The organism is Lysinibacillus sp. PWR01 (assembly GCF_043359455.1).
In the GTDB taxonomy this organism is placed as follows: Bacteria; Bacillota; Bacilli; order Bacillales_A; family Planococcaceae; genus Lysinibacillus; species Lysinibacillus fusiformis_F.
The window spans coordinates 57672-115342 of sequence record NZ_JBHERJ010000047.1 but is presented as its reverse complement, the minus strand read 5'-3'; the positions used below and the strand labels follow the sequence as shown (position 1 = coordinate 115342).

The following is a 57671-nucleotide window of genomic DNA, read 5'->3' as shown; positions in this document are numbered from 1 at the left end:
TGCTTCCACTTCAGCTTCTTTCACAATCTCCATTTCTGGTGAATCCTCACCTTGTTCAGGCACTTTTAGATCCACAGTCTCAATAGCAGCAGGTTCGTTTGATTCCTCTAGCTCTGTTTGATCAGAATCCTGCTCTTTGTCAGCTGCCTCTAGTTTTTCTTCCTCTGCTGGATTACCCATTAATTTATCTTTTAAACGTTTAAAAAAACTCATGCTTGTTCGCTCCTTTGCTCCGCAAGTACGGGTTCATCTTCTAGTTTTACTGATACAAGTTTCGACACACCTGATTCCTGCATTGTTATACCATACAAGACATCGGCTCCCTCCATCGTTCCTTTACGGTGGGTAATAACAATGAATTGTGTGTTGCGACTAAACTTTTTCAAATATTGGCTATAACGCACAACATTCGCCTCATCTAAAGCCGCCTCTACTTCATCAAGAATACAAAATGGTACAGGTCGAATATTTAGAATGGAGAATAATAAAGCAATGGCCGTAAGTGCGCGCTCACCACCAGAAAGTAAACTTAAATTTTGTAATTTTTTTCCTGGAGGCTGTGCCACAATTTCAATACCTGTTTCCAATAAATTTTGCGGGTCAATTAAAACTAAATCAGCTTGCCCCCCGCCAAATAGTTCACGGAAAACACGTTTAAATTGCTCTCTAATAGCATAGAACGTTTCACTAAAGCGCAACGTCATTTCTTCATCCATTTCTTTGATTGCTTCATGCAATGTTTCCTGCGCAGCAAGCAAGTCCTCTCGTTGTTCAGTTAAGAAAGTATGACGTTCTAGCACTCTATCATATTCCTCAATTGCACCTAAATTAACAGGTCCTAGCTCTTCAATGGATCTTTTTAATAATTTTACACGTCTTCGCACAAACTCTTCATCTTCGATGGCTAGAGCTTCTTCCTCGGCCTCTTCGAATGTTAACTGATAATTTTCTTCGAGTTGTTCTATAAAATTATCCATTTCAAATTCTACACGATTTCGTTTTAACTCATTTGCACGTATTGCCTCAAGGTATCCTTTATGAATACGTTGCAGTTCCTTCAGTTGCTCTTCTAATGTAGCTAGTTCTTGTTGCTGACCTATTTTCTGCTCTTTCTTATCAGAAATAGTTTCTTGTAAGGCATCTCTTCTTGCTTTCCATGTAACAACCTGTTCCTCGACCTCTTCATCACTTAAATGATTTGTCGATTCATCAGATTGAAGCCACACTATTTCCTGAGAAATATTTTTTACTTTTTGTTGTGCTTTGTTTAATTGTAGCGCTAGTTCAGCAGTAGTAATTTGAACTTGTGACATTTGTTCCTGCATAACTGCTAGCTGTGAACGTTTTTCGGCAAGTTGTTCTCGTAATACATCTTTCTCTGTCTCACCTTGTAACTTTACCTTACTTAATTGTTCTACAGTTTCATTGATTTCGACAAGCTCTATAGCAAGGGTATTTAATCGCTCCACTGCCACTTGTTTTTGTGTCAACAATGCTTCCTCACGTGTTTTTACATCCTGTGTTTCAGTTGAAGCAAAGGTTACTCTGGCCGATAAGCTTTTTTCTACCATCTCTAGCTCACGAATGCGGCTAGATTGTTGCATTTCATCTTTTCGTAATTGCTCTCCTTCAAGCTTTAGTTGCTCTACTTGATCTCGCAGTATCGCAAGCTTCTCTTTTTCTGCTGCAACAGCCTGTTCGGCACTATAAATGGAAGCCTGTAATGATTCTAGCTTAAGGATTAAATCATCTAACTCGGCCTTTCTTGTGAAGAGTGAGGATTGCTGTTTCAATGCACCACCTGTTAATGAACCACCTGCATTGACAATATCTCCATCAAGTGTGACAACTCGGTATCGGAAACCACATAAACGAGCAATTTGACTTGCACCTTCTAAATTCGCTGCCACGATGACATTTCCTAAAAGGTTTTCAACAATTGTTCGATTATCTTCGTTAAAAGTAACAAGCGCATCTGCCATTTGAATAAAAGCAGGATGCTCAGTTGCTATTTGAATAGTCCCTAGATTAATTTTGCGTGATTTCATGACTGTTTTTGGTAAAAAAGTAGCACGTCCAGCCCGTTTTTGTTTTAACCAATGAATGGCCTGTTGTGCATGACGTTCATTGGTTGTGACAATATGTTGAGAGGCAGCACCTAAAGCTGTTTCGATCGCTTGTGAATACTTTCCTTCAACTTGAATTAACTCAGCTACAGCACCCTCAATACCTTGTAATTCGCCTTTATCACGAGCAAGTAAGACTTCTTTAACACCTTGGAAGAACCCAGAAAAATCAGCTTCGAGCTCAGCTAACGTATCTTTTCTAGCCTTTAGTTGCTGTTGGTGCTGGTAGGCTTTGTACAGCATATCCTGTTTTTCAGCAAAGGATATATTGACATTTTTTAACTGTATTTGTAAGGCTTCATGTTGCTCTAGTTTTTTCTGCAAATCATTGGTTGTTAAGGCATGTTCAGCCACTAACTTTTCCTTTTCAGCAATAATTTGCATAAGCTCCTGTCCAATTTCATCTGTTTGATCGGACATTTTTGCTGCCATTGCCTTTTGTTGAGCTAATTGCTGGTCGATATTTTTCAATTCATTCTTGACTGTTGCTTCTTCATTTAATGAATCAATATATCGATTTTTATGCTCTTCGATTTCTTCCTCGATTTCCGTCACAGAACGATTTAATGATTGTTCTAACTGTTTGATGCTCTGTTTTAACACTGAAACGGCTTGTTGTTTCTCGGAGAACACTTCTTTTTTCTCCTGTTCTTGAACAAGCAGTAATTCTACCTCTGCTTTAGCCTCTTGTAATGTCGTATTCAGCTGCAGAAGTTGATTGGATGCATTTTGGCGTTTTTCAGCCATCAGTGCCTTACGACCATCCCAACGTTCTACCTCCATAGTGGCATTGACAAGTTCAGCTTGCGAAACATCCAAATAATCATCCAGATCTTTTAATAGCTTACGGATATTGGTAGTCTGTTTATCAATCGTTGTAATTTTTTGAGCTTGTTTTAGCTCCGTTGCTGAAAGCTCAGCAAACTCCTCTTTTAGCGCATGCAAAGATTGTGCACAATTTTTAAAATCATGCACAAGAATGGCAATATCAAAATCCTTTAGCTCGGTAGACATTTGTACATAGTCTCTTGCACTAGATGCCTGCATTTCAAGCGGCTCTAATCGGTTGTCTAATTCATGGAGAATGTCTAATACACGATACAAATTTTCATCTGTCTCAACAAGCTTATGCTCTGCTTTTTTCTTTCTTATTTTATACTTTAAAACGCCAGCTGCCTCTTCAAAAATAGAACGACGGTCATCAGGTCGGCTATTTAAAATTTCATCCACACGTCCTTGAGAGATGATTGAAAATGCCTCTTTTCCAAGTCCTGAATCCATAAACAAGTCCGTAATATCCTTCAGGCGACACTGTTGGTTATTTAATAAATATTCACTATCACCTGAACGGTATACGCGTCTTGTTACACTGACTTCTGTATAAGAAAAAGCAAGTTGCTCGTCAGTATTATCTAATATAAGTGTTACCTCTGCAAAGTTGAGTGGCTTACGAGAGTCACTCCCAGCGAAAATAACATCTTCCATCTTTGCTCCACGTAACGACTTTGCCGATTGCTCCCCAAGTACCCAACGAATCGCATCTGTGACATTACTTTTTCCACTGCCATTTGGTCCAACAACGGCTGTAACACCAGGTACAAAATCAATTCCAATGCGTTCCGCAAAAGATTTAAAGCCAATCACTTCTAGTCGTTTTAGGAACATCTATTAAGCCTCCTCTTTTGCAGCTTCTTCACGCATCATTCGCATAGCACATTGTGCAGCTTGCTGCTCGGCTTCTTTTTTTGATTTTCCACGACCAATACCAAGCTCTTGTCCATTTAATAATACGCTTGATACAAAGGTACGATTATGTGCTGGGCCTTTTTCATCGATAATCTCATAATGAAGAAGTCCATTATTGGTTTGCTGTACCATTTCTTGCAATTGACTTTTAAAATCCATCACATGCGAAAAAGCACCGACTTCTACTTTTGGGAACACGATCCGTTCTAAAAAGGACACGACCGTTTGTAAATCTTGATCTAAATAGAGTGCGCCTACAAATGATTCAAATACATCTGCAAGTAGCGCTGGACGTTCCCGACCACCTGTTAATTCCTCACCTTTTCCAAGTAAAACAAAGCGTCCAAAGCCTAGCTCATTAGCAAAAATAACTAGGGATGGCTCACAAACAATGGAAGCTCTTAACTTTGTTAACTCACCCTCGCTCATATTCGGGTATTTCTCAAAAAGATATTTAGAAACAGACAGTTCAAGTACTGCGTCTCCTAAAAATTCAAGACGCTCATTATCCGTAAATAGTTTACGGCGATGCTCATTCACATAAGATGAATGCGTGAATGCTTGATACAATAAATTTTTATTAATAAATGTGATATTTAATTCATGCTGTAACAGCTCAAATTGATTGCGTACTTTTTCAGGAAGTACGCCAGATTTCTGCATAGTTCCTTTTCTTTTCATAGCCATTGAACAAATCTGCCTTCCTAATAGTTTCTACCGTTTTAGTGTACCTTTTTCAAGGCGTTTATGCAAAAGTATTTCGGCTTAAACACAATGTTTTGGAAATTTTTCCGAAAATTTATCTTGATTCAGCATGCATCTCCCTTGAGAGAGAATTTTGAAGCCAAAGCGTAATTAATTTTCAACATGAAAAAAGGGACGTTAATAGATCGAAAACCGATCCATTTCGTCCCCTTTAAATACATCTTCATTCATTGAATCTGCTTCTTCTTTCAAGTAAAAGCAGAAAAAGTAATTTCTACTTTATTCAAGCTACCATAAAAACCATTGTATGATTACGATGACCATTACACCTATAGAGGTGATCTATTTTCACTAAATAAAGTTTTAACGAAATTAGTTTAATTTACTTTCGATGTATGAGATTGCAGTACCTACTGTTGAGATTTTTTCAGCATCTTCATCAGAAATTTCCATATCGAATTCGTCTTCAAGCTCCATTACAAGCTCAACTACGTCTAATGAGTCAGCACCTAAATCATCACGGAAAGAAGCTTCAAGCGTTACTTCGCTTTCTTCCACACCTAAACGGTCCACGATTACTTTTGTTACGCGTTCTAATACTGTAGACAAATGATTCACCTCCCCTCAAATGATTATACAAAAAATCAGCGTATATGCCTAATTGAAATTACATGACCATGCCGCCATCAATATGAAGCGTTTGCCCTGTCATATAATTAGCGTCATCCGATGCAAGGAAAGCTACTGCTTTTGCAATATCCTCTGGCTGACCAAGTTTCGCAAGAGGAATCTGTGTAAGCATACCTTGTTTGATATCCTCTGGCAATTGTTCTGTCATTTCTGTTTCAATAAAACCTGGTGCAATGGCATTGACTAAAATATGACGAGAAGCTAATTCCTTTGCCGTCGTTTTCGTTAGTCCAATAACACCTGCTTTAGCCGCAACATAGTTGGCTTGACCAGCATTCCCCGCTACACCAACGATAGAAGAAATATTAATAATACGACCTGCACGTTGCTTCATCATTTGACGTGTTACCGCTTTAGTACAAAGGAAAACACCTTTAAGGTTCGTGTCTAATACATCGTCCCATTCGTCCTCTTTCATACGCATGATCAAGTTATCTCTTGTAATACCAGCATTATTAACTAAAATATCAAGAGAACCAAATGTTTTCACAGCAGCATCCATTAAAGCTGTAACTTCTTCTGTCTTTGAAACGCTAGCTTGCACAGCAATTGCTTCGCCACCGTTTTCTTGAATCATCGCCACTACTTCTTCCGCTTTTGCCTGTGAGCCACTATAGTTCACAACAACCTTCGCACCTTCATCAGCAAGCTTTAAAGCAATAGCACGTCCAATTCCTCTTGAAGCTCCTGTTACAACAGCTACTTTTCCTTCTAATTTACGCATTGATTGACCACTCCTTCGATGCTTCTAAAACTGCTTCTAATGAAGCTTCATCATAAACACAATAAGCTGCAACAGAGCGATCAATTTTTTTCAAGAGACCGCTTAATACTTTGCTAGGTCCACATTCGATAAAGACATCAACACCCTGCGCAATCATTTCACGCATAGATGCTTCCCATTGCACAGCACTATAGACCTGTTCAACTAGCTCCTGTTGAATCGCAGCTACATCTATTAATTCCTTCGCCATTACATTACCAATCACAGGTATTTCAGGTGCGGATAAAGAAATCTCTGCCAATGCTGCTTGCAGTTTCTCTGAGGATGGTTGCATTAAATCAGAGTGGAAAGGACCACTTACAACTAAAGGGATTGCTCGTTTTGCACCAGCTTCTTTAGCGGCGATACTTGCTTTATCTACTCCTTCTTTAGTGCCTGAAATAACAATTTGTCCTGGACAATTCACATTGGCCACCTGAACAGAGTCGCCTGCAGCTGACACCTGCTTTGTTACCTCGTTCAATGCCTCTAGTTCCATTCCTAGAATTGCCGCCATCGCACCTTGTCCTGCTGGTACAGCTTCATTCATATAAAGACCTCGTTTATGCACGATCGACACGGCATCATCAAATGACATAACGCCTGCTAAAACCAATGCACTATATTCTCCAAGTGAATGACCCGCTGCGTAGTGTGGTTGAATACCTGCTGCGCGCAACTTTTCGGCCACCATTACACCAGTAGTAAGAAGCGCTGGCTGTGCATGATATGTCAATGTTAACTCTTCTGCTGGACCTTCTAACATTAATTTAGATAATTCAAATTGAAGAGCTTGATCTGCACGATCATAAAACGCTTTACTTTCTGCAGCATTTTCAACAAACTCCTGACCCATTCCAACTACTTGCGATCCCTGTCCTGGAAAAATAAATGCTATTTTCGTCATTTGAATAATCCCCTTTGCTTAATCAATTTCTATGTGACGTACTGTCTCAGTAATCGTCGAAATAACGGTATGCTCTACCATCGTATTGGCTTGTCGAATGGCACTGAAAATCGCTTTCGCGTTAGATGATCCATGTGCCTTAATAACAGGTGCTTGTAAGCCAAACAATCCTGCGCCACCATACTCTGTATAGTCCATTTTATTTTTCAAGTCACGTAAATTATTTTTCATGAGTGCTGCCGAAATTTTTGTTTTCGTTGAAGACATAAAGGCCTCTTTCAACATGGAAAATAAAGCACCTGCCGTCCCTTCAATAGACTTCAACACCATATTGCCTGTAAAGCCATCCGTTACAACAACATCAGCTACTCCTTCAAGTAAATCACGCGCTTCAACATTACCAATAAAATTCAAATCCGCTTCCTTCAATAATTCGAAGGCTGCTTTCGTTAGTTCATTTCCTTTTTTATCCTCAGTGCCGATATTTAATAAGCCAATTCTTGGTTTTTGTAATCCTCCAACCTTTTTAGCATAAATATCACCCATAATCGCATATTGCACTAAATGCTCTGGTCGAGCATCTGCGTTTGCTCCTAAATCAAGCATTAAAAAGCCTTTACCATCTAATGTTGGTAGCGTTGTAGCTAATGCTGGTCGAGCTATTCCCTCAATGCGACCTACTTTAAATAAGCCTCCTGCCATAAGGGCACCTGTGTTCCCAGCAGAAAGGCAAGCATCTGCTCTACCTTCTTCTACTGCATCCATCATACGTGCCATTGAAGAATCTTTTTTTCTACGAACAGCGCGGGCAGGATCATCAGTTCCTTCTACTACTTCCTCACAATGTATAACCTTTAATCGATCATGTTGTTTTAAAAATGGTTCCAGCTTATCTTGCTGACCATATAATTGAATTTCTAAGTTTGGGATTTGCTCTAATGCTAAAAGTGCACCTTCAACAACTGATTTTGGTGCATTGTCTCCACCCATTCCATCAAGCGCTAATTTCATTGTTACTCACCTTTACCTTTCGTGCGGTACATATCAAACTCACCAACAAAAACGGTTTCACCATTAACGGTAGATGTTACCTCGACTTTTGTACGATGTTTTTGTTCATCTCGTCCGATAACAATCGCTTTTGTAATAACACGATTTCCAGCTCGTACAGGTTTCACAAACGTTATATTGGAATGTACGGTTAATGCTAGTTCGTCATCAATTACTGCAACCGCTAATGAATTTGCTTGCGCAAACAAATGATGGCCACGTGCAATGCCATTGCGCTGAAAAACATGCTCTTCTTGTACATCAAAAATCGAGAGTGCTCGATGATCTAATTCAATATCTACAATTTCCCCGATGACCTCATCAATCGGTAGAGATTTTACTTCATTTTCATAGTTTTTTGAAGCAACGTCTTTAATTCGCTCTCGTAATTCTGGTATGGATAACTCCATACGGTCTAAACGAATTGTTTGGACACTTACCTGAAACTGTGTTGCTAGCTGTTCATCTGTGACGAATGGATTTTCAGCTATCGTTTCAGATAGTAGTCGCTGTCGCTCTTTTTTCGTTCGTCTCAACTTCATTCGCCACCTTTTGAGTTGTTATTAGCACTTGGTACTAATATCAGTATATAGAGTATAAAAAAAGAATGCAAGACTTGTTTTGAAATCAAGTACTTACATTCTTTCTATGCTAATAAGCTTCCAACACTAATCGAAGCGTTCCCCTTGTAAAACACCAGAATCCTCTAGCATTTTACGCAAGTATTGATAGTCGTCATCCTGCCAAAACGCTTTTGTTTCAAGCATCTCTGTGGCATCTTTTCTAGCGGTCTCCAGTATACGATAATCATGTACTAAATCAGCTACTTTAAAATCAGGTAAACCACTTTGCTTTCTACCAAAAAAGTCCCCTGGTCCCCTTAATTCCAAATCTTTTTCAGCTAAACGGAAACCATCATTCGTTTCCGTCATCGATTGCATACGCTCTTTCCCCTCATCAGACTTAGGATCAGCAAGTAAAATACAGTAGGATTGATGCTCTCCACGCCCAACACGCCCTCGAAGCTGATGCAACTGCGCTAAGCCAAAACGTTCAGCATCATAGACAATCATAAAGGTAGCATTCGGCACATTCACACCTACCTCCACAACGGTTGTAGAAACTAAAACCTGAATGGTTCCTTCACTAAAAGCCCGCATAACAGTATCTTTTTCATCGGCTGATAAACGCCCATGCATTAAACCGACCTGATAACGATCTTTAAAATAAGTCGCTAGCTGCTCATAAATTTCCACTGCATTTTGAACATCAAGCTTATCGGATTCCTCAATAAGCGGGCAAATCGCATAGGCTTGTCTTCCAGCCGCTAACTCTAATTCTAGCTTGGACAAAACAGAGCCGATTTGTTCTTTCTTCATCCAATGCGTTTCAATCTGCTTGCGCCCTGCTGGCATTTCATCAATCATCGATACATCCATTTCCCCAAATGCCGTAATAGCCAGTGTTCTTGGTATCGGGGTAGCTGTCATAAAGAGCACATCTGGATTCTCCCCTTTATCTCGCAAAACACGACGTTGCTCCACACCAAAGCGGTGCTGTTCATCCGTGATGACAAAGCCTAATTTATGAAAAACAACATCTGGCTGGATTAGTGCATGTGTGCCAATGACAATATCAAGATCCCCATTTGCCAAATCAGCTAATATCACACGTCGCTCCTTTGTTTTAGTGGACCCAGATAACAGTGCAACACGAATGCCAAAGGGCTGGAACCATTCTTTCAAGTTCTCCAAGTGCTGTTCTGCTAATATTTCAGTTGGTGCCATTAAGGCTCCTTGAAAACCTGCTGTTACGGCCGCATATAGCCCTATTGCCGCTACGACTGTTTTCCCTGAACCTACATCCCCCTGTAGCAAGCGATTCATCCGATGCGGTTCCTTCAAATCTTTACAAATTTCATTCACCACGCGTTTTTGGGCATTCGTCAATTCATAGGGCAAAGAAGCAATAAAGTCTCGTAACTTATGCACATCAAACTGAATGACTGTACCGTGTTCACTATCCTTCCTTATTTTCCGTAAAGCTTGAATACGCAATTGGAAGTTTAATAGTTCCTCATAGGCAAAGCGTCTTCTTGCCTGTTTAGCATGTCCGGCATCCAGTGGAAAATGAATACCCTCCAAGCCCTCTCTTATTGAAACGAGCTTATACGACTCTTGTAAATAATGTGGAATGGTATCTGGCAACACTGCGCCGCAGTCATCTAACACTTGTCGCATATATTTTCGAAATCTTTTTTGTGGGATCAAACCTTTCAGACTATAGACAGGCTCAAAGTCTACTTGATCCGTTTTAGGACCAAATGTAACAGAAGTGCCGTTGATTACTTGTCTACCACGATCCCATTTTCCAGTCACCGTAATAATGGCTCCAGGTACAAGCTTTTGCTTTAAATAGCCCTGATTAAAAAATACGACTTTCACTAAATGACGTCCTGCTAAAACGGTTACTTGAAGTCTTGATTTATTGCGACCTAAAAACAAAACTGTAGGCTCACGCTCCACCTTACATTCAACCGTCACACGTTCGTTATGTGGTGTTTGCGCTAAATCTTTTAAACGAAAATCTTCATGTCGATGTGGGAACGTCCATAATAAATCAGCTATTGTATTGATTCCTAGTGATTCAAGATGTGCTGCTGTTTCTTTCCCGACGCCTTTTAATTCATTGACGGGTCCATATAATTCAGTCATCTTCTCCCACAACTCCCTTCATTGATTGTTTATGTAGTGTTATACCCTTTCTCTATCTAATGTACCATAAATTATTTCCCTAACCCTACACATAAGCAAAAACCCTACCAATGATTGATAGGGTTAAATTTTTGATTATTTAATTTCACAGGAGAAGCATGTAATTTCTTTCACATATTGCTCATCAACTTCTATTCCTAATCCAGCTTTATGGCTTAACTGTAGGATGTCTTTATAGTATGTAACATTTGCCACATCTTTTACAAACATTAATGGCCCAACCATCTCGTTTGTATGGATAATCGACTTACTAATCGCTAGGTGTGCCCCAGCCATTGTTCCGATTGCTGATTCCACCATAGAGCCTACTTGACAAGGCATCTCTGCAGCCTCTGCCAGACTTGCTAGAGCTAGAGCTGGATAGATTCCACCTGATTTCATTAATTTTATATTTAGCATATCCGCAGCACGCATTTCTATGACATCGACTAAATCATAAATATTATGAACACCCTCATCTACCATAATACTACAAGGAGAAAGGGCTCTGATTTCTTTTAACGCTCTTAAATCATGTGCTTTTACAGGTTGCTCGTACCAGTCTACATGACAAGCTGTAGTTTCTCTTATTACTTTTAATGTCTCCATTCTATTCCAACCTTGATTGGCATCTACCCGCAGTTGCACCTCATCCCCTATTGCTTCTCTTACCGCACGAATACGAGCAATATCTATTTCAGCATTTGTACCAACCTTAATTTTAATATTACGGAAACCCGATTTTACAAATTCACTTGCATCTTTAGCCATTTCTTCCGGACTTTTAATACTAATCACTCTTGGCACCTGTAATTCCTCATGTGCTTTTCCACCAATTAATTGATAAACAGGTTGACCAGTCATTTTCCCCATCAAATCATAGAGTGCAATGTCCAATGCTGCTTTTGCTGAAGGGACTCCATCAATTTTTTCATTAAACTTTTTATGAATACGCTCTACTGCAAATGGATCTTCATTAATCAATAATGGGGCTAATTCATGTTTAATAACGTGATACGTACTCTCCCAAGTTTCACCAGTCACATTTTGATCAGGCACAGCTTCGCCCCAGCCAACTACCCCCTCATCCGTCTCTATTCTGGTAAGAATAGTTGGCATATCATCTAAATGAACATACGAAATAATGAATGGTTCCTTTAATTGTAATCGTGCTGCAAACACTTCAATCTTTTTTATCACGATGTATAGCTCCTTTCCGTATAATTAGTCTGATTATTTATGTTGCAAGATAATGTTTATAAATAGTTGAATAGCGTCAGGGAAAACATCTTCATCTACATCAAATCGTGGATGATGATGTGGATATTGGCTTTTTTTACCACCCATACCTACAAAAACAAATGCTCCAGGCTTATGTTGTAAATAATAAGAAAAATCTTCTCCTCCCATGACTGGTTCAACTACCTTAAATGCAGTATCTCCGAATTGTTCCCGTACAATCGATTCAATAATTCGTGATTGTGTCGGATCATTGATGAGCGGAGGTGTTCCTAAAATAAAATCGATTTTTCCCTCTGCTCCAAATGCTCGACAAATTCCCTCTGTTAAACTTACCATTTTCGTTTTAATGATTTTTACAGTGTTCGGTGTCAACGCTCTGATCGTTCCAATTAATTTTGCCGTATCAGGAATAATATTATAGGTAGTCCCCGCTTGTATATTACCTACTGTAATGACACCGGCATCGATAGGATTGACATTTCTACTTATGATACTTTGAAAAGCTTGCATTAAATGGCTCGCTATATAAATAGGATCAATTGTTTCATGTGGCATCGATCCATGCCCACCATACCCTTGAATTATAATTTCAAAATCATCAATAGAAGCCATCATTGGTCCATGTGTTAAACCAATCTTACCTTTCTCTAAACCTTGCCATAGGTGAATGCCAAAAATAGCATCTACATCTTCCAACACACCTTTTTGAATTAATAAATCAGCTCCACTTGGGGTGATTTCCTCTGCCGATTGAAATATAAGCTTGATATTCGGTTCGATTTTCTCCCTATTTAAGCTTATCCATGTTGCAACTGCTAATAAAATCGCAGTATGACCATCATGGCCACACATATGAGCAATACCTTGCTTGTGAGAAATGTATGGCTTGTCTCCCTCTTCTTCTATAGGTAATGCATCTATATCGGCACGTAATGCAATGGTCTTTGTTCCCTTTGTCCCTTTTATAAATGCCACTACACCTGGAGGTTCGTAATCTAGAATTTCTATATCTAACGCCTCTAGTCTTTGGCGAATAAACTTACTTGTTTCGTATTCTTGACCAGAAAGCTCTGGGTATTGGTGCAGATGACGACGATCCTCTATTGCCTTTTCTGCTAATTTTTTCATATTCATTATTTCCATTGTTAAAACTCCTTTAGAAAGGTCCATATTGTATGATTTGCGCAATAATGAGCGATATTACAGCAACTGTTACTTGAATAAGCATAAACGGAAAAATCCATTTTATCCATTTACCCCAAGGAATACCCGCAATTGATAATCCCGCCATTAAAAAACCTACTGTAGGGAAAATAATATTCGACATACCATCTCCAAATTGATAGGCAAGTACAGCTGTCTGTCTTGTAACGCCAATCATATCTGATAAAGGTGCCATAATCGGCATTGTTAAGGCAGCCTGTCCACTTCCTGATGGTACTAAAAAGTTTAAAAATAACTGGAAGATAAACATCCCTACTGCATTTAGTACAGGTGGAACTGAATCAAGCAATGCAGACGTGTAAAAGAGGATTGTATCAATTAATCCTGAGTTATTGAAAATCACTAAAATAGACTGGGCTAATCCAATGATAAGCGCACCACCAATTAAATCCCCAGCACCCTTCATAAATGAATTAGCAATATGCGAAGGTGATAGTTTGCCAATAAGCCCCATCAAAATACCAAACAATAAAAATAAACCAGCTATTTCAGTAATGTACCAACCTAGTTTTACAACCCCGTACATCAACACGATAAAATTCAATAGAAATGTAGCCATAACAAGCTTATGTCTTATTTCCATTTTCGAATTCCCCTGTACGAAACCACCATCCCCATTGCGGAAATTCCCATAAAACCCTATTTCGGGATTATTCTTCACTTTTCTTGCATAGCGATATACATATATTGTTGCTACTGTGTATAAGACAATAAAAATTACAATTCGAAAAGCAATTCCTGAAAATAATGGCAAGCCCGCAATCTCTTGCGCTATTCCTACTGTAAACGGATTCATAACAGCTGCCGAAAATCCGACAGATGCACCTAGAATAACAATAGCAAAACCCGTAATTGCATCAAAACCTAGGGCAACAGCAAGCGGTGCAAGAATCCCTACATACACAATCGTTTCATCAGACATCCCCATTAATGACCCAGCACAGGCGAAAAACAACATCAATACTGGTATTATTAACATTTCACGTTTAGCCATTTTTACGGATAGCATAGCGATAAAGGATTCCAACGCCCCTGTGGCTGATAGTATCCCAAAGGTACCTCCCACAATCAATACAAAGAAAATAATACTTGCCCCTTGCATCATGCCAGAATGAACACTGCTAAAAATATCTAAAAATCCAATAGGGTTCATTTCTGTAAAACTAAATGTCCCAGGTTGAATCACTTGACGTCCATTAACTTCTTCCCGTTGAAATGAACCAGCTGGAATAAAATACGTTAAAATGGATGATACGACAATAAGGCAAAAGATTAACACATAAACATTAATTCCTTTTTGTTGCTCTATTTCTTTATTAGCTATAAATTTACTCATCCGCCATCCTCCTTAGTTGAATCAGTAATCAAAACAAATTTTTATTAGCACTATCAATGCATATCGTATCTCTCCATCATAAAAAGCCATCCCCTTTTTTTGAAATTTCCGTCTTATTCATTGTAATTGATAAAAAAATAAATAAAAAATTACTATTTCGAATAGTTACTATTGATAAATTTACATATAATTCATCGGAATACATCAAAAAAATTACAAATAAAAAAGAACGTTCATTCCTGCGATTTCACCAAGAAGCAACATTCTTTTCATATACAAACCTTTTAAATTGTTTTCCATGTATCTTTGACTAAATCAATAAAAGTACTTACATTACTAAATGTTTTAGCATTTTGAGGAAAGATTAAATAAGTAGGTAACTTTTTAGGAAATCGGTAAAGAACTTGAAGACTTCCTTTGCTTACCTCTTTTTGAATAATAATATCACTCAGCAAGGCTAGACCTACTTGCTCCATTACCGCTCGTTTAATTGCTTCCTCGCTTCCAAATTCCACTATTGTTTGGGGCTTACACTGAATTTCTTGAAGGCAACTGACAATAGAGTCATCCATACCATAGGTTATAAAGGGATAATGATCGAATATTTCCTGCACAGTACGGTCTTTTACAATAAGCGGATTTCCAACCAACACTAAATCCTCTTCCTCCAATAATATCCCCTCTACACCAGCGTAACTAGGATAGCCAGCTACAAAACCTATATCTGCTTGATTTGAACTCACAAGTTTAGCTGTTTCTTTACTATTGGCACAAAGAAGTTTTAAGTTTACCTGAGGGTACAGTTTTAAATACGAGCCAATAATATGTGATAAATAATAGCCACAATAAAATTCTGGCGCAGCGATTGTCAAATGGCCAAAGGGTTTTTCGAAATTCTTCAAATCCTGTTCCATTTCTTCCATAATCCCAAATAATCGATCTGTATGTTCCTTTACTATTTTTCCTACTTGAGAAAGAAACATTTTTTTGCCCATTCGATTAATTAAGATATGTCCTAACTCTTCCTCTAACGCTTTAATCTGTTGGCTAATTGTAGGCTGGCTATAATTTAAAATTTGAGCCGCTTTTGTAAAGTTGAGGTAAGTTGAAACAACATGAAACGTTTTCAAATTACGCAAATCCATCTCTATTCACGCCCCTGCTATCAATTAAGATTTCACTTATTAAAATTTAATTATACATAAAACGACGATGTACGTTAGAGGGTTTTTCTTTCCATTAAGTTATCAACCAACATAAAAACATGCTACCTATTCAGATAGCATGTTTCTACATTTTTATTGAAGTGCTTTAATGCTTTGTAAGCCACCGTTTTCAAGAATAGCTTTACTGATAGCCTTTCCTGTTGGTGTTGCCGCTAGACCACCTCGTGCGGTCTCTTTAAGATTTGGACTCATAGATTGTCCAATGCGATACATTGCGCCAATTACTTCATCACATGGAATACGACTCGTTACACCTGCAAGCGCCATATCCGCCGCTACAAGGGAGTTAGATGCACCCATGGCATTACGTTTGACACATGGTACTTCAACTAAACCTGCTACTGGGTCACAGACAAGTCCTAGCATATTTTTTAGTGTAATGGCAAACGCTTCTGAACATTGCTGTGGTGTGCCTCCAGCCATCTCAACAATAGCAGCAGCAGCCATACCTGCGGCTGAACCAACCTCTGCCTGACAACCGCCAGCAGCCCCAGAAATGGAAGCATTATTTGCTACCACAAATCCAAATGCTCCTGACGTAAATAAATAACGAATCATTTGCTCACGAGTTGGATTTAGTTTGTTTTTTACAGCAAAAAGCGTTCCTGGTACAACACCTGCCGAACCTGCTGTTGGCGTTGCACATATTGTGCCCATTGCAGCATTTACTTCATTTGTTGCAACCGCTTTACTTACTGCATCTAATAATAAATCACCTGCTAGTGACTTTCCTTGTTTAATATAATTTTGAAGCAATACGGCATCCCCACCAGTTAAACCTGTTACTGATTGCACACCTTGTAATCCGCGTTCAATTGCTTCTTCCATCACTGTTAGATTTCGATCCATTTGCTGGATGATTTCTTCACGAGTTCTGCCAGTTATCAATATTTCCTGTTCGATCATAATTTCTGATATTAATTTTCCTTCTTGCTCTGCTCGTTCAACAAGCTCACGAACATTATGAAATAAAACGTCCATTACGGGACACCCCCTTAGTTATTAATTTTAGAAACCTTTGTAATATGTGGAATTAAGGATATTTGCTGCAGCACCTTATCCTCAATGTTTTGGTCAATTTCAATCACCATTAGAGCAGTTAAACCACGTTCGATACGTGACACCTCCATATGCCCAATGTTGACTTCATGCATCGCTAAGCAATTGGCTACATTGGCAATACAGCCAGCACGATCGTCATGTACAACAAGAATAGCTGGCATGCCACCAGTTAAACGCAACTTAAAGCCATTGACTTCACTGACTTCAATTTTTCCGCCACCAATCGAAATACCGACTACTGACATTTCCCCTTCATCGTCCCCAATGACAAGTCGAGCCGTATTTGGATGCTCCGTATTAGCTGTTTCAGGAATAAATTCATATTCTAATCCTGCTTTTTTAGCATCTTCAAATGCTGTTTTAATACGATCATCAAATGTATCGTAATTTAATAAGCCTCCCACAATCGCAACATCTGTACCATGCCCTCTATACGTTTCTGCAAATGATCCATATAAATGAATTTTTGCCCATTTAGGTTGTCTACCAAATAAATCCCTTGCAACACGCCCGATACGAGCTGCACCTGCCGTATGAGAGGAGGAAGGCCCAATCATGACTGGTCCAATAATATCAAATACTGAAGTAAACTTCATACAAACACCCCTCTATTCTATTCGTATAATAATATTTATTTTTATTTATATCATGCTTGATAGTTACTATAAAAGTAAAGCATTTAATTTATCAACTTTCAGAAAATTACCACTACTATAATTTATAGTAAATATATATGCTTATTTTTTGTCCGCACCATATATACACAACTACTAAAGCGTTGACATTCCAATATTTCCAAATTTTATATCCTGTGGGTACGTACATTGAATTCTTCATATTTAGTACGTTTTTAATAAATTTAACCCATCATTCTCTTTGTAGCATAAACAAAAGCAGTACACGTTTTGTGCACTGCTTTCTTTACGGAATTGCAAAGTAGCATGTAATTATTCTACTGAAATAATATATGGATATAATCCTTGTTTTCCATCAAATAATTCAACTTCTACATCTGGATAGTTCTCTTCAATGAAGGCTACCAACTCTGAAGCAGCTTGTTCAGTTGTATCTTCACCATAGATCACAGTAACAATCTCAGCATCTTCATCGACTAAATCCATAATTACTTTTTCAGCTGCATCCTTTAGTGCTGGTGTAGAAAGAACAATTTTTCCTTCTGCCAATGCCATATAATCATCTTTACGGATTTCAACACCATCAATAGATGTATCACGCACTGCATAGGTAACTTGACCTGTCTTCACGTTCGCGAATGCTTCTGACATGGTCTTTTTATTTGCATCAACAGCCGCCTCTGGATTAAACGCTAAAATTGCTGCCATTCCTTGAGGAATCGTCTTAGTAGGGACAACTGCTGCATCAATTTCTAATAGTTCAACTGCTTGCTCCGCTGCCATTACTATATTTTTATTATTTGGTAAGATTAATACTTTCTCTGCCCCAATTTCTTGTACAGCTTTCACGATATCTTCAGTTGAAGGATTCATTGTTTGCCCGCCTTCAATGACATAGGAAGCACCGATAGAGCGCAATAATTCTGCCACACCCTCACCCATAGCAATCGTGACAATAGCATATGGATGTTTTTCTACTTTTTTGGCAGGCGTTGGCGCTTTATGTTCTTCACCAACGATTGCTGAATGCTGCTCACGCATATTATCCACTTTAATTTTTATAAGACTACCGTATTTTTGTCCAATCGATAGAACAGAACCTGGTTGCTCGGAATGGATATGAACTTTCGCAATTTCCTCATCCGAAATCACAAGTAAAGAATCCCCCAAAGGATTTAATTCATTACGGAATTGTTCCTCATCAAAAGGTTCTTTTCCTTCCTCTAAGCGTACCATTATTTCTGTACAGTAGCCAAATTCAATATCGGCAGTGTTCATGAAATCTTGCGCTCTATGATGTTCTGCATTGATTAAATCATCGAGCGTCGCATCATTTTTCTCAGGGAGAGCCTCACCCTTCAAGGAAGCTAAAAACCCTTCATACACAAATAGTAAGCCCTGACCACCACTATCTACCACACCGACCTCTTTTAAAACAGGCAGTAGGTCAGGTGTGCGATCCAACGATGCCTTTGCCTCTGCTGTAAAAGCTTCCATTATGGCAATGATATCGTTTTCAGTTTCTGCTACTTCTACACCTTTTTTTGCAGCTTCACGTGCCACTGTTAATATCGTTCCTTCTACTGGCTTCATAACAGCTTTATATGCCGTATCAACACCTGCTTGGAAGGCTCCTGCAAAGCCCTTTGCATCAATTGTTGACTCTTTTTCAATAAACTTCCCAAAACCACGGAATAATTGAGATAGAATAACGCCTGAATTCCCACGCGCACCCATTAACAAGCCTTTTGATAATGCCTGTGCTGTTTTACCAATATGCTCTGAAGCAGCATGCTCTGTTTCCTTAGCACCAGATGTCATCGATAAGTTCATATTTGTACCTGTATCACCATCTGGAACGGGGAAAACATTTAATGAATCTACATAATTTGCATTTTGGTAAAGGTGATGCGCACCCATTTGTACCATTTCAGCAAACTTTATACCGTCTAAAGACTGCATTCGATTTAGTTCCTCCTCTTAATTCGCTACACGAACGCCCTGTACAAAGATATTGACAGATTTTACGCTCATACCTAATGTTTTATCTACTGTATATTTCACTTTCGATTGTACTTGATAAGCAACTTCCGAAATTTTTGTCCCGTAACTAACAATAATGTACATATCTATATGTAAATCGTCGTCCTGTTGTCGAATTACAACACCTTTTGCGAAGTTTTCTTTACGTAAAATATCAGTTAGACCATCACGAATTTGATGTTTAGATGCCATGCCAACAATACCGTAGCATTCTACAGCAGCTCCACCAGCAATTTGTGCAAGTACATCTGTTGAAATATCAATTTGGCCGAATTCATTGTTTAATTCAATTGACATAGAAATGCCCCCTTGGCTCTTTTTGACTAAACTATATTGTAACACTTTCGTTATAATTTAAGCAACCTAAGGGGGTATTGAAAGGCTTCGTAGCAACGTTTTCTGACTTCAAATAGACGCATTTGCTTCTTCATCAAAAATTGCCATTTTACGATAATAGTTGTTTCGTCCGTTTTGCTTAGCTAAATACAGCGCTTGGTCAGCTAATTCACAACATGATTGTAATTGCTCATATTTTGTGATTTTAGCATGGCACATTCCAATACTGACCGTAACATGTTGGGCAATAGTAGATTGTATATGCGGAATATTAAGTTCTCGAACTTCTTCTAAAATTTCTTCACAAACAGGTTCAGCAAACTTGTGAGTATGCTGACTTATCATCACAAATTCCTCGCCTCCCCAACGGGCAACGAATGCATTATACTTCCCTGCAATTTCATCCAACAGGGATGCGACTTTGACAATTGCATCATCTCCCTGTAAATGTCCATAATAATCATTAAATTTTTTAAAGCAATCAATATCAATCATTATGACTGTGAAAGATTGCGTTAGATGAAGTTGATGTCCTATTTTATTCAATTTTTGATTAAATGCACGTCGATTAGGTAGATTCGTTAAAGAATCTTTTAATGCTTGCTCTGCTAATTCATTATTTTTAGTAGCCAACAATTCTGATAGTCGTTTCGTTTTGGTCATTTCCTCATTCAATAAAATATGCTGGGTATGGATTTGTTTACGAACCTTATAGGTCTGATATTGAATCATTACACCAATAGGTATTAATAGTGACATCGGTAATATGATTTTTATATTCTCACTCGATATTCCAGCACCCATATATGCACTCGCAATAATCGCTGATGCAGAAAGCAAAATAATCCAGACAATTTTACGTAAAGGTAATGCGAATACTGTACAAATGATGATCAAAATCACCTCATACAATGCTGCATGGCGGAAAAAGTAAACATCCAATACCGATATAGCAGTAATCAATAGCATTATTGTGTAAATATAAACAACAACCAATCGTTCATACTTCTGTATAGTTAAAGGCGTAATATGAATTCTCTTTTCTCGGATAAACAATAATACTGCTACATCTATATAAAACATGGCGATATGAATAGCAATATAGAAGGGGACCATAGCTCTTTCTGCCTTAATAAAGAAAACCTCTCCATAATGAATAATCGAAATAATGACTGATACATACATGAGTGTCCAAGCAACCATTCTCATCCCTTTTAAATTCGACTGAACCATTTCTTCACGAATAGAAAAAGCTATTTTTTCTTGATTTTCCATCATGCTCGCTCCTCATGTCCACTTTCAAATAATTATAATGTCCTATATGTATCGTCATGATAATGAAAAATACAAGTCAATCTAAATTTTTCTGGTAAATAAAAAAGTTGATACCTTTATAGCATCAACTTTTTACATTGTATTCAATTAAATATCAAAAAATTTATCTGGCTAAAATAGACTTTTAATAAGCGTATCAATCATAACAGGCATTTCTTTAAACGCACTATCCACATGCAATCGTTCTGTTTTTTGATGGGCATCCTTACCAAATGGACCGACATTTAATACAGGACTTTGTAATGCCGCCATTTCTTTAAATGGAATATGATACGTGTCGCCCCATACTGGTGTGTTCCGCTCAAATGCTAGCGACTCATTGGATGCATCTGAATAGTTCACATAGCTTAAATCACAAATGCCGTTAAAGTAGTGGATCTGCTCCACCTCAATATCAAATGTTTGAGCTGTTTGCTTCATTAATTCAATCGACTGTTTCACTAATGGGTGATTGGATGAATTAATGGCTGGGTAGTAAGGTGGCGCATATAACAGAACTGTGGCAGGTGCTAATTCCTGACAGCGAATCATGAGCTGATCCACAATGCGAATGGACTTTTCACGATCATCCCATGCACTATGTTGCAGAACCTGCTGCTTAATCGCTTGTACTTCCTCAGCCCCTAATTTATCGATGGCGTGCTCCAATAATGCCTCGTAGCGTAAGACCCTTACTTTGCCCACACCCTGCACATTTTCTCGTGTACAAATGTCCTGATAGTGCGCATTGCAAGCAGCCATAGCCTGTAATGCAACTTCCTCAAAAATAGCCATCACTTCTGCAGCTGTCCGTTTTAACAAGAAGACATTGTAAAGTGCCGCCGCACGATACGGTGTTTGTGTAGAATACTCCATTTTTAAATCTTTTAATTGTAGAGAGACGGGTAGTGGCGTGCTTTCACCTAAATCTGTTTCACGGAAAAGCGGGTTCCACTCCATATGCTGTGTCATATAGGAGGCGATAAAGGTAGCCGTCATCCCTTTTAATGGTTCACCGACATGTGTCTCTTTTCCATAGAACAAGGCAGCAGGCATGATTTTACCAATTGTGCCTGAATAAATATATTCATTCGTATCCGATGGCCCTTGTGAAAAGGAAGGCTCACTATTTAAAAATAATTGATAGGTTAAACCATGCTGTTCCCGCAGTCTCACCAGTTCCACAACAGCCGCTCTCATACCAGCAGAGTTGACTTCCTCATCAGGAACCGTCGTTAAAATCAAATTAATCGGCCATTGCTCAAAGCTTGCCTTTTCAATTAACTGCATGTGTAAGGCAAGACCCATTTTCATATCCATTGTGCCGCGACCAAATAAATAATTCCCTGACTCCAAATCAATGCGAGCTGCCTCTGGTAAGTCTTTTAGGTATTTAGGCTCCAGTAGCTTTTTCGTTAGTTCTTCCGGATAAAAGGCTAACGGCTCTAGTTCGCCATATTCCTCCGTATGCACGGTATCAAAGTGGCTAATTAATACAACCGTTTCCGTTGCCGTTGGATGCTTATAGAAGGCTGTAACCGCGTTTCTGCCAAGTCCTGCATCATGTAATTCAATCAATTCCGGGTGTTTATCAAAATATGGAAGCGTTAACAATTTATCTTTTAAGCGAAAGGCAAATTCATTTTCACCCTTCGTTAATGTTCTGCTTTCCCAGCTCACAAGTTCACATAAGAGGGCACGTAGTTTTTCGGGTGTATCCCACATAAAAGTATTCATAAAAATTCTCCTTTAACTCCCATTCGTTAGAGATTCTATTAACGAACTTCTAGTGTTTCTTCATTTTTGCTATCTGTAGCAGCAGTTGCCACTTTTTTTAATTTCAATTGATAAAAGATCATACAGGCAATAAAGAAGCCAATCCCGTACAGTAAACCAATCCTTTGTGTTGGATCAAACGCTAAAAATGCTAAAATAAATACACAGAAGATTATACAAAATACTGGAATCAGTGGAAATAATGGTGTCTTAAATTTTAGATCAGCCACATTTCCTCCAGACTTGACATAGCGATAGCGGAACATTAATTGAGAAGCACAAATTCCCATCCATGAAATTGTGACAGATATTCCAGCTACCGACATTAGTAATACAAATACAGCATCAGCTTCCATTACACTTGTTAACAATGATAAGAGCGAGAATACCATTGTAAAAATAAGCGCATTTAATGGTACTTTATTTTTCGTTAATCGACCAAATAATTTGGGTGCCATCCCCTCTTGTGACATAGAAAATAATAAACGTGTTGATGCATATAAGCATGAATTACCAACTGATAAAATAGCCGTCAAAATAACAAAGTTCATGATGCCAGCTGCATAAGGCACACCAGCTAAATTCATTAACGTGACAAATGGACTCTCCATAAGACCAAGCTCTGATGCTGGGAATATTGCTGACAATACAATAATGGAAGCAATATAGAAAACGATGATTCTGAAAAGAATTGTACGAATCGCTCTTGGAATATTTTTTTCAGGGTTCTCGGTCTCCCCTGCTGCAATTCCAACCAGCTCTGATCCCTGATAAGAAAAAATAACATTCATCATTGTGACAAAAATAATCGTAATACCTGCCGGGAATAAGCCAGAAGGTGCTAAATTTGTGAGATGTGGAGTTGGACGATCTGCTAATGGAATTAAACCAAAGATTGCCGCACCACCAATAATGATAAATGCAATCACTGCAACAACTTTTATACTAGCAAACCAGAATTCCGCTTCAGCAAAGCCCTTCGTTGTTAAAGCATTTAAGACAAATAAAAGAACCATAAACACAGCACACCATATCCAAATTGGTACACTTGGAAACCAATGCTGCATTAAAATGCCTGCAGCCGTAAATTCAACACCAGCTGTGGCAGCAGAACCGACAAAATACATCCAACCTAATGAAAAACCAGCTGAAGGACTAATGAAACGTGTTGCGTATGTTTGGAAGGAGCCTGTAACAGGCATGTAAACAGCCAATTCTCCAAGACAGTTCATGACCATAAACAAAATTAAGCCACCAAACAAGTAGCCAATAAGCGCGCCTCCTGGGCCTGCCTGATTAATGGTGTAGCCTACATTTAAAAATAACCCTGTTCCAATAACACCTCCAAGTGAAAGCATTAACAAGTGACGGCTTTTCATCGAACGTTTTAATTGATTAGTGTGAAGCTGATCCCCTTTATTCAACATCCATCCCTACTTCCCATATAATGTAAAAATATTAAATTTTCTGATATTTATAGAATGAAAGTACCCAATCAATTTTCTCTTTTAAATTGATTGGGTATTGTTAGAATTACTTAAAAACGTAATGATAAACAGCTTAAACCACCATCATGTTTTCTGAATTCAGACATATCAAGTTCAATTGTTTGATAGCCTAGATCCAGTAGTTTACGATTTGTTTCTGGATAGCCAGCTGGAATAATAATATAATCATTTACTTGAATACAGTTAGCTGAATACTCATCTTCTTTAGGAATTATGATTTTATCGTAAGATTCAAATGCAGGGTGGTCGACAAACTCACCAGCTAGCACCATGCGATTTTCCCCAACATAGGCAATTCCTGTTTTTAAATGGAAGAACTCTTTTAATGGAATAATAGTTGCCTCATAGCCCTCTTGCTCAACAATTTCTTTAAATTGCTGCGCTCCTTCTTCATTTGTGCGATCTGAAATCCCTACGTAAAACTTTTTCTCTGCCTGTAATACATCTCCACCATCAAGTGTTCCAGAACCTTTAATATAGTAAATTTTTTCATAGAATTGCTTTACAGCTGGTTCAATTTCTTCAATTTCACGGTTACGAGCTACTGCTCCAGGATTCGATATAATAGCAAACTCAGGTGTTAATACGGCTGTATCCTCTACAAATGTTGAATCTGGAAATGCTTCATTCGCTGGTAATTGAGTGACCTCAACACCACATTTTTTTAAAGCCTCTACATAGTTTTCGTGCTGTTCAAACAATTTTTCTAAAATGGGCTTCCCTAAATCACTAGTTGTTAAACCGTTTACAAAACTATTTCCTGGATTTTTGACAATTACATTTTTGAACATATTCATCTTCTCCTTTATCCTCTTACTACTGGGCAAGTTAAACATGTTGGCCCACCAGTTCCTTTAACAGTAATTTCATCGCCTTTATATTCATACACAATTGCTCCAGCATCAAGTAGCTGTTGCTTTGTTTCTTTGTTGCCTTGAGGAATCACACATACCCTTGGTGCAAGCGCTAACACATTACAGCCTAGCGCATCATATTCATCCTTTGGGACTTCTACTAGCTGGATGCCACGTTCGATTAGCAGTTGTCTGAAAAATACTGGCATTAAGCGTGAATGCACAACAGCTAAATCTCGGTCTACCATACTTATGAAAGACATTAAATGTAAACACTCAGCTTCACCTAGATCATGTGGTAGCTGTACAACTATAAATTCATCTACCATATCGGCTGTCATTTCCTTTAACTGACGAATGGCTTCATCGTTAGTACGATAACCTCTCCCCACTACGAGCGTTCGATCATCTAGCCAAACAATATCTCCACCGTCTGAAACCGCCTCTCCTGTAAGTTCACCAATGACTGGAATACCTTTTTCCTGTAAAAAGTCCTTGTATACTGCCGCTTCTGGTTGTCTTAATTTTTTGCCAGACTTCAGTATAATGGCACCATTTGGTGTGAATTTAACTGGATCATGTGCGTAGAGCGAATCTAATCCTACTTCATCTGCTATTGGCAAATAATCAATAGTCTCAACATACTTTTCAAGAATCCCAATAAATTCAGCATATTCACTTAGAGCTTCTTCATAATTAGGCTCAGATAAGTAGTTAAATGTTTTCCATTCATCACTAAGATGTTTCTGACTTCGGAAAGCATCTTTTGGATCTTTTACTATAACGTGTTTCAAAGGTGCATACATTGATGAACAATAATGCATTCCTTTCACCTCATTTCCGTTTAGTGGAAAACGTTTCCGTTAAGAGGAAAGTTTATATGAAGAATATATTCGTTTTATGCTATACTGTCAATATATTTAGAAAACTTTTATTTTTCTTTTAATCTATATTGCATTCACTCTCGGAGAAAAAGTTATATTAGTATTTATGCAAATACACTTAAAGAACCCTTTTGTACTTGTCTTAAATAAAAATAAAGCTTTTGTTTAGACTACTAATTCGTTCGAGGATATTGGAACTAGACGTAGATGGAGAATAAAAATAAAATAGGAAGAAGGGAGGTGGGACAAATGCAATTATTAGAACGGGCAATGACGATTGCGAAGGTTTTAGCTGCTGATGCAAACGACAGTAGCTTGTCCATTTCAGAGCTTTCTACTAAATGCGATTTACCGCTAAGTACTTTACATAGAATTTTAAAAGCCATGATTAAACAAGGGATGATTGAGCAAGATGAGCAGACCAAACATTATCGGCTTGGAACCATATGGATGGAGCTTGGCTTACAGGTGTATGATACGATGGATTATATTAGCAAAATCAGACCTGAGTTAGAACGATTAGCTAGAGAGGTTGAAGAAAGCGTCTATTTAAGTAAACCAGCTGGATTAGATACGATTATTATAGAACGGATAGATAGTGCAGCAAATCCGATTCGTATTTATGATCAGTTGGGGATTCGTATACCCATGCATATCGGTGCGGCCAATAAAGCCATACTTGCCTCCATGTCAAAGGCACAATCAAAGGAAATTTTAGAACAACTAGTAGCTAAAGATGAAATGGCCGAATTAGAGGAGCAGCTTCAACAAATTCGACAACAAGGCTATGCAATAAGTCACGGAGAAAGAACTGCAGGTACATCCTCCATTGCTGTCTCTGTTTTAGATGGTTTTGGTGAAGTGATAGGCGCAGTCAGTATTGGTTTTGTGAGCTTTAATGTCTCTCAAGATCATATTAATACATTAATTGAGCGTTTAGTTGATACTGGTAGACGTGTATCGACGAAACTTGGTTATCGAGGAAAAGGATAGTAGAACGGCTACCCTAAAAATTTCCCTACTTTTTCGTCACTGTTTTATGTCTGTAAAGGTTTTTTTCTTGAAAGGTTATGTGAAAACTGTTGCACTGAACGCCATCGTATGTTAAATTATTATGGTATGTGAAATACCGAACTGAAATAATAATCTTTCAGCATCAACAGTAAGGAGGGAATACAACATGCCAAAACAATGTGTAATCACTGGACGTAAAGCTCGTACTGGTAACAACCGTTCCCACGCTATGAACGCTAACAAACGTACTTGGGGTGCTAACCTTCAAAAAGTTCGTATCTTAGTTGACGGTAAACCAAAACGTGTATGGGTTTCTGCTCGTGCATTAAAATCAGGTAAAATCGAGCGCGTTTAATCGCTGCTTCTAAAAAATCGATTTCGCATTGAGCGCAATCGATTTTTTTCTTTGATTAGTATTCTATAAGAAAGTAAAAAAATCCGACTAACATTAGTCGGATTTTTTTACTTTCTTATCTTTTTTAAATAGGTTAATACACGTACGCGTGATACTACTCACGAATTTCGGCAATTGGAACGTATATACTTTCAGGACTCTCTCCCCCTTACGCTAATCTATGCTTCTTATCATTAAACATATGCCTTGCGAGAAAGATATAGACCCTGAAGTTCCTATTATTTCATTACTTGTAAATCGAGATGTTCCTAAGGAAATTTCCTCATTCGTTGTTTCATATTTTACTTGTCGTAATGTTACATCTTGAATAGGCTCCTCGTGAGCGAAAAAAGACAAGTATCGGTATCGATCATCCGCATAAATAGTATGTGTACCTGGTAGTAAAAATTGCAACATATTTGAGTGATTGATAATCTTTAGCTCAATTTGAGGATGCTCCTTTTGTAATCGATAAATGGAACGAACGGCTGCCTCATAATGATCTAAACGCCCACCCGTCACACCTGTCAAAACAATTTCTTGCGGTTCATACGTATAGGCTTTGAGCAAAGCTAAGTCCGTGTCTGTTTCATTTTTCTCTTCTTGAAAACGTTGTTGATCATTGGTTTGTGCCATCACTTGTCGATATTCTTCATCTGTTAAAGAATCAAAATCACCAACAATGGCATGAGGAGTAATTCCCTGCTCAATTAAATATAAAGCGCCACGATCTGCCCCGATAAACACAACATCCTGTTGTTGCTGAAACGACGAAAATGAACAAAGCTCATTTTTTGGACCACCTGCACAAACAACGACTGTCGTCATCCTTTAATCGCTGCCTCGCCAGCCAATAAAATCTCTTGAAGGGCAGCTGTTCGATCCTCTTTACTATAGATGGCTGATCCTGCTACAAAAATAGTCGCTCCAGCCTGTGCACATGGAACAATTGTTTCAGCAGTAATACCACCATCAATTTCAATGGCAATAGCTAAGCCTCTCTCTTTAATAATTGCTGATAATGCTTCTATTTTAGGCACAACAGAATGGATAAACTTTTGTCCACCGAACCCTGGATTTACAGTCATTAATAATACCATATCGATATCTTCTAAAACGTGTTGTATAGACTCTATCGGTGTATGTGGATTTAATACGACACCAGCTTTTACACCATAAGAACGGATTAATTGAATTGTTCGATGTAAATGACGGCATGCTTCTACATGTACTGTAATATAGTCTGCTCCAGCTTTTGCGAACTGTTCAATATATTGATCTGGATTTTCTATCATTAAATGCACATCTAATGGTAATTTTGTTAATGGACGGATAGCATCTAATACGATGGAGCCAAATGAAATATTCGGTACAAAGTGGCCATCCATTACATCAATATGAATAAGTTGTGCACCTGCTTGTTCTACTTCCTTTACTTCTTCACCTAACTTTGCAAAATTCGCTGCTAAAATTGATGGTGCTATTTGTATCATCATTAATACCTCGGCTTTCGATCCATAATTTCTTGCATAAATTGTTCATAATGCTTGTAGCGGTAGTCCCGAATTTCTCCTGATTCTACTGCTGCCTTTACTGCACATTTGGGCTCTTTCAAGTGTAAGCATCCTCTGAATTTACAATTATCCGCTACTCTAGCCATTTCAGGAAAACATACACCTAATTCTTCTTTATCAATTTCGTCAAAATCAAAGGAACTAAATCCAGGCGTATCTGCCAATAAACCATCACAAACCTCTATCAATTCGACATGACGAGTGGTATGTTTTCCTCGTCCTAAGCTTTGAGATATAATATCAGTTTTTAAGTTCAACTCTGGAATGAGTGTATTGAGCAAGGTTGATTTCCCAACACCTGATTGGCCAGCTAAAACAGTGGTTTTTTCCTTTAAAATAGGACGTAATCGTTCAACTAATTCTTCTTCATCTTTATATGTTTGCAAAACTGTATAGCCCATGCTTTCATAATCTGCTATATAATTTTGTAATTCCGCACGTTCGTCATTTTCTAGCAGATCCATTTTTGTTAAACAAATAATAGGATGTACATGGAATGATTCTAACACAACTAAAAAGCGATCCAGTAAAATGGTATTGAAATTGGGCTCTTTTACGGAAAATACCAAAATGCCTTGATCAATATTAGCAATTGGCGGACGCACCAATTCATTTTGACGCTCTAAAATCTTTTGTATAGTCCCATCAGAACCTTCTGTTTCCATTGTATACTCTACAATATCGCCGACAAGTGGCGATTCGCCACGATTACGAAATACCCCACGTCCTCGACATTGAATCAGTTGATGTCCATCAAATACATAATAATAACCGCTTAATGCTTTTCTTATTTGGCCTTGCGCCATCCAATTCCTCCTTAATCAACATCATTATAATTAACTTTGCCTTCTAAAATTATTTCTGAGTCACGGATTATTCTATAACTCGCATCTTTGCCATCTTCAATTGTAAGCTGAATGTTGTATGGCGTATCACCTAAAATTTCAAATACTTCAACAGGTTCAGACAATGTATGATTTTTATCTTGAATTTCAATTCGAATGTTTTGAGCTATTCCCTCTTCTGTAGGTTTATACTCAATTTCTACAGGTATGAGACGTAGTTTATCAGGTTGTTTCGCTGGTCCTTTACTTATTACAACCGATAGCATAGAACCTTCTTCTACCATAGTACCCGCTTTTGTCAATTGCGAAATTACACTGCCAGCTGGGATCGACTCATGATATTCTTCACGAGATATACGCCAATTAAGCCCCACTCTATTCACATAGTCATCCATATCAGCTTTGGTATAATTTACAACGTTTTCAACCCTTACCATCCTAACTCCTTGGCTTACTTTAAACGTGATGGTTTCCTCTTTTGCTACTACTTCTGTATCCGCTGGAATACTTTGCTCAATAATCCTGCCTTCTGGTTCACGAGAAGGAACATCCTCTTTTATTACATCTTTATACTTACCTTTCAATAAAGCTTCCACCTGACTATAATTCTGTCCCACATAATTATCTACAGTCGTCATCTCTACACCTAAACTAACGATTAAGTCTACCTCTGAGCCTTTTTCACGTAATGAATTTTTTGCTGGGTCCGTTTCAATGACCTTTCCCTTTTCAATTTCCTCATGATTTCGCTCCTGATGCTCTTCACCAACAACAAATCCATCTGCTTCTAGTTTTTTTGTCGCTTCCTCTATTGTTAAGTTTACTACATCCGGTATAGCCACTTTTTTCGGGCTAAATAAATCTTTTGCAAATATAAAGAATAAGAAAATGACAATCGCTGCAATAAATAGTCCTGCAACATACTTTGGCCAATTTTTCTTCTTTGCCTTAACGGGAACTGGTTTTTCTACAGGCTTTTTAGGCTGTGGTTGAGATGGAGCTTTAGCTTCCATAATCGGTTCAATCACTCTTGTTTTGGTTAAATCTTCGTCTTTTTTATGCATCTGCTCTTTAATGATGGGAATAGCCTTCGTCACATCATTATCCACAGGTATGACAAATTTGGGATTGTTGATTCTAGATGGTGATAGAACGGTTTCCAAATCTTCATACATTTCTTCCACTGTAGTATAACGATGGGATGCATCTTTGGCAGTAGCCTTTAGTACTACATTTTCCAAGCTTTGAGGAATCGTTGCATCAAAAGCACGGACAGAAGGCGTTTCTGCTTGTAAATGCTTAAGTGCAATTGAAACAGCCGATTCACCAGAAAATGGAAGTTCACCTGTTAATAATTCATACAACACAATACCAAGTGCATAAATATCCGATTTGTTTGTAGCCGTACCACCACGAGCTTGCTCTGGCGATAAATAATGCACCGTACCAAGCACAGAGTTTGTTTGAGTAAACGAAGTAGCACTTAATGTCATGGCAATACCAAAATCCGTAATTTTCACATTGCCTTCTGCATCCATTAAAATATTTTGCGGTTTAATATCACGGTGGATAATATGGTTTTCATGGGCATTGGCAATGGCAGATGTTAATTGCTTCATAATATGCACACTTCTCGCAGGAGAAATCGGTGCAAATTCTTGTATGTACTGCTTTAATGTTTTTCCTTGAACATATTCCATCACAATATAATGTAGATCTCCATCGTCACCTACATCATAAACACTAACAATATTCGGATGTGTAAGACTTGTAGCAGACAGTGCCTCACGTTGAAAACGTCGATGTAATTCATCCTCATTGGAAAAATCATAGCGTAATATTTTAATGGCTACATCACGATTTAAGATCATATCGTGTGCTAAATAAACATTGGACATACCTCCGCCACCAATGAGTTCTATAATTTTATAACGGTCACTAATTCTTTTACCTACAAGCATTCTTACACCTCCTCATCCTTTTTTGTTAGTAGCACGAGGGAGATGTTGTCTTCTCCCCCGCTGGCATTTGCTAATTCTACAAGTTTACGTCCCTTCTCCCCAATGGAATCTGGATACGTAATAATAGATGCCATTTCATAAACAGTTAGTTTATTGCTTAATCCGTCTGAACAAATGAGTAAATACGATTCTGATGCTAAATCTACTTCATAAAAGTCTGGTTCAATTGTTTCCTCTGTTCCAACTGCCTTTAAGATGAAATTTTTCTTTGGATGTGTCAAAGCTTCCTCTTCGCTTATCTCACCATTTTCAACCAAGACGTTCACATATGAATGATCTCTTGTTATTTGTTGTGCACCATCTTCAAAGAAATAATACACACGACTATCTCCAACATGTGCAATGAAGCAATGTTGTTCTTCGATTAACACCGCAATAAACGTCGTGCCCATTCCTTTACAGTCTTCATGTGATAAAGAATAGTCATATATTGTTTTATTCAATTGCTTAACTGTTTGTAATAACCATTCTTTTTTTGATGTTGTGGATACAAAATGATGTGTGTCTGCCTGTAAAAAAAAGGATTCCATCTGTTTGATTGCCATATCACTTGCTACATCACCAGCATTATGACCACCCATGCCGTCTGCTACAAGTGCTAGTGCAAGCCCATCTGGACGTTTAAAGAATGCAGCACGGTCCTCATTAATGGATCGTTTTAAACCAATATCACTTTCGACTGTGTATTCCAATACTGGTCACCTCGTTTCTTCAGATCTCTCTTGTGCACGTAATTGACCACACGCAGCAGCGATATCTGAACCTTGCTCTCGGCGGATCGTTACGTTAATACCATTTTTCTTTAATGTTTTTTCAAAAGCAAAAATTTGACTACGAGACGTACGAACATAATCACGTTCTGGTACATAGTTTACAGGGATTAAGTTGACATGACATTTAATTCCTTTAATTAATGCAGATAGCTCCTCTGCAATTTCTACTGAATCATTTTCGCCAGACATTAATCCATACTCAAAACTCACTCGTCGACCTGTTTTTTTAGTATAGTATCGCACAGCTTCCATTAATTCTTCCAATTTATAAGCACGAGCAATTGGCATGAGCTTTTGACGTGCTTCCTGATTTGGCGCATGCAGCGAAACAGCAAAGTTAATTTGTAATTGTTCATCTGCAAATTGATAAATTTTCGGAACAATACCAGATGTTGATACTGTAATATGACGTGCACCGATATTTAAACCTTTTTCATGGTTGATCACTTTTAAGAAGTTCATCATTGCATCATAATTATCGAAAGGTTCGCCAATACCCATAATGACAATATGTGATACTCGCTCGCCCAATTCATCTAATGTTTGCTGCACTTTGACAACTTGCTCCACGATTTCTCCTGCCAATAAATGTCGCTTCAAACCACCTAAAGTAGAAGCACAAAACGTACAGCCAATTCGACAGCCAACTTGTGTAGTTACACAAACAGAATTTCCATACTCATGGCGCATTAATACAGTTTCTATTGAATAACCATCTTGTAATTGAAATAAAAATTTAATGGTACCATCTTTAGATTCTTGTTTAATAATGGTTGACAGTGTGGATAATGCAAAATTTGCAGTTAGCTTTTCGCGTAATCCCTTAGAAAGGTTTGACATTTCTTCAAATGTCTTTACACGTTTATTATACAACCAGTCAAAAATTTGAGCAGCACGGAAAGGCTTTTCGCCATTTTCCTTTAACCATTCTTCTAATTGATGAGGCTGTAAAGAATAAATGGATTCTTTTAAATTTGGTTTTTCTTTTTTTTCACGTCGAACGGGCTTTTCTTCCGCTTCTTCAACTAAATCGTTAATACGTTCATTAAATTTCTCTTGATCCACCATTAGTTGGATTCTCCTTTTTTACGAAAGGCGGCGACAAAGAAACCGTCACTGCCAAAGTCTTGTGGAAAGACTTGAAGCATGCCATTAGCTTGCTTTTCCGCTAATTTTGTTGGTAAAGATTCTAGTTGTATAGCTTCCATTTCTGGATGTGCTGTTAAAAAGGCTTTCACTGTGCCTTCGTTTTCCTCTATGTCGACTGTACACGTACTATATACAAGCTTACCATCTATTTTCAATACTTTCGTAGCTGCATCGAGTAAAGCTAACTGGATTTTTTGAAGACTTTCTAAATCTTCTTCTCGCTTTGTATATTTAATATCTGGCTTACGTCGCATAACCCCTAATCCACTACACGGTGCATCGACTAAAATAGCATCAAAAGACGCTGCTTGTAAAAATTCCGGTGCTTTCCGTCCATCGATTGGGGCTGTTTCAACAATATCAAGCCCTAGACGCTCTGTATTATGGTCGATTAAATCTAATTTATGTGGATGAAGGTCTGTTGCTAAAATGGAACCTTCATTTTTCATTATTTCGGCTATATGCGTTGTTTTTCCACCAGGTGCCGCGCACATATCCAAGACACGCATACCTGGAGATGGATTTAGCACGTTAGCAGGTATCATTGAACTTTCATCCTGAATAGTAATCATACCTTCTTTGAAGGCTTTTGTACGAGCTGGTTGACCGTTTGTAATGTGTAAGCACTCTGGTATAACATCGCTTTGCTTAGCAGTTAATCCTTCTGCCTCTAACTCGGCAATAGCTTGCTCAACAGTTGCTTTTGTTGTATTAACACGCACTGTCTGCACAGGCGGTCTATTATTTTCATGCAACATTTCAGTCGCTACTTCCAGACCGTAGTTATCAACAAATCGTTGTACTAGCCAAACTGGATGACTTGTTTCAATAGAAAGACGCTCAATTGAATCTGCTATGTCATCTGTTGAAGGGACTCCACTGCGTAACACCGATCTTAATACGCCGTTGACCGTCGAAGCAATCCCACGATGTCCTCGACGCTTGGCAATTTCTACTGCTTCGTTTACTGCAGCGTGTGGAGGGATACGTGTTAAATAATGGATTTGATACAACGATATTCTTAATAACCAGCGCACCCAATGATCGATTGAACCGCGAATAAACGGCTCTAAATAATAATCAAGCGTCATTTTATGCTGTAAAGTACCATACGTTATTTCAGTTAATAAAGCACGATCTTTTGCTTCAATTTTATGTCGTTTAATTGTTTCATTTAGCAGTAAGTTGCTATAGGCCTGATTTTTATCAACTGCTAATAGAATTGATAATGCGGCATCTCGTACATTGCCATCCCAAATCACTACACTTTTTTTACTCATTGAAATTGGTCCCCAATCTGTAATTTAGAACCTGTCCCACGTAAATATTCCTCTGCGGTCATGCGCTTTTTACCAGCTGGTTGCACATCATATAATGCTAAAGTTGTCCCATTGCCAGCTGCTACCACAAAATGATCTTTTTCGATTGCCACCACTGTACCTGGATTAGCCTCATGCTTACTTTTGCCAATAGTTGCCCACCAAATTTTAAAATGACCATCCTCAAAAGTCGTATAAGCAACAGGCCACGGATGAAGACCGCGCACTTGATTGTATAAAGTAGCAGCATCATTTGTCCAATCGATACGTTCCTGCTCCCTCGAAATATTACTTGCAAAGGTAACTTGAGCCTCATCTTGAACTGTACAGTTATTTGTACCATTTATAATAGAAGGAAGTGTTTCCTTAAGTAAGTCACACCCCACTACGCTTAGCTTATCAAAAAGTCCACCAGTATGATCATCTTCCTCAATAGGGATTGCTTTTTGAGAGATAATATCTCCCGCATCAAGCTTTTCTGCCATATACATGATTGTTACCCCGGTTTCTTTTTCACCATCCATGATGGCTTGGTGAATCGGAGCACCTCCACGATATTTTGGTAATAGTGAGGCATGGACATTAATACAGCCAAGAGTTGGTGCATCCAATAGCTCTTTTGGTAGTATTTGTCCAAATGCTGCTGTTATCACTAAATCAGGCTGTAAAGCAAGAATCTGCTGTAACTCCTCAGAGCCACGCAATTTTTCGGGTTGAATAATGGGTAAGCCAAGTTCCAAAGCTGTTGCCTTCACAGGCGGCGGTGTTAGTACTCGCTTACGCCCAACCGGACGATCTGGTTGGGTCACAACTGCTTTAATAGCATAACCTTCATCATGTAGCATACGCAAAATAGGTGCGGAGAAGTCAGGTGTCCCCATAAAAACGATAGATGTCATTTTATTCCTCCTCTTCTGCGTACATTTCTTCAAGTTCTTCTGCTGTGACAATACGCTTGATTTTTGAATCAAAAAGCACACCATCTAAATGATCCAGTTCATGTAAAATTGCACGGGCATCAAAGCCACCTGCCTCTAATTCATAAACACGTCCTTCACGATCACATGCTTCAATTTTGACATAACTAGGACGTTCCACTTCTCCATATAACCCTGGAAAGCTCAAGCATCCTTCAATATCTACTTCTGCACCATCCGTTTCAACGACAGTTGGATTAATCATTTCTAAAATATCACGTTCTTCACCTAGTTCAACAATTGCTACCCGTAACCCTACATCTATTTGTGGTGCAGCAATACCTACGCCATCATACTCCACCATTGTGTCATATAAATCATCAAGTAATGTAATAATTTCATCATTAATTTCTGTCACTTCAGCACACGGTGTTGATAGTACTTTTGCTGGGTTTTCGATTACTTTTTTTATGGCCATTATTATTTCCTCATTTCTGCTTTAAAGCTAGTGCACAAGCTGATTGTTTCTTTTACAATTTTTAAATGATCATGCTATTATTTCACGCTAACTATATAGTAGACGGATCTAAATCTACCGTCATTAATATTCCTTGTTTAATCCACTCTGCTCTATACATGGCAAGTAGGCGTTGTAACACGGGAATTAGATTTGGTTCAATTTTATATTTTATCAAACATTGATAACGATATCTATTTTGGAGACGAGCAATACTCGCAGTTGTTGGTCCTATAATGGCTACTTGATTCGATAAGTTTCCTCGCAACCAATCCGCCACTCGACCTGCATATTCAGCAGCCATCATAACATCTTCATGAGATACTTGAATAAGAGCTACAAAATAATAGGGTGGATAGTTGGAACGTCGTCGTAAAAACATCTCTCGTTCATAAAATGGTTCATAATCCTGCGTTTTAGCCAATTCAATTGCATAATGCTCCGGTGTATACGTCTGGATGATGACTTCCCCTGGTTTATCATGTCGCCCAGCCCTTCCACTTACCTGTGTTAATAGCTGAAATGTACGCTCTGCTGCCCGATAATCAGGTAAATGCAAGGATGTGTCGGCACTCAGTACACCGACTAGCGTAATATTAGGAAAATCAAGACCTTTTGCAATCATTTGAGTCCCAAGTAAAATATCTGCTTGACCTGCTCCAAATGTCTCCAATATCTCTTCATGTGCCCCTTTATGCTTTGTAGTATCTACATCCATACGTAACACTCTTGCCTCTGGGAACAGCTTATACAGCTCTTCTTCCACTTTTTGTGTACCTGTACCAAAATAACGAATATGATCACTTTGACATTGCGGACATGTTTGAGGGACATGTTCCTCGTAACCACAATAATGACATTTCAATTTTTCAGTTGTTCGATGATAGGTTAAGGAAATATCACAATTTGGACATTGGACGACTGTCCCACAATCTCGACAGAGTACAAATGATGAATAGCCACGACGATTTAAAAACAGCACCATTTGCTCATTTTTCTCAAGTCTTAAACGGATCGCTTCAATTAGTGATTGAGAAAACATCGAACGATTACCTTGTCTCAGCTCTTCACGCATATCTGCTATAAAAACAGTCGGCAAAGCCTGATGTAAAGCACGGTATTTTAATGAGAGTAGCGTATACACTCCCTTTTTGGCTCTTGCAAATGACTCTAACGCTGGTGTTGCACTGCCTAAAATAATAGGACATTTGTAAAACGCACTACGCCAAATGGCGACATCCCTTGCATGGTAACGTGGAGAATCTTCTTGTTTATATGTTGATTCGTGTTCTTCATCCAAAATAATAAGGCCAATATTTCTAAAGGGAGCAAAAATAGCGGAACGAGCACCAACCACTACTTTCACTTTGCCTTGTTGGATTCTGCGCCACTCATCATATTTCTCACCAACAGATAAACCACTATGCATAACAGCAACCATCTCCCCAAAGCGGCTGCGGAATCGCTCAGTCATTTGAGGTGTCAAAGAGATTTCAGGTACGAGCATAATAGCTTCTTTCCCATCATCTAGCACCTGTTGGATGGCCTGTAAATAAACCTCCGTCTTACCGCTCCCTGTTACACCGTGTAACAAAAAGGTTTGCGCTTGCTGTTGCTCCATAGCTGTAGAAATAGCTTGTAGCGCAACTTGCTGCTCATCTGTTAACGGTAAAGCATCTGTACGTGATACATCCTTTGTAAACGGATCACGAAACACTTCTTCTTGTATAAAATGAGCAGCTCCTTTGTCAATCACTGCCTCTAATACCGATAAGGAGACACCGGTTTCCTCACAAATTTGCTGAGGTGTTGATATTTCTCCTAGATGTTGACACATCCATTGCAGTAATAGACGTTGTTTAACTGCCCTAGATGACAGTTCCAAAGCCTGTTCAACAAGTTGCAGGTCTTTTGTAATTTGAACCATCCGAATTTCCTTGACATTCCCTTGTTGCTTTACAACATTTTCAATGGTAACAATATTGTCTGCAACCAATTCTTTTAATAAAGGAAGTAAACCAGCTCGTTCAAATTCTTTAAAATTAGCTTGTTGACGCTTACCGAATATAGCCTGTACCTCTAGTGGCAGTTGTTGACCCTGCTGTAGCTTAACCATTTTTTCATACTTGGCCCGAAGTGCAGATGGTAACATCACTTGCAAGGCATCTATTTCATAACAAATCGTATCGTTCTTTAACCACTTCGCCATTTGCAGCATCTCTTCTGTCAGGACTGGCTCCATATCTAAAATTTGAGTGATTGCTTTTAGTTTATTCAGCGGGACATCCGTTTCTTTTTTTAATCCAACGATAAAACCTAAGACATTTCTTGGACCAAATGGTACTTTAACACGACATCCTAATTCTATGACATTAATCCATTCTACGGGTACTTGATAGTCAAATGGACGGTCTACATGGTAAGTAGAGACATCTACAATGACCTCTGCTATCAAAAAGCTCATTGCTCCTCACCCTTTATAATATAAGCCCATACTGTTTGAGCAAAAAGCTGTGGGTTAATTGTAGCCAAAAATTGTCCGTTTAGCTGCGCTTTTTCACTAAAATCAATCCATCTCTCAGAAAATATGTTAAGCATTGGTGTGCCTTGCACTCTTTGTCCAAAAGTGATCGCTTTTATTCCTTCTACAGAAATGATCGGCGCTTCCTCGATCGTCGGCACATTTGCTGCATGGATCAATAATGCTTGGGGATATTGGATTTTATAGGCTTCAAGTTGTTGAATAACATCAAACAAATTGCTATTTTCTATTTCAATTACATGTGCGCCAAGCAACCTTGCCTCATGCGCTAAAGCTCGTCCTATAGATCCATTTGCCTGTGGGCAGATCATATGCTGCTCATCCAACGGTATATGCAGGGCACCTGCTGTCACTAATACTGTTTTACCTGTTAATGGTTTTGTTTTTCCTGAAAAAAAATCTTGAACAAGTGCAGTAATTTTTTCAGGCTCCTCTAGACGTCCCTTCCCGACATAGCCACATGCTAAAAACCCCTCTGAAGGCTCAATAAATTTGTAACCATCAGCTGATAGCCTATCCAAATTACGTTTTACTGCTGGATGATCGTACATGTGTACATTCATAGCCGGTGCAATCCATACAGGTGCTGTCGTAGCAAGCAGGGTTGTTGTAACCATATCATCTGCGATACCATTGGCCATTTTGCCAATCATATTTGCCGTAGCGGGCGCCACTAAAATTAAATCGGCCCAGTCTGCTAAGTCTATATGAGCAATCACACTTGAATCTTTTTCATCAAATGTGTCAAAATAAACATCATTTTTGGACATCACTTGAAAACTTAATGGATTCACAAACTGTCTAGCAGAGGCCGTCATGATGACTTTTACGTTGGCCCCTGCCTGTGAAAGCTTGCTAACGAGCGCAACAGCCTTATATACGGCAATTCCGCCTGAAACACATAGTAAAATATTTTTATTCATGCTAGGTGTCGTCCTTTCAAATGATAAGCTCCCAAAGAAGGATTCCCTGGGAGCTTTCGGCATTCTGTATAATCAAAATCTACTGCTAACTAGACTAGCATGCATGTAAAGCAAAGCACTTTACATGATGTTAGATTTCGTCCTCGTACACAGCTGACTCATCCTGTGATACTTTCGTAAGTACACCTGCCGCTACTTCTTCAAGTGCTTTCCCTACATATTTATAGGAAACATATTTGTGTAAGCGTTCTGTGTCTTGCTCTTCTTGCATTTGGCGAGCACGTTTAGAAGCAAGGCTCACTAATGAATATTTTGAATCGATTTCTTTTTTTAAGGCGTCTACTGATGGGTATAACATTGTTTTATTCTCCTCTCAACATTGACAAATATCTTTTTTCAACACGTTCTCTACGACAATGCTCGGCTTTTATAATCGCATTTATACGATCACAGGCATTCGTCACTTCATCATTCTCCACAACATAATCATACAAGCTCATCATTTCAAGTTCTTCACTTGCAGTAGCAATGCGTTTGGCAATGATATCTTCAGTTTCTGTCCCACGTCCAACTAAACGATCTTTTAATTCCGTTAAACTTGGAGGGGCTAAGAAAATAAATAAGGCATCTGGTGCTTTTTTACGAATTTGTGCCGCACCCTGCACTTCGATTTCTAAAAATACATCACGACCTGCATCTAGTGTTTCATTTACATAAGCTAGTGGTGTTCCATAATAGTTACCGACAAATTCAGCGTGCTCTAATAAGCCGCCTTGTTCAATTAACGCTTCAAATTCATCACGTGTCTTGAAAAAATAGTCTACACCATCTACTTCACCTTCGCGAGGATTTCGTGTTGTCATCGAGATGGAATACTCATAATTCGTATTCGGCTGAGAAAATAATTCTTTTCGCACTGTCCCTTTACCTACACCAGATGGGCCAGACAGAACAATCAATAATCCACGTTCTTTTATCATTTATTCTCTATATCTCCCTTAATTTATAACAGACACGTGCAAGTTATTCGATGTTTTGCACTTGCTCACGCATCTTTTCTAAAATTGTTTTCGCCTGAACAACAGCTACTGCTGCTTCTGTAGATTGATTTTTCGAACCAATCGTATTGATCTCGCGATGTATCTCCTGCATTAAAAAGTCTAATTTACGTCCAACGGAAATCGTTTCAAGTAATGTTTCCTCCAGTTGGTTGAAGTGACTATCTAATCTGTCTAATTCTTCGGAAATGTCTACTCGTTCTGCAAAAATCGCTACTTCCGCTAGTAAACGATCTTCTAGCAAAGTGCCATTTGCAATTTCAGTAATTCGCTCTATTAATCGTGTACGATATTTTTCAACAGCAAGAGAGGAACACAAGCGAATCTGATTTACTTGCTCTATCAACTGTTCTTTATATTGTACAACAACTTCTTGCAATTCTTGCCCTTCACGCTCACGCATTTGTACGAGCTGTGCAATCGCTTGTGAAATCGCTTGTTCAACAGCACTGAGCAAATCCTCTGGTGTAAGCTGTGGTTTTTGCTGTACAAGTGCCTGCTCTAACGATAAAAGCTCTTGCATCGTCCATTTTTCTTCAAGTGGTACTTTACTTGCTAACTGCTCTTTTGCCTTACGATACGCTTCAATTAATGACCAATTAATCTCAATAGATTGCTCTACGTTCTCTAAGTCCTTCACATATACCATCACATCAATTTTGCCGCGTGACAAAGCTTGAGAAATTAGTTTCTTTGCAAAAATTTCTGCTTCAAGCCATTCTTTCGGAAATTTTGCGTTAATTTCTAAAAATCGATGGTTGACCGAGCGCATTTCCACGGTTAATTGAAAGTCTCTAGTTGTTGTGACACCTCTGCCAAAACCAGTCATACTACGCACCAAGGTTCGTCACACCTTTCTTTGCATACTGGGATTATTATAACATAAGCTTTGTCGATTATGACGACTCTCCAAAAAAATTTGGATAAAGTAAAAGCTAATTCTACCACAACTGAAGCTATATTTTAATATTCACCTAAAAAATGCTATGATAAACATACAAAACGTGTATTAGCAGAAGCTTGAAAAGAGTGAATGCAAATGCAACAAGAAAAAATAGGAAAGTACCAAGATGCTTGCTATCGTTGGAAAGAGGAATTCATATGGCATTTGATGGCTTATTTACTTATTCAATAACTGCCGACCTACAACAGCTGGTCACTGGTCGGATTACAAAAATACATCAACCCAATGCACAAGAAGTTATATTACATGTCCGTGCAAACGGAAAAAATCATAAATTACTGTTTTCTATCCACTCTTCTTATGCACGCGTTCACCTAACTGAGCATACGATTGAAAATCCAGCTGAGCCCCCAATGTTTTGTATGCTTTTGCGGAAACATATAGAGGGCGGTTTTATTGCTTCTATAAAACAGCGTGATTTTGATCGCATTATAATAGTAGAAATTGAAAGTAAAAATGAAATTGGTGATCCGATTGTAAGGGAAATACATGCTGAAATTATGGGTAGACATAGTAATCTACTGTTGATTGATCAAGAGCAGGGAAAAATTATTGACAGTTTAAAACATCTACCTCCTTCAGTCAATAGCTTCCGTACCGTGTTACCAGGTCAACCTTATATTGCGCCACCCGTACAAAATAAGTGGAATCCTTTAACTGCAACAGATGAAGAGCTAACAACATTTTTCGCTGAAGCAAAAACCTCCAAAGAGGTAGTACAACAGTTAGCTGGTTTTTCACCTCTTCACGCGGAAGAATTATTGTATCGAATGAAGACAACATCAAATACGCTAGCATGCTTCAAGGATTTTATGACCTCCTTCGCGAACGGTGGGTTGAAGCCTATGTATGTACTCTTCAATCATAAAACATACTTCTCCCCAATCGAGTTAACGCACTTGCACGGAGGAGATATAACAATTTATCCCAATGTCCATGAGCTTCTTGATCGTGTATTCTTTGCACGTGCAGAGCGAGATCGTGTGAAACAACAAGCTGGAGATTTAGAGCGTTGGCTACAAAATGAAATTGATAAACTAGCTTTAAAAACAAAAAAGCTAACCAAAGACTATGAGCGTGCATCCAAGCTCGATCAATTCCAGCTATACGGTGAGCTATTAATGGCGAATATTTATGTCTTTGAAAAAGGAGTCAAGGAAGTAACCGTTACAAATTACTATAGTGAAACTGGCGAAGAGCTAACGATTCCCGTAAGCGAACGTAAAACACCGATTGAAAATGCCCAAAGCTATTACACAAAATATACAAAAGCAAAGAATGCCTTGGTTATGGTTCAAGAGCAGCTAGAAAAAACGACAGAAGAAATTGCCTACTTCGAAATGCTAGCACAGCAAGTTCAACAGGCTTCTCCTGGTGATATTGAGGAAATTCGTGAAGAGCTAGCAGAGCAAGGTTACTTAAAACTACGTCATGCGAAGAAAAAGAAAAAGCAAGTGAAACCTGAACCAGAACGCTATGTTTCTTCCACAGGTGTTACAATTTCTGTTGGAAAAAACAATAAGCAAAATGACATGCTGACATTTAAACTAGCAAAACGGACTGATATTTGGTTACACACAAAGGATATCCCTGGATCTCATGTTGTCATTCATTCAAGTGAGCCAGATGAAACGACATTGCGAGAAGCTGCCACACTAGCCGCCTATTTTTCTAAGGCCAGAGAATCCTCTTCTGTGCCTGTGGATTATACCGAAATACGACAGGTCAAAAAGCCAAATGGAGCCAAACCTGGTTTCGTCATCTATTTTGAACAAAAGACACTGTATATTGACCCTGATGAGGCAGTCATTTTACAGTTAAAGAAACAGTCATAAAGGAAGAAATCGATACAAATTGTATCGGTTTCTTCTTTTTTATAGCGAGAACACGTAATCCGTACTATAAAACGATGAAAACAGCCTTATCTTGATTGATTTTTACAGACAATCTTCCTTATTATAATAACATTATAAAAACATATGAATAATCTGCACTGTTTCCTTCACCGAATATTGACTTCTACTACTCTGAAACGCTAAATTAAAGTATAAAAATTTTTGTAGAGCATTTAGGAAAGGGCGTATCTCTATGTCTGTAGGTAAAAAATTAAGCTTTGGTTTCTTTGCAATTATTCTCACACTAATCATTTCATTGTTTATTATGTTCCTGTTATTTTCAAACATTGAAAAAAAGATTGAAAATGCTTTAGAAGGACATGTTGCCCTTGTAGAATTAGCAGATGATATTCAATTTGAAATGGCCATGCAAGGTCTTTTCATTCGTGCCATCATCATCGAAGACAAACCTGCTAACAAAGAGAGTTTCTCAAAATATGCAAATATGCTCGACACACATGTAGAAGAAATCATAGAAAAATCGAATTCAGCTGAAATGGAAACATATGCACAGGAATTAAAAATTCATAATGATACTTTTAACAAGGCAGCAACTGAAGCAATAGCTCTATTTGAAGCTGGTAATCTAGAAGGTGCTTTGCAAAAGGTGAATGGCGACGTGCAACAAGCGAATAAAGGTATACAAGATGTATCCGATAAAATTGGAAGCTATCAAAAGGAACAACTAGACATTGTGACAAAAGAATCTAAACAGGCCGTGTTTAATTCTCAAATTATTTCCATAATTGCGATCATCATTGGTATCGCTCTAGGTATTTTCCTTATTTTCTATATACAACGGACAATCTCACGCCCTTTAAAATCTGTCGTTCTAGCAGCAAACCATGTAGCTAATGGTGAATTAATTCATCCAGATATCACCCATCATTCAAAAGATGAAATTGGTCAGCTTTCAGCAGCTTTTAATGCCATGAAGGGAAATCTGAAAAATTTATTAACGCATATACAGGACAATGCAGAGCACTTAACAGCTTCTGTAGAGGAACTTTCTGCCTCAACTGAAGAAATTACTGCCACTGCTGACGAAATAACAATTCGGATTAATGAAACAGCTGACGCTGCAGTAGCAGCTACAAGTGCAGCTAACGAAAGCGCACACGCAATGGATGAAACAGCTGTAGGTGTTCAACGTATAGCAGAAGCAACTCAACAACTGCATCAGAATGCTATAACAACTTCTGAATTAGCGACAAATGGTAATGTGACAGTAGAAGAAGCTCAGCAACAAATGAATGTGATCCATGAGTCAACACAAATGATTAATAACCTTGTCCAAAAATTGAGTAAGCAATCAGATGAAATTAGTCAAATCACAGCTGTCATTACAGCCATTACCGATCAAACGAATTTATTGGCACTCAATGCAGCTATTGAAGCAGCTAGAGCTGGTGAGCATGGTAAAGGATTTGCGGTTGTAGCAGACGAGGTCCGTAAGTTAGCTGAGGAATCCAAACAATCAGCCAACCAAATCGTTGCCTTAACGTTGGATATACAACAAGATACACACAATGTTGAAAAAGCTGTTTTTGATGGCCTTCACTCTGTTACAGAGGGCGTAAAAATCATCGGACATGCAGGACAAGCCTTTGAAGGAATTGTCAAAGCGATTAATACGATGACAGATCAAATAGAAGATATATCAGCTACCTCTGAAGAAATTTCAGCTAGCGCAGAACAAGTTGCCGCCTCTGTTGCAGAAATTGCTCATGGTGCTTCAACTAGCGCGGATAATACAAAAATTGTAGCTTCAGCAACTAGAGAGCAGTCTATAACAGTGCAACAAGTAAACCAAGTTGCAGCAGATCTAAGCGAAAAGTCCTTAGATTTACAGAATCAAATCAATCAATTTAAACTTTAAATAAAAAAACAGTGCATTTTATATACGTGAATGCACTGTTTTTTGTGCTTTTTTCATATGTCACCATTTAAAATACGGAAGAATATCTTTTAAAACAGCTATTGATAACGTTTTCATAAGGTTAATAAACAGATTTTTAGTAATTATTTGCATAATCAATCCTCTACAGTAAGACAAATGACATCCTCAAAAAAACAATATTATTAATATGGCTCTACCTGGAAAATTATTGGTTATAATAAAGCAATACTTTTAAAATTTGATTGATGAATAAAACAGAATAGAGTTGCATATATGCATGTATACACAATTCGTTCTAAAATTATTTCAAAAAAACTTAATCTCGTAAACTAGCTTGTCGCTAAATCCATTTTTTTCTTAGTATGGGTACCTTTTTTCATACAAATGCTCATTTTTTTCTTTTCTTTCCCCACAATTGGATAATCCTAGAAAAATACAAAACAAGTTTCTTATATATCATTAATAGATAAAAATAATCATGTTTCGCGATCATAATTTACAAGAAATTACCTGTAAAAGAAACTAATTCACTGAGTTTTACATAGATTTTCTACAAATCTATACAAATTCCTCAAGGTATTACATCCATGACTTTTGATTCATTTTTCAAATATCGATAATATTATCAAAAAAATAGGAATTTTCCGTATAGTAAATCATTTTTTTATTTTTACTTTATTTTTGATATTCAGAATATGTAAATATCAAATTTTTAATATATATGCACTTCGTCTCTTTAGCGTGATAAATCGGAAAAATTTATTATTCTCCTAAATGTCAGATAATACTATATAAATTCGAATCTTTTTTATTTTGTACACAATGATTTTTTTGGTATATTAAATAGGAGCTTCACAAAAGGCTTAAAAATTGTATAAGGGGGATTCACATGAATAAAAACAAAAAGTTTTTATTACTAACAGTTCTTGCAGTATTTTCTTTAGTACTTGCTGCATGTGGCTTTGGTGGAGGAGATTCGTCTAGCAAACCAAAAGACGAAGGAAAAGATTCTGGTTCTTCAGAAGAAACAACTTCATCAGGTGGCGAATTAAACGTAGTAGTAGCTTCTGAGCCACCATCACTTCATCCTGCATTAGCAACAGATACAACTTCTGGTGTTATTCTTACAAATACTTTTGAAGGATTAACAACACTTGATGCAGACGCTCGTCCAGTTGCAGCTGCGGCTGAGAGCTGGGAAGTTAGCGAAGACCTAAAAACTTACACGTTCAAATTACGTGATGCAAAATGGTCAAACGGAGATCCAGTAGTAGCTAGTGACTTCGAATACGCTTGGAAATGGGCATTAAACCCAGACAATCTTTCTGAATATGCTTCAATCCTTTACTCAATTAAAGGTGCTGCAGCATACAACAATGGTGAAGGTTCTGCTGATGATGTAGGCGTTAAAGCTGAAGATGAGAAAACATTAGTAGTAACTTTAGAAAACCCAACACCTTACTTCTTAGAATTAACAGCATTCAAAACATATGCACCATTAAACCAAAAAGTAGTTGAAGGTAATGATGAGTGGTATACAGATGCTGGTGAAAACTTTGTAACAAACGGACCATTCGTATTAGATGAGTGGAGACACAACGATACAATCGTATTAAAGAAAAACCCAGAATACTGGGATGCTGATAAAGTGGCTTTAGACACAGTTAATATCGGTATGGTTGAATCTGAAGCAACAGCAGTAACAATGTTCAAAGGTGGCGAAATTGATTACCTTGGAGCACCTTTCCAAACTGTAGCACTTGATGCTATTGATGGATTTAAAGCTGATGGTACATTAAATATCAATGACCAAGCTTCTGTTTACTGGTACAAGCTAAATACAAAAGATAAAATCACTGGAAACGCTAACATCCGTAAAGCGTTAGCATTAGCACTTGATCGTCAAGGTTTAATTGACAACATTACTAAAGGTGAGCAAAAACCTGCATTAGGTATGGTTCCTACTGCTGTTCACGGCTTTGAAGAAGACCGTGGTTACTACAAAGATAACGATATCGAAGGTGCTAAAGCAGCACTTGAAGCAGGTATGAAAGAACTTGGTATTACAAACCCAGCAGATGTAAAAATTAACCTTTCTTACAACACAAGTGAAGCACACGCTGCTATCGCACAATACGTTCAAGAGGGCTGGACTAAAAACCTTGGTATCACTGTAAGTCTAGATAACTCTGAATGGCAAGTTTATTTAGAAAAACTTAACCAATTAGATTACCAAGTTGGCCGTATGGGCTGGGTTGGTGACTACAACGATGCTTATACATTCTTAGAAATGTATGACACTGCTGCAAACGGTAACAATGATACAGGTTGGGAAAATGCAGAATACAAAAAATTATTAGATCAATCTAATACAGAAGCAGATCCAGCGAAGCGCCTTGAGCTTTTAAAACAAGCTGAATCAATTGCTGTTTCTGAGTTCCCAGTTGTTCCAATTTACTACTACACGAACCTTTCTGTAATACAAGATTATGTGAAAGACATGAAGGCAGACATCCTTGGTAACATCTCTCTTAAAGAGGTTAAAGTAGAGAAATAATCAACAATAATTCGCTTATTTAGCTCTACAGCGAAGAGCTGCCTCGTAGCCACTTCGGCGCGAGTCAGCTCTTTTTAAAATACGAAGGCATATATTTGTCTGAAAATTGACAAATAGAAGGAGGAGTTTTATGTGATTAAATATATTTTGAAAAGGCTGATGTATATACTTCTCGCGCTTTTCGTCATCGTAACGGTTACGTTTTTCTTAATGCGTCTCGCTCCTGGTAGTCCTTTCGCGAGTGAACGTAATTTCCCACCTCAAATTGAGGAGAAGTTAAACGAAACGTATGGATTAAATAACCCTTGGTATATTCAATATAAAGATTATTTAATCGATACGGCCACTTTCAATTTCGGTGAGTCAATGAAATATAAAGCGCGTTCTACAAATGATATGATTTCTGAAAGTTTCCCTGTTTCTTTAACATTAGGGATTGAAGCTATGCTATTAGCAATTGGATTCGGTATTTTAATTGGCGTAGTTTCCGCGCTATATCATAATAAGTTCCCGGATTATTTGGCAACGTCCTTTGCGGTGCTATTTATATCAGTACCTTCATTTATCTTAGCGGGTTTAATGCAGTATTTCTTAGCCTTTAAACTAGGCTGGTTCCCTATTAGTGGATGGAAAGGCTTTCAGTATAGCATACTGCCTGCCCTTGCAATCGCTTTAACTCATATGGGCTTTATCGCAAAATTAACACGTTCAAGTATGCTTGAGCAAAACAATAGTGATTATGTTAAAATGGCTCGCGCTAAAGGTATTGGAAGATGGACAATTGTATTCCGACATACATTACGAAATGCCCTTCTACCAGTCGTAACTTATCTTGGTCCATTAACAGCTGGTGTTGTAACAGGTAGTTTCATTGTTGAGCAAATTTTCGCTATTCCTGGACTTGGTAAACACTTCGTCCAAAGTATTACAAACCGTGACTATACAGTCATTATGGGTACGACAGTGTTCTTTTCCATCATCCTTTTATTTGCGGTATTAATCGTTGATATTCTATATAGTGTGATTGATCCGCGTATTAAACTGAAAGGAGCGAAAAAATAATGACACAGCAACAAATTGAAAAAGATAAGTTTAAAATTGTTGGTGGTAATCATGAAGCAACGGAAAAATTAGCTGACAAATCAGTCTCCTTTTGGAAAGAAGTATTTCTCCGTTTCTCTCATAACAAATTAGCCATCATTGGGGTAATCATTTTAATCATTGTTATTTTAATGGCTACATTCGTACCAATGTTTTCTCAATATAAAGCAAGTGATCAGCTAGGTGTTTACAACTCACCACCATCTGCACAATTTTGGTTTGGGACGGATGACCTTGGTCGTGATATCTTCGTTCGTATATGGGAAGGAGCTCGTATTTCCCTATTTATCGGAATTGCAGCAGCGATTATTGACTTAATTATCGGTGTTATTTGGGGAAGTATTTCAGGCTTAGCAGGCGGTCGCGTTGATAACATCATGATGCGTATTGCTGACGTTTTAACAGCTGTACCTTACCTTTTAGTTGTAATTGTACTTTTAGTTGTTATGCAACCTGGTTTAATTCCTATGATTGTTGCCCTATCCATCACTGGATGGATTAACATGGCACGTATCGTTCGTGGTGAAGTATTATCTATCAAAAATCAAGAATATGTTCTTGCTGCTCGTACATTAGGTGCTAGTACAAGTCATTTAATTATTAAACACTTAGTTCCGAATGCTCTTGGTGCAATCTTAGTAACGATGACTTTAACAATTCCATCTGCTATTTTCACTGAATCATTCCTAAGTTACCTTGGTCTTGGGGTTCCTGCTCCAACAGCTTCTTGGGGTACAATGGCCTCTGATGGTAATAAAGCCATTGCCAATGCTCCATGGCGCTTGATTTTCCCTGCGGTATTTATCTCACTAACAATCTTTGCGTTTAACGCAGTTGGTGACGGCTTACGTGATGCTCTAGATCCAAAACTACGTAAATAAGGAGGTGGCCGAAATGAGTAAAACAATTCTAGAAGTAAAAGATTTAAAAATTAACTTTAAAACTTATGCAGGACTTGTACATGCTGTACGTGGTGTTAACTTTGATTTAAAGGAGGGTGAAACACTCGCTATAGTAGGTGAATCTGGTTCTGGTAAAAGTGTTACGAGTAATGCGTTAATGAAACTAATTCCCCAGCCACCTGGTATTTATGAGTCAGGACAAATTTTATTCAATGGCCGTGATTTAGTTCCATTAACTGATAAAGAAATGTCTAAAGTACGCGGAAATGAAATTGCAATGATTTTCCAAGATCCAATGACAAGTTTGAATCCAACAATGAAGGTCGGACGTCAAATAACTGAAGTAATTTTGCAACACAAAAAGGTTTCTAAAAACGATGCAAAAAAACGTGCCATTGAGCTTTTAACACAGGTAGGTATTCCCTTCCCTGAGAAACGTTATAACCAATACCCACATGAATTTTCAGGTGGTATGCGTCAACGTGTTGTAATTGCCATTGCCCTTGCAGCTGATCCTAAGCTATTAATTGCCGATGAGCCGACAACAGCTCTAGACGTAACAATTCAAGCGCAAATTTTAGAATTAATGAAAGAAATTCAGAAAAACTCGAAAACATCTATCATTTTCATTACACACGATTTAGGTGTAGTAGCGAATATCGCTGACCGTGTAGCAGTAATGTACGCTGGCCAAATCGTAGAATATGGTACTGTGAATGATATTTTCTATAATCCAAAGCATCCTTACACATGGGGTCTACTTGGTTCAATGCCAGATTTAGATAATGATACTGATGAGCTATTACGTACGATTCCAGGCTCACCACCAGATCTTACGAATCCACCTAAAGGTGATGCATTTGCAGCTCGTAACGAGTATGCTATGGCGATTGATTATGAACAAGAGCCACCAATGTTCCAAGTAAGTGAAACACATTTTGCAAAAACTTGGTTGTTGCATCCTGATGCACCAAAGATTCCTCTTCCAGATGCGGTTGCTAAACGTATTGAAGGGTATTTAGCAAAGGAGGCACAAGAAAATGACTAAAACTGGTGCGAAAAAAATTCTTGAAATCAAAAATTTACAGCAGCATTTTGGTTCGCCAAGTAATCCTATCAAAGCTGTAGATGGTATCAGCTTCGATGTTTACGAAGGTGAAACACTTGGTCTTGTGGGTGAATCAGGTTGTGGTAAGTCAACTACTGGTCGTTCAATCATTCGATTATATGATATTACAGGTGGCGAGATTGTTTTCGATGGTGAAAATGTCCATGGAAAAAAATCTAAAAATGAGTTAAAGAAATTTAACCGTCAAATGCAAATGATTTTCCAAGATCCTTACGCTTCTTTAAACCCTCGTATGACAGCTGGCGAGATCATTGGCGAAGCCTTTGATATCCATGGTCTTTACAAGGATAAAAAAGAACGTCGTGCGAAAATCCAAGAGTTACTTGAAGCTGTTGGTTTAAACAAAGAGCACGCGAATCGTTACGCACACGAATTCTCTGGTGGTCAACGTCAACGTATTGGAATTGCCCGTGCACTAAGCTTAGATCCTAAGTTTATCATTGCCGATGAGCCAATCTCTGCACTTGACGTATCCATCCAAGCACAAGTTGTTAACTTACTAAAACAACTACAAAAAGAACGTGGCTTAACATATCTTTTCATTGCCCATGACTTATCTATGGTAAAATACATCAGTGACCGTATTGCTGTAATGTACCGCGGTAAAATCATGGAAATCGGTAAAGCAGATGATATCTACAATCACCCTGTTCATCCGTATACAAAATCTTTACTATCAGCTATCCCACTTCCTGATCCAATGTCAGAGAAACGCCGTCAACGTATTCAGTACAAGCATACAGAGGTTGACGAAAGTGCATCTTACCATGAAGTAGGTGATCAGCATTATGTTTACGGTACTGCTGATCTAGTAAAAACTTGGATTGCTAATCGATAAAAATTATAACTCCTGTCGACAGTTTAACTACTGTGATGGGAGTTTTTTTTAGTTTATTTCTTTATTACCCATATCCCCATTAGTGTAAACCTAAATAATTTCACTGTCTTTCAATGAACTATAATTCCCTTCTCCTTTATTTTGCATGAAATAAATAGTTAATAAATACCATTTTTGTAAATTATATTTTAAAAAATCAGGTAATATATTAAGATATAGTTAACATGAATAAAGGGGTGTATTCAAATGAAAAAAAGTATGAAACTTCTTCTTGCTACGTGTTGTTTTACAATATTACTAATCGGTATTGGTTCAACCACTGCATCTGCCTATCCAGGTCCATGTCATAGTCCAAAGCCTTGTGTGATTAGACCATAATTGATAAAAGACAAGCTATATGCTGTTTATTCGCTCTCAATAACAATATTTCTGGGTCTGTAAGGACTACCATGCATTAAACTATCATCCTTTATAAAATTCGGCACCTTTAAATGCAATGATTTTTACATTTAAAGGTGCCCTATTTTCTTGTCACTTATTTAATATTCAATTTATGATTACCTTCTTGATTTTGGATTTAACGCATCTTTTAATCCTTCTCCAATAAAGTTAATCGACAAAATTACTAGCGTAATAGCTGTCGCAGGAGGTACCCACATCCAAAGCTTCTCCTTTAATACCTCTGAGTTTCTAGCTTCGGATAGCATATTCCCCCAACTAGGCGTATCTGCTGGTACACCCAATCCTAAAAAGCTTAAACCAGATTCAGCGACGATTGTTACGGCCATCAGCAATGTTGCTTGTACAATAATCGTCGAAGCAACATTAGGTAGTAAATGCTTGATAATAATCTTTGAGGATTTACAGCCTATTGATTGAGCTGCTAATATATACTCATTTTCCTTTTCAGCAAGCACCCTACTTCGTACAATCCTTGCAACAGATCCCCACATTAACAGTGAGATAACAAAAATCAAAGTCCATAGACCAGATACTTTTCCAATTAGAATTTGGTTTAAAACAATGACAAAAATCATAAACGGAAACATTAAGATAAAATCTGTAAATCTCATTAGTATTTGATCTACTTTTCCGCCAAAGTACCCCGAAATGGCACCGACTGCAGTTCCAATTATAACAATAAAGAACATACAGCTTAATCCTACAGTTAAGGAGGATCTACCAGCATAAAGCATTCTTGTAAACACATCTCGTCCATTTGTATCTGTTCCTAGCCAATTTTCACTAGATGGTGGTTTACTTATTTGCATAAAATCAACTCGGACAATATCTTTGGTTGTGATATATGGAGCTAGAAACGATAAGATAATAACTGTTAGTAGAAATACAAGACTAATCAAGGCCAGTTTATTTTTAAAGAACTTTCGTCTCGCAATTACCCATGGCGAGGGGCTTTTCCTTGGCGATTTTGGCGTTAATACTTTTTGATCCGTTACCAATGTCATATTTCCCCCTCCTTAATCCAATCTAATACGTGGATCTACTACACCATATAATAAATCCGCTACTAAATTCCCAAAAAGTGTTAAAAACGAAAGTAACATTGTGATCGACATCATGACTGCATAATCCCTTCTTCCCACAGATTCTAGGAAGAGAGCACCTATTCCAGGATACGTAAAGATTGTTTCTGTTATTACCGCACCACTGATTAATGTGGCGATATCAAAACCAAGGAACGTAATAAGAGGAATAATAGAATTTCGTAAAATATGTTTGTTGTAAATTTTCGATTCTTTTGTTCCCTTTGCTCTCGCAGTTCTTACAAAGTCTTTTCTACTATTTTCAATAATGTCATTTCGCAAAAATTGTGTATAGGATGCTGTTCCCATCAATCCTAATATAAGCGCAGGTAGTAAAACATGGTGGAATCTACTTAGATAGTACTCAAAATTTCCTGGCTCTAACCCCACGCCCACCGAACCGTTAAATGGGAACCAACCTAACTTGAACGAGAAAAAGTAAATGGCTACAATTCCCGCTACAAATGACGGAATGGCTAAAGCTAGGTAATTGTAAGTTGCAATCAAATTGTCCCCAAGTGTATAAGGTTTTCTACCAGCATACATGCCCATAATAAATGCAAATATGTAGGTGAAAATTAACGATGTTAGCGCTAAAAATATGGTATTAGGTATGCGTTGCGCAATAATCTCTACCGCTGGTTTTTTATAAACAGTTGATTTACCAAAATCCCCTTGTATAAAATTAACAATCCATCTGCCATATTGCTGGATAATAGGATCGTTATAGCCTAATTTTTCTCTCATTTCTTCGATGTATTGTGGATTCGTATTAGAAGGATCAATTTCACCCGCAAATGCATCTCCTGGCATCATTTTTGCTAAAAAGAATACCACTAACGAAATAAGGAGTAACAATGGGATCATGCCAAGTAGTCGTCGAAGTGTATATTGAAGCATGTAACATCTCCTTATCTATAAATTTACTAACTAAGCCCTCTTTACAAGGACTTAGTTAGCAGAATTAAATTACACGATAGCTTATTCTTTAATATGCCATTTATAAACATCCGTTTGGAAGCCAACAGCGTTGACATGAACACCTTGTAAACGGTCATTAATACCATATAAATCTAAGTTTTCCCATAAAGGAAGTGCAGGTAATTCTTCGTTGAAGTATTTTTGCCATTCAACATATGTTGCCATACGTTTGTCTTTGTCAAACGCTTCTTCACTTAAGCCTTTATCTAATAATTCTTGGTTTTTCGGATCTACCCAACGACCATAGTTCCACTCTGCGTTATTCCCCCATAATCCTGATGGATCTGGATCAGAACCCATACTCCACGCACCGAAGAACGCTTCTAATGCTGCATCATCATTGTCTTTCATATCATTATATAAGTTAAACTCAATTAAACTACCTGTAGCTAATTCTGTTTTTACACCAATATCATTCCAAGATTGAACAATTGCTTGGGCACGACCTTCAAATGCTGCTGAACCTGCATAGTGACCAAATGAAATTTTAAATGGCTGACCTTTCGGATCTTCTACGAAACCATCGCCATCTTTATCTACATAGCCAGCAGATGCTAATAGCTCTTTAGCTTTCTCTAGGTTGAATTCATATTGATTTAATTCTGACTCTGGCGCAGCAGTCCAGAAAGTAGTTGGAATCACAGTATTGGCAACTGTTGCTTTTCCTTCTAAGAAAGCATCGATCATTGCTGGACGGTTAATTGCATATAATAATGCTTGACGTAATTCTTTTGCATTAAATTTATCAAAATCTGCCACATTTTTTAACGCCGCTTTATCACGGTGGCCAAAACGAAGTCCGATGTATGAGTATCCCACACCATTAGTTTCTTCAATACGTACATTGCCTAATGCTTCTAATTCTTTTACGGATTGTGGTCTAATATCCATAATGTCAATTTCTCCGTTTTGGAACGCACCAGTTGCTAATGATGGGTCGATTACTTTTACAATAACGCCATCAAGCTGTGGTTTGCCCTTCCAGTAATCATCAAAACGCTCTAATTCAGAATACTCTCCATCTACAACTTTTTTCACTTTAAATGGCCCTAAGCCTACAGGATTTTCACGAACCTGTTTAGATTCCTCTAAATCTTTTACCGCAATACCTTCATAGTGCTTCTTCGGCATTGGATATTGCCAAAGTTGTTCTAAATTATTAATTTTCACTTGTTCAAAAGTGATTTTTACTGTATATGGATCTACAACTTCAATACCTTCAATTTTATCAGCTTTACCTTCTTTTTTAGCTTTTGCTCCTTTAATTCCTTCTGCATAATTAAAACGAGGTCCAGCATAATCAGGATCTGCTAGAGTCTCTAATGCAAATACCCAGTCATCACCTGTTAATTCCTCACCATTATGCCACTTTACACCTTTTTGGAATGTAAATGTATACGTTAATTTATCTTCACTAATTTCCCATGTAGCTAAGTTAGGAACATATTCTAAATTATCATTTACATCATAAACACCATCTGTTGTGAAATTTTGAATATAGCTATCTACAATACTACCTGAATAAGCTGGATCATATACGCCCTCAGGTGCCGTATCTGTACCAAATGTTACGATGCCACCCTCTGTAGAAGGTTCATCCGTTGTTGTCGTTGTATCCCCGCTTGTATCCTTTTCATTTTCCTTCTCTGTTGTTGTCGAGTCAGTATTACATGCGGCTAAAAATAATGCCATAACTAGCAAGAGCATAAATGACCATAATGCTGATTTTTTCATTTTTTTCCCCCCGTAATTTTATTTTGTCAATAACTAACTATTTTCCGTTTTTAGTTTTTAATATAAATGGCAAGCAACACTATGCCCTGACTTCACCTCCTTTAAAGCAGGCTTCGTTAATGAACATTCTGCCATTGCCTTTGGACATCTTGGATGGAATGGACAGCCTGTTGGTGGATTAGCAGGACTTGGTATATCTCCCTCTAAAACAATACGACTATTTTTCTTTCTCGGATCTGGCACTGGTATTGCAGAGATTAAAGCTTGTGTATAAGGATGCAACGGCTCATCATAAATATGTTCCTTATCGGCTATCTCTACAATATTTCCTAGATACATCACACCGATTCGATCGCTCATATGCTTGACCACACTTAAATCATGCGCGATAAACAAGAATGTTAAATCAAACTCATCCTGAAGTTCTTTTAATAGATTAAGAACTTGTGATTGTACAGATACATCTAAGGCTGAAACAGGCTCGTCTGCTATAATGAGCTTTGGTCTAAGTGCAAGTGCCCGAGCAATGCCAATACGCTGACGCTGACCACCTGAGAACTCATGAGCATATTTATAATAGGCATCTTCAGGTAAACCTACTTTTCTTAATAGTTCCATTACCTCGCCTTTTAATGATTTCAATGATTTGTTGCTGAAATTCATAATGGGCTCTGCAACAATACTCCCAACCATTTGCATCGGATTTAATGAGGCGTAGGGATCCTGAAATACCATTTGAATATCTTTTCGTATATCCCTTAAAGATCTCCCTCTCAGGTTTGTAATATCTTTACCGCCAAAGATAATTTTTCCATCCGTTGAGTCTAATAATCTTAAAATTGTACGTCCAGTTGTAGATTTTCCACAACCGGATTCCCCCACTAGCCCTAATGTCTCTCC

At 38.0% G+C, this 57671-nt stretch carries 50 protein-coding genes (2 of these 50 cut by a window edge); 9 read left to right on the top strand and 41 right to left on the bottom strand.

The window, feature by feature from the left end:
- The 22 genes from ftsY to ACEVFT_RS07860 form a co-directional block, all read right to left on the bottom strand.
- On the bottom strand, positions 1-213 hold the 5' end (the start) of the coding sequence (ftsY, locus tag ACEVFT_RS07965) for a signal recognition particle-docking protein FtsY (protein ID WP_393949161.1). 1065 nt of this gene lie to the left of the window's left edge; the window shows 213 of its 1278 coding nt (coding positions 1-213); the start codon lies at positions 211-213; its stop codon lies off the left edge, out of view.
- Positions 210-3791, bottom strand: coding sequence for a chromosome segregation protein SMC (smc, locus tag ACEVFT_RS07960; RefSeq protein WP_393949159.1), 3582 nt, complete (start codon positions 3789-3791; stop codon positions 210-212). The genes ftsY and smc overlap by 4 nt, the downstream gene beginning before the upstream one ends.
- Positions 3792-3794: 3 nt before the next feature.
- Positions 3795-4559: a ribonuclease III gene (gene rnc / locus ACEVFT_RS07955; RefSeq protein ID WP_012293239.1), complete on the bottom strand. Its 765-nt coding sequence runs from the start codon at positions 4557-4559 to the stop codon at positions 3795-3797.
- Positions 4560-4949: 390 nt separating this feature from the next.
- Positions 4950-5186: an acyl carrier protein gene (gene acpP / locus ACEVFT_RS07950; protein ID WP_009371143.1), complete on the bottom strand. Its 237-nt coding sequence runs from the start codon at positions 5184-5186 to the stop codon at positions 4950-4952.
- A gap of 58 nt (positions 5187-5244) precedes the next feature.
- Complete coding sequence (gene fabG / locus ACEVFT_RS07945) at positions 5245-5991, bottom strand: 3-oxoacyl-[acyl-carrier-protein] reductase (RefSeq protein ID WP_205441920.1); 747 nt, start codon at positions 5989-5991, stop codon at positions 5245-5247.
- The gene (gene fabD / locus ACEVFT_RS07940) at positions 5984-6937 is read right to left on the bottom strand and encodes an ACP S-malonyltransferase (RefSeq protein WP_393949155.1); all 954 of its coding nucleotides are present in this window, start codon (positions 6935-6937) and stop codon (positions 5984-5986) included. Before fabD ends, fabG begins: the two co-directional genes overlap by 8 nt.
- An 18-nt stretch (positions 6938-6955) precedes the next feature.
- Complete coding sequence (plsX, locus tag ACEVFT_RS07935; protein ID WP_205441918.1) at positions 6956-7948, bottom strand: phosphate acyltransferase PlsX; 993 nt, start codon at positions 7946-7948, stop codon at positions 6956-6958.
- Between the two features lie 2 nt (positions 7949-7950).
- Positions 7951-8523 carry a transcription factor FapR gene (gene fapR / locus ACEVFT_RS07930; RefSeq protein WP_205441917.1) on the bottom strand — a complete coding sequence of 191 codons (573 nt, stop codon included), beginning with the start codon at positions 8521-8523 and terminating at the stop codon, positions 7951-7953.
- 132 nt (positions 8524-8655) lie between these two features.
- Entirely contained in the window at positions 8656-10701 is a 2046-nt protein-coding gene (gene recG / locus ACEVFT_RS07925) for an ATP-dependent DNA helicase RecG (protein ID WP_393949152.1), read from the bottom strand.
- Positions 10702-10836: 135 nt separating this feature from the next.
- Complete coding sequence (locus ACEVFT_RS07920) at positions 10837-11940, bottom strand: mandelate racemase/muconate lactonizing enzyme family protein (RefSeq protein ID WP_205441915.1); 1104 nt, start codon at positions 11938-11940, stop codon at positions 10837-10839.
- A gap of 33 nt (positions 11941-11973) precedes the next feature.
- The gene (locus ACEVFT_RS07915; RefSeq protein ID WP_393949150.1) at positions 11974-13125 is read right to left on the bottom strand and encodes a M20 metallopeptidase family protein; all 1152 of its coding nucleotides are present in this window, start codon (positions 13123-13125) and stop codon (positions 11974-11976) included.
- Between the two features lie 13 nt (positions 13126-13138).
- The gene (locus tag ACEVFT_RS07910) at positions 13139-14542 is read right to left on the bottom strand and encodes a YfcC family protein (RefSeq protein WP_342534064.1); all 1404 of its coding nucleotides are present in this window, start codon (positions 14540-14542) and stop codon (positions 13139-13141) included.
- Between the two features lie 284 nt (positions 14543-14826).
- Positions 14827-15687: a LysR family transcriptional regulator gene (locus ACEVFT_RS07905; protein WP_393949147.1), complete on the bottom strand. Its 861-nt coding sequence runs from the start codon at positions 15685-15687 to the stop codon at positions 14827-14829.
- A 153-nt stretch (positions 15688-15840) separates the two neighbouring features.
- Positions 15841-16749, bottom strand: coding sequence for an L-serine ammonia-lyase, iron-sulfur-dependent, subunit alpha (sdaAA, locus tag ACEVFT_RS07900; RefSeq protein WP_205441911.1), 909 nt, complete (start codon positions 16747-16749; stop codon positions 15841-15843).
- Between the two features lie 14 nt (positions 16750-16763).
- Positions 16764-17426: an L-serine ammonia-lyase, iron-sulfur-dependent subunit beta gene (gene sdaAB, locus ACEVFT_RS07895; protein WP_205441910.1), complete on the bottom strand. Its 663-nt coding sequence runs from the start codon at positions 17424-17426 to the stop codon at positions 16764-16766.
- A 351-nt stretch (positions 17427-17777) separates the two neighbouring features.
- Positions 17778-19427, bottom strand: coding sequence for a DAK2 domain-containing protein (locus ACEVFT_RS07890; RefSeq protein ID WP_393949146.1), 1650 nt, complete (start codon positions 19425-19427; stop codon positions 17778-17780).
- A gap of 18 nt (positions 19428-19445) precedes the next feature.
- Positions 19446-19805, bottom strand: coding sequence for an Asp23/Gls24 family envelope stress response protein (locus ACEVFT_RS07885; protein ID WP_004269431.1), 360 nt, complete (start codon positions 19803-19805; stop codon positions 19446-19448).
- Positions 19806-19913: 108 nt separating this feature from the next.
- Entirely contained in the window at positions 19914-21119 is a 1206-nt protein-coding gene (locus ACEVFT_RS07880; protein ID WP_393949145.1) for a GGDEF domain-containing protein, read from the bottom strand.
- A gap of 171 nt (positions 21120-21290) precedes the next feature.
- A complete protein-coding gene (locus tag ACEVFT_RS07875; RefSeq protein ID WP_393949144.1) occupies positions 21291-22895 on the bottom strand; it encodes a M20/M25/M40 family metallo-hydrolase in 1605 nt (534 codons plus the stop codon).
- 38 nt (positions 22896-22933) lie between these two features.
- Complete coding sequence (locus tag ACEVFT_RS07870; protein WP_205441907.1) at positions 22934-24361, bottom strand: amino acid permease; 1428 nt, start codon at positions 24359-24361, stop codon at positions 22934-22936.
- Positions 24362-24471: 110 nt separating this feature from the next.
- Positions 24472-25233 carry a dimethylarginine dimethylaminohydrolase family protein gene (locus tag ACEVFT_RS07865; protein WP_205441906.1) on the bottom strand — a complete coding sequence of 254 codons (762 nt, stop codon included), beginning with the start codon at positions 25231-25233 and terminating at the stop codon, positions 24472-24474.
- A 14-nt stretch (positions 25234-25247) separates the two neighbouring features.
- Entirely contained in the window at positions 25248-26120 is an 873-nt protein-coding gene (locus ACEVFT_RS07860; RefSeq protein WP_393949142.1) for a dimethylarginine dimethylaminohydrolase family protein, read from the bottom strand.
- Positions 26121-26429: 309 nt separating this feature from the next.
- Here ACEVFT_RS07860 and ACEVFT_RS07855 point away from each other — a divergent pair, with 309 nt between their 5' ends.
- Positions 26430-27173 carry an IclR family transcriptional regulator gene (locus ACEVFT_RS07855; protein ID WP_393949139.1) on the top strand — a complete coding sequence of 248 codons (744 nt, stop codon included), beginning with the start codon at positions 26430-26432 and terminating at the stop codon, positions 27171-27173.
- A gap of 187 nt (positions 27174-27360) precedes the next feature.
- Entirely contained in the window at positions 27361-27549 is a 189-nt protein-coding gene (rpmB, locus tag ACEVFT_RS07850; protein WP_004227417.1) for a 50S ribosomal protein L28, read from the top strand.
- A 93-nt stretch (positions 27550-27642) separates the two neighbouring features.
- Here rpmB and spoVM read toward each other — a convergent pair whose 3' ends face one another.
- From spoVM to ACEVFT_RS07775, 15 genes are all read right to left on the bottom strand, one after another.
- Complete coding sequence (gene spoVM / locus ACEVFT_RS07845; protein WP_099805045.1) at positions 27643-27744, bottom strand: stage V sporulation protein SpoVM; 102 nt, start codon at positions 27742-27744, stop codon at positions 27643-27645.
- A gap of 18 nt (positions 27745-27762) precedes the next feature.
- The gene (locus tag ACEVFT_RS07840; RefSeq protein WP_205441903.1) at positions 27763-28416 is read right to left on the bottom strand and encodes a thiamine diphosphokinase; all 654 of its coding nucleotides are present in this window, start codon (positions 28414-28416) and stop codon (positions 27763-27765) included.
- Positions 28413-29081: a ribulose-phosphate 3-epimerase gene (gene rpe, locus ACEVFT_RS07835; RefSeq protein ID WP_342534749.1), complete on the bottom strand. Its 669-nt coding sequence runs from the start codon at positions 29079-29081 to the stop codon at positions 28413-28415. The genes ACEVFT_RS07840 and rpe overlap by 4 nt, the downstream gene beginning before the upstream one ends.
- A 2-nt stretch (positions 29082-29083) precedes the next feature.
- Complete coding sequence (gene rsgA / locus ACEVFT_RS07830; RefSeq protein WP_205441902.1) at positions 29084-29968, bottom strand: ribosome small subunit-dependent GTPase A; 885 nt, start codon at positions 29966-29968, stop codon at positions 29084-29086.
- Between the two features lie 11 nt (positions 29969-29979).
- Complete coding sequence (pknB, locus tag ACEVFT_RS07825) at positions 29980-31968, bottom strand: Stk1 family PASTA domain-containing Ser/Thr kinase (protein ID WP_393949136.1); 1989 nt, start codon at positions 31966-31968, stop codon at positions 29980-29982.
- 2 nt (positions 31969-31970) lie between these two features.
- Entirely contained in the window at positions 31971-32720 is a 750-nt protein-coding gene (locus tag ACEVFT_RS07820; RefSeq protein WP_205441900.1) for a Stp1/IreP family PP2C-type Ser/Thr phosphatase, read from the bottom strand.
- A gap of 6 nt (positions 32721-32726) precedes the next feature.
- Complete coding sequence (gene rlmN / locus ACEVFT_RS07815; RefSeq protein WP_243456039.1) at positions 32727-33869, bottom strand: dual-specificity RNA methyltransferase RlmN; 1143 nt, start codon at positions 33867-33869, stop codon at positions 32727-32729.
- Positions 33869-35230 carry a 16S rRNA (cytosine(967)-C(5))-methyltransferase RsmB gene (gene rsmB, locus ACEVFT_RS07810; RefSeq protein ID WP_205441899.1) on the bottom strand — a complete coding sequence of 454 codons (1362 nt, stop codon included), beginning with the start codon at positions 35228-35230 and terminating at the stop codon, positions 33869-33871. Before rsmB ends, rlmN begins: the two co-directional genes overlap by 1 nt.
- A complete protein-coding gene (gene fmt, locus ACEVFT_RS07805) occupies positions 35227-36168 on the bottom strand; it encodes a methionyl-tRNA formyltransferase (RefSeq protein WP_393949132.1) in 942 nt (313 codons plus the stop codon). The genes rsmB and fmt overlap by 4 nt, the downstream gene beginning before the upstream one ends.
- 1 nt (position 36169) lies before the next feature.
- Positions 36170-36664, bottom strand: a complete 495-nt coding sequence (gene def, locus ACEVFT_RS07800; RefSeq protein WP_205441897.1) for a peptide deformylase — start codon at positions 36662-36664, stop codon at positions 36170-36172.
- A 91-nt stretch (positions 36665-36755) separates the two neighbouring features.
- Positions 36756-39167: a primosomal protein N' gene (gene priA, locus ACEVFT_RS07795; protein WP_393949130.1), complete on the bottom strand. Its 2412-nt coding sequence runs from the start codon at positions 39165-39167 to the stop codon at positions 36756-36758.
- Complete coding sequence (gene coaBC, locus ACEVFT_RS07790) at positions 39164-40168, bottom strand: bifunctional phosphopantothenoylcysteine decarboxylase/phosphopantothenate--cysteine ligase CoaBC (RefSeq protein ID WP_393949128.1); 1005 nt, start codon at positions 40166-40168, stop codon at positions 39164-39166. Before coaBC ends, priA begins: the two co-directional genes overlap by 4 nt.
- Before the next feature lie 130 nt (positions 40169-40298).
- Positions 40299-40526 carry a DNA-directed RNA polymerase subunit omega gene (rpoZ, locus tag ACEVFT_RS07785; protein ID WP_205441894.1) on the bottom strand — a complete coding sequence of 76 codons (228 nt, stop codon included), beginning with the start codon at positions 40524-40526 and terminating at the stop codon, positions 40299-40301.
- Positions 40527-40530: 4 nt separating this feature from the next.
- Entirely contained in the window at positions 40531-41148 is a 618-nt protein-coding gene (gene gmk, locus ACEVFT_RS07780) for a guanylate kinase (RefSeq protein ID WP_205441893.1), read from the bottom strand.
- A 43-nt stretch (positions 41149-41191) separates the two neighbouring features.
- Complete coding sequence (locus ACEVFT_RS07775) at positions 41192-42055, bottom strand: YicC/YloC family endoribonuclease (RefSeq protein WP_393949125.1); 864 nt, start codon at positions 42053-42055, stop codon at positions 41192-41194.
- 272 nt (positions 42056-42327) lie between these two features.
- On the opposite strand from ACEVFT_RS07775, the gene ACEVFT_RS07770 reads away from it, so the two are divergent.
- The 7 genes from ACEVFT_RS07770 (at position 42328) to ACEVFT_RS07740 (ending at position 52512) form a co-directional block, all read left to right on the top strand.
- A complete protein-coding gene (locus tag ACEVFT_RS07770) occupies positions 42328-44025 on the top strand; it encodes an Rqc2 family fibronectin-binding protein (RefSeq protein WP_393949123.1) in 1698 nt (565 codons plus the stop codon).
- 253 nt (positions 44026-44278) lie between these two features.
- Positions 44279-45964, top strand: a complete 1686-nt coding sequence (locus ACEVFT_RS07765; protein ID WP_205441891.1) for a methyl-accepting chemotaxis protein — start codon at positions 44279-44281, stop codon at positions 45962-45964.
- A gap of 910 nt (positions 45965-46874) precedes the next feature.
- A complete protein-coding gene (locus ACEVFT_RS07760; RefSeq protein WP_393949122.1) occupies positions 46875-48542 on the top strand; it encodes a peptide ABC transporter substrate-binding protein in 1668 nt (555 codons plus the stop codon).
- A gap of 132 nt (positions 48543-48674) precedes the next feature.
- On the top strand, positions 48675-49604 hold the full coding sequence (locus tag ACEVFT_RS07755; RefSeq protein WP_205441889.1) for an ABC transporter permease: 930 nt from the start codon (positions 48675-48677) through the stop codon (positions 49602-49604).
- Entirely contained in the window at positions 49604-50524 is a 921-nt protein-coding gene (locus ACEVFT_RS07750; RefSeq protein WP_243456036.1) for an ABC transporter permease, read from the top strand. Before ACEVFT_RS07755 ends, ACEVFT_RS07750 begins: the two co-directional genes overlap by 1 nt.
- 13 nt (positions 50525-50537) lie before the next feature.
- Positions 50538-51593, top strand: a complete 1056-nt coding sequence (locus tag ACEVFT_RS07745) for an ABC transporter ATP-binding protein (protein ID WP_205441888.1) — start codon at positions 50538-50540, stop codon at positions 51591-51593.
- The gene (locus tag ACEVFT_RS07740) at positions 51586-52512 is read left to right on the top strand and encodes an ABC transporter ATP-binding protein (RefSeq protein ID WP_205441886.1); all 927 of its coding nucleotides are present in this window, start codon (positions 51586-51588) and stop codon (positions 52510-52512) included. Before ACEVFT_RS07745 ends, ACEVFT_RS07740 begins: the two co-directional genes overlap by 8 nt.
- Positions 52513-53069: 557 nt before the next feature.
- On the opposite strand, the gene opp4C is transcribed toward ACEVFT_RS07740, so the two are convergent.
- From opp4C to ACEVFT_RS07720, 4 genes are all read right to left on the bottom strand, one after another.
- Entirely contained in the window at positions 53070-53978 is a 909-nt protein-coding gene (gene opp4C, locus ACEVFT_RS07735; protein WP_393949120.1) for an oligopeptide ABC transporter permease, read from the bottom strand.
- A gap of 12 nt (positions 53979-53990) precedes the next feature.
- Positions 53991-54956 (bottom strand): oligopeptide ABC transporter permease, encoded by a 966-nt coding sequence (opp4B, locus tag ACEVFT_RS07730; RefSeq protein ID WP_205441884.1) that lies wholly within the window; start codon positions 54954-54956, stop codon positions 53991-53993.
- 81 nt (positions 54957-55037) lie between these two features.
- Complete coding sequence (gene opp4A, locus ACEVFT_RS07725; RefSeq protein ID WP_393949118.1) at positions 55038-56771, bottom strand: oligopeptide ABC transporter substrate-binding protein; 1734 nt, start codon at positions 56769-56771, stop codon at positions 55038-55040.
- A gap of 57 nt (positions 56772-56828) precedes the next feature.
- Positions 56829-57671, bottom strand: partial view of an ABC transporter ATP-binding protein gene (locus tag ACEVFT_RS07720; protein WP_205441882.1) — the 3' portion only. 147 nt of this gene lie beyond the right edge of the window; the window shows 843 of its 990 coding nt (coding positions 148-990); its start codon lies beyond the right edge, outside the window — the gene reads right to left on this strand; it ends in the stop codon at positions 56829-56831.

Coding starts and splice junctions, on each gene's coding strand:
- ACEVFT_RS07745 (WP_205441888.1), top strand. CDS start 50,538: ATGAGTAAAACAATTCTAGAAGTAAAAGATTTAAAAATTAACTTTAAA.
- ACEVFT_RS07855 (WP_393949139.1), top strand. CDS start 26,430: ATGCAATTATTAGAACGGGCAATGACGATTGCGAAGGTTTTAGCTGCT.
- ACEVFT_RS07840 (WP_205441903.1), bottom strand. CDS start 28,416: ATGACGACAGTCGTTGTTTGTGCAGGTGGTCCAAAAAATGAGCTTTGT.
- rpe (WP_342534749.1), bottom strand. CDS start 29,081: ATGATACAAATAGCACCATCAATTTTAGCAGCGAATTTTGCAAAGTTA.
- opp4C (WP_393949120.1), bottom strand. CDS start 53,978: ATGACATTGGTAACGGATCAAAAAGTATTAACGCCAAAATCGCCAAGG.
- ACEVFT_RS07915 (WP_393949150.1), bottom strand. CDS start 13,125: ATGGAAATAATGAATATGAAAAAATTAGCAGAAAAGGCAATAGAGGAT.
- rsgA (WP_205441902.1), bottom strand. CDS start 29,968: ATGGCGCAAGGCCAAATAAGAAAAGCATTAAGCGGTTATTATTATGTA.
- fabD (WP_393949155.1), bottom strand. CDS start 6,937: ATGACGAAAATAGCATTTATTTTTCCAGGACAGGGATCGCAAGTAGTT.
- opp4A (WP_393949118.1), bottom strand. CDS start 56,771: ATGAAAAAATCAGCATTATGGTCATTTATGCTCTTGCTAGTTATGGCA.
- def (WP_205441897.1), bottom strand. CDS start 36,664: ATGGCCATAAAAAAAGTAATCGAAAACCCAGCAAAAGTACTATCAACA.
- ACEVFT_RS07865 (WP_205441906.1), bottom strand. CDS start 25,233: ATGTTCAAAAATGTAATTGTCAAAAATCCAGGAAATAGTTTTGTAAAC.
- gmk (WP_205441893.1), bottom strand. CDS start 41,148: ATGATAAAAGAACGTGGATTATTGATTGTTCTGTCTGGCCCATCTGGT.
- sdaAB (WP_205441910.1), bottom strand. CDS start 17,426: ATGAAGTTTACTTCAGTATTTGATATTATTGGACCAGTCATGATTGGG.
- ACEVFT_RS07750 (WP_243456036.1), top strand. CDS start 49,604: ATGACACAGCAACAAATTGAAAAAGATAAGTTTAAAATTGTTGGTGGT.
- pknB (WP_393949136.1), bottom strand. CDS start 31,968: ATGCTTGTAGGTAAAAGAATTAGTGACCGTTATAAAATTATAGAACTC.
- ACEVFT_RS07890 (WP_393949146.1), bottom strand. CDS start 19,427: ATGCAGTCTTTAGACGGTATAAAGTTTGCTGAAATGGTACAAATGGGT.
- ACEVFT_RS07760 (WP_393949122.1), top strand. CDS start 46,875: ATGAATAAAAACAAAAAGTTTTTATTACTAACAGTTCTTGCAGTATTT.
- rpoZ (WP_205441894.1), bottom strand. CDS start 40,526: ATGTTATACCCATCAGTAGACGCCTTAAAAAAAGAAATCGATTCAAAA.
- coaBC (WP_393949128.1), bottom strand. CDS start 40,168: ATGAATAAAAATATTTTACTATGTGTTTCAGGCGGAATTGCCGTATAT.
- ACEVFT_RS07875 (WP_393949144.1), bottom strand. CDS start 22,895: ATGAATACTTTTATGTGGGATACACCCGAAAAACTACGTGCCCTCTTA.
- fmt (WP_393949132.1), bottom strand. CDS start 36,168: ATGACATCTATCGTTTTTATGGGGACACCTGACTTCTCCGCACCTATT.
- smc (WP_393949159.1), bottom strand. CDS start 3,791: ATGTTCCTAAAACGACTAGAAGTGATTGGCTTTAAATCTTTTGCGGAA.
- rpmB (WP_004227417.1), top strand. CDS start 27,361: ATGCCAAAACAATGTGTAATCACTGGACGTAAAGCTCGTACTGGTAAC.
- ACEVFT_RS07885 (WP_004269431.1), bottom strand. CDS start 19,805: ATGTCAATTGAATTAAACAATGAATTCGGCCAAATTGATATTTCAACA.
- ACEVFT_RS07910 (WP_342534064.1), bottom strand. CDS start 14,542: ATGAGTAAATTTATAGCTAATAAAGAAATAGAGCAACAAAAAGGAATT.
- rlmN (WP_243456039.1), bottom strand. CDS start 33,869: ATGGTGGATCAAGAGAAATTTAATGAACGTATTAACGATTTAGTTGAA.
- ACEVFT_RS07740 (WP_205441886.1), top strand. CDS start 51,586: ATGACTAAAACTGGTGCGAAAAAAATTCTTGAAATCAAAAATTTACAG.
- fabG (WP_205441920.1), bottom strand. CDS start 5,991: ATGCGTAAATTAGAAGGAAAAGTAGCTGTTGTAACAGGAGCTTCAAGA.
- sdaAA (WP_205441911.1), bottom strand. CDS start 16,749: ATGGACGTTTTATTTCATAATGTTCGTGAGCTTGTTGAACGAGCAGAG.
- ACEVFT_RS07775 (WP_393949125.1), bottom strand. CDS start 42,055: ATGACTGGTTTTGGCAGAGGTGTCACAACAACTAGAGACTTTCAATTA.
- rsmB (WP_205441899.1), bottom strand. CDS start 35,230: ATGAGTAAAAAAAGTGTAGTGATTTGGGATGGCAATGTACGAGATGCC.
- recG (WP_393949152.1), bottom strand. CDS start 10,701: ATGACTGAATTATATGGACCCGTCAATGAATTAAAAGGCGTCGGGAAA.
- ACEVFT_RS07880 (WP_393949145.1), bottom strand. CDS start 21,119: ATGGAAAATCAAGAAAAAATAGCTTTTTCTATTCGTGAAGAAATGGTT.
- ACEVFT_RS07905 (WP_393949147.1), bottom strand. CDS start 15,687: ATGGATTTGCGTAATTTGAAAACGTTTCATGTTGTTTCAACTTACCTC.
- plsX (WP_205441918.1), bottom strand. CDS start 7,948: ATGAAATTAGCGCTTGATGGAATGGGTGGAGACAATGCACCAAAATCA.
- ACEVFT_RS07860 (WP_393949142.1), bottom strand. CDS start 26,120: ATGCATTATTGTTCATCAATGTATGCACCTTTGAAACACGTTATAGTA.
- ACEVFT_RS07770 (WP_393949123.1), top strand. CDS start 42,328: ATGGCATTTGATGGCTTATTTACTTATTCAATAACTGCCGACCTACAA.
- priA (WP_393949130.1), bottom strand. CDS start 39,167: ATGAGCTTTTTGATAGCAGAGGTCATTGTAGATGTCTCTACTTACCAT.
- ACEVFT_RS07870 (WP_205441907.1), bottom strand. CDS start 24,361: ATGTTGAATAAAGGGGATCAGCTTCACACTAATCAATTAAAACGTTCG.
- ACEVFT_RS07765 (WP_205441891.1), top strand. CDS start 44,279: ATGTCTGTAGGTAAAAAATTAAGCTTTGGTTTCTTTGCAATTATTCTC.
- rnc (WP_012293239.1), bottom strand. CDS start 4,559: ATGGCTATGAAAAGAAAAGGAACTATGCAGAAATCTGGCGTACTTCCT.
- opp4B (WP_205441884.1), bottom strand. CDS start 54,956: ATGCTTCAATATACACTTCGACGACTACTTGGCATGATCCCATTGTTA.